General features: G+C 38.8%; 46 protein-coding genes and 1 riboswitch. Of the genes, 3 read left to right on the top strand and 43 right to left on the bottom strand.

The features are described from left to right. Positions 1 to 92 precede the first annotated feature (92 nt). The 12 genes from KQI58_RS09535 to purC form a co-directional block, all read right to left on the bottom strand. Complete coding sequence (locus KQI58_RS09535; RefSeq protein ID WP_216408611.1) at positions 93 to 1529, bottom strand: PLP-dependent aminotransferase family protein; 1437 nt, start codon at positions 1527 to 1529, stop codon at positions 93 to 95. A 205-nt stretch (positions 1530 to 1734) separates the two neighbouring features. Continuing rightward, complete coding sequence (gene guaC, locus KQI58_RS09530; protein WP_216408610.1) at positions 1735 to 2712, bottom strand: GMP reductase; 978 nt, start codon at positions 2710 to 2712, stop codon at positions 1735 to 1737. A 234-nt stretch (positions 2713 to 2946) separates the two neighbouring features. After that, the gene (locus KQI58_RS09525) at positions 2947 to 3375 is read right to left on the bottom strand and encodes a DUF3788 family protein (protein ID WP_216408608.1); all 429 of its coding nucleotides are present in this window, start codon (positions 3373 to 3375) and stop codon (positions 2947 to 2949) included. A 342-nt stretch (positions 3376 to 3717) separates the two neighbouring features. After that, complete coding sequence (gene purD, locus KQI58_RS09520; protein ID WP_216408606.1) at positions 3718 to 4968, bottom strand: phosphoribosylamine--glycine ligase; 1251 nt, start codon at positions 4966 to 4968, stop codon at positions 3718 to 3720. A gap of 15 nt (positions 4969 to 4983) precedes the next feature. Further along, a complete protein-coding gene (gene purH, locus KQI58_RS09515) occupies positions 4984 to 6516 on the bottom strand; it encodes a bifunctional phosphoribosylaminoimidazolecarboxamide formyltransferase/IMP cyclohydrolase (protein ID WP_216408605.1) in 1533 nt (510 codons plus the stop codon). An 81-nt stretch (positions 6517 to 6597) separates the two neighbouring features. Continuing rightward, positions 6598 to 7173 (bottom strand): phosphoribosylglycinamide formyltransferase, encoded by a 576-nt coding sequence (purN, locus tag KQI58_RS09510; RefSeq protein WP_216408603.1) that lies wholly within the window; start codon positions 7171 to 7173, stop codon positions 6598 to 6600. Beyond that, positions 7170 to 8213: a phosphoribosylformylglycinamidine cyclo-ligase gene (gene purM, locus KQI58_RS09505; RefSeq protein WP_216408601.1), complete on the bottom strand. Its 1044-nt coding sequence runs from the start codon at positions 8211 to 8213 to the stop codon at positions 7170 to 7172. Before purM ends, purN begins: the two co-directional genes overlap by 4 nt. A gap of 197 nt (positions 8214 to 8410) precedes the next feature. Beyond that, positions 8411 to 9850, bottom strand: a complete 1440-nt coding sequence (purF, locus tag KQI58_RS09500; protein ID WP_216408599.1) for an amidophosphoribosyltransferase — start codon at positions 9848 to 9850, stop codon at positions 8411 to 8413. Next, the gene (purL, locus tag KQI58_RS09495; protein WP_216408597.1) at positions 9835 to 12054 is read right to left on the bottom strand and encodes a phosphoribosylformylglycinamidine synthase subunit PurL; all 2220 of its coding nucleotides are present in this window, start codon (positions 12052 to 12054) and stop codon (positions 9835 to 9837) included. The genes purF and purL overlap by 16 nt, the downstream gene beginning before the upstream one ends. Then, the gene (gene purQ / locus KQI58_RS09490) at positions 12054 to 12734 is read right to left on the bottom strand and encodes a phosphoribosylformylglycinamidine synthase subunit PurQ (RefSeq protein ID WP_216408595.1); all 681 of its coding nucleotides are present in this window, start codon (positions 12732 to 12734) and stop codon (positions 12054 to 12056) included. The genes purL and purQ overlap by 1 nt, the downstream gene beginning before the upstream one ends. A gap of 1 nt (position 12735) precedes the next feature. Beyond that, a complete protein-coding gene (gene purS / locus KQI58_RS09485) occupies positions 12736 to 12990 on the bottom strand; it encodes a phosphoribosylformylglycinamidine synthase subunit PurS (RefSeq protein ID WP_016180334.1) in 255 nt (84 codons plus the stop codon). Between the two features lie 2 nt (positions 12991 to 12992). Further along, complete coding sequence (gene purC, locus KQI58_RS09480) at positions 12993 to 13709, bottom strand: phosphoribosylaminoimidazolesuccinocarboxamide synthase (RefSeq protein WP_216408593.1); 717 nt, start codon at positions 13707 to 13709, stop codon at positions 12993 to 12995. Positions 13710 to 13965: 256 nt separating this feature from the next. Here purC and KQI58_RS09475 point away from each other — a divergent pair, with 256 nt between their 5' ends. Further along, entirely contained in the window at positions 13966 to 14337 is a 372-nt protein-coding gene (locus tag KQI58_RS09475; protein WP_216408590.1) for a hypothetical protein, read from the top strand. A gap of 43 nt (positions 14338 to 14380) precedes the next feature. Here KQI58_RS09475 and purB read toward each other — a convergent pair whose 3' ends face one another. From purB to KQI58_RS09450, 5 genes are all read right to left on the bottom strand, one after another. Beyond that, the gene (gene purB / locus KQI58_RS09470; RefSeq protein ID WP_216408588.1) at positions 14381 to 15676 is read right to left on the bottom strand and encodes an adenylosuccinate lyase; all 1296 of its coding nucleotides are present in this window, start codon (positions 15674 to 15676) and stop codon (positions 14381 to 14383) included. A gap of 72 nt (positions 15677 to 15748) precedes the next feature. Beyond that, complete coding sequence (gene purK, locus KQI58_RS09465; protein WP_216408585.1) at positions 15749 to 16870, bottom strand: 5-(carboxyamino)imidazole ribonucleotide synthase; 1122 nt, start codon at positions 16868 to 16870, stop codon at positions 15749 to 15751. Beyond that, entirely contained in the window at positions 16863 to 17351 is a 489-nt protein-coding gene (gene purE, locus KQI58_RS09460) for a 5-(carboxyamino)imidazole ribonucleotide mutase (RefSeq protein ID WP_216408583.1), read from the bottom strand. The genes purK and purE overlap by 8 nt, the downstream gene beginning before the upstream one ends. 145 nt (positions 17352 to 17496) lie before the next feature. After that, the gene (locus tag KQI58_RS09455; protein WP_216408581.1) at positions 17497 to 18780 is read right to left on the bottom strand and encodes a nucleobase:cation symporter-2 family protein; all 1284 of its coding nucleotides are present in this window, start codon (positions 18778 to 18780) and stop codon (positions 17497 to 17499) included. 1 nt (position 18781) lies between these two features. After that, a complete protein-coding gene (locus KQI58_RS09450) occupies positions 18782 to 19363 on the bottom strand; it encodes a xanthine phosphoribosyltransferase (protein WP_216408579.1) in 582 nt (193 codons plus the stop codon). A 77-nt stretch (positions 19364 to 19440) separates the two neighbouring features. After that, positions 19441 to 19538, bottom strand: a riboswitch (purine riboswitch). A 248-nt stretch (positions 19539 to 19786) separates the two neighbouring features. Here KQI58_RS09450 and KQI58_RS09445 point away from each other — a divergent pair. After that, positions 19787 to 20704 carry a magnesium transporter CorA family protein gene (locus KQI58_RS09445; RefSeq protein WP_216408577.1) on the top strand — a complete coding sequence of 306 codons (918 nt, stop codon included), beginning with the start codon at positions 19787 to 19789 and terminating at the stop codon, positions 20702 to 20704. A gap of 92 nt (positions 20705 to 20796) precedes the next feature. Here KQI58_RS09445 and tdcB read toward each other — a convergent pair whose 3' ends face one another. The 6 genes from tdcB to clpB all read right to left on the bottom strand — a co-directional run bounded on the left by tdcB (position 20797) and on the right by clpB (position 28717). Beyond that, a complete protein-coding gene (tdcB, locus tag KQI58_RS09440; protein WP_016180343.1) occupies positions 20797 to 21804 on the bottom strand; it encodes a bifunctional threonine ammonia-lyase/L-serine ammonia-lyase TdcB in 1008 nt (335 codons plus the stop codon). Next, complete coding sequence (ald, locus tag KQI58_RS09435; RefSeq protein WP_216408575.1) at positions 21804 to 22913, bottom strand: alanine dehydrogenase; 1110 nt, start codon at positions 22911 to 22913, stop codon at positions 21804 to 21806. Before ald ends, tdcB begins: the two co-directional genes overlap by 1 nt. Before the next feature lie 335 nt (positions 22914 to 23248). Beyond that, positions 23249 to 23686 carry a Fur family transcriptional regulator gene (locus KQI58_RS09430; RefSeq protein ID WP_016180345.1) on the bottom strand — a complete coding sequence of 146 codons (438 nt, stop codon included), beginning with the start codon at positions 23684 to 23686 and terminating at the stop codon, positions 23249 to 23251. A 93-nt stretch (positions 23687 to 23779) separates the two neighbouring features. Then, complete coding sequence (gene cysK, locus KQI58_RS09425) at positions 23780 to 24709, bottom strand: cysteine synthase A (protein WP_216408573.1); 930 nt, start codon at positions 24707 to 24709, stop codon at positions 23780 to 23782. A 279-nt stretch (positions 24710 to 24988) separates the two neighbouring features. Beyond that, positions 24989 to 25831 carry a glucosaminidase domain-containing protein gene (locus KQI58_RS09420; RefSeq protein ID WP_216408571.1) on the bottom strand — a complete coding sequence of 281 codons (843 nt, stop codon included), beginning with the start codon at positions 25829 to 25831 and terminating at the stop codon, positions 24989 to 24991. A gap of 282 nt (positions 25832 to 26113) precedes the next feature. After that, entirely contained in the window at positions 26114 to 28717 is a 2604-nt protein-coding gene (gene clpB / locus KQI58_RS09415; RefSeq protein WP_216408570.1) for an ATP-dependent chaperone ClpB, read from the bottom strand. A 157-nt stretch (positions 28718 to 28874) separates the two neighbouring features. On the opposite strand from clpB, the gene KQI58_RS09410 reads away from it, so the two are divergent. Then, positions 28875 to 29885 carry a zinc-binding alcohol dehydrogenase family protein gene (locus KQI58_RS09410; protein WP_216408568.1) on the top strand — a complete coding sequence of 337 codons (1011 nt, stop codon included), beginning with the start codon at positions 28875 to 28877 and terminating at the stop codon, positions 29883 to 29885. A gap of 20 nt (positions 29886 to 29905) precedes the next feature. Here KQI58_RS09410 and KQI58_RS09405 read toward each other — a convergent pair whose 3' ends face one another. The 20 genes from KQI58_RS09405 to KQI58_RS09315 all read right to left on the bottom strand — a co-directional run bounded on the left by KQI58_RS09405 (position 29906) and on the right by KQI58_RS09315 (position 50812). Continuing rightward, positions 29906 to 30940: a lysylphosphatidylglycerol synthase transmembrane domain-containing protein gene (locus KQI58_RS09405; RefSeq protein WP_216408566.1), complete on the bottom strand. Its 1035-nt coding sequence runs from the start codon at positions 30938 to 30940 to the stop codon at positions 29906 to 29908. Positions 30941 to 31041: 101 nt separating this feature from the next. Further along, complete coding sequence (gene pepT, locus KQI58_RS09400; protein WP_216408564.1) at positions 31042 to 32271, bottom strand: peptidase T; 1230 nt, start codon at positions 32269 to 32271, stop codon at positions 31042 to 31044. A 23-nt stretch (positions 32272 to 32294) separates the two neighbouring features. Then, on the bottom strand, positions 32295 to 33416 hold the full coding sequence (locus KQI58_RS09395) for a Nif3-like dinuclear metal center hexameric protein (RefSeq protein WP_437177513.1): 1122 nt from the start codon (positions 33414 to 33416) through the stop codon (positions 32295 to 32297). Beyond that, a complete protein-coding gene (locus KQI58_RS09390; RefSeq protein WP_216408560.1) occupies positions 33397 to 34110 on the bottom strand; it encodes a tRNA (adenine(22)-N(1))-methyltransferase in 714 nt (237 codons plus the stop codon). Before KQI58_RS09390 ends, KQI58_RS09395 begins: the two co-directional genes overlap by 20 nt. A gap of 118 nt (positions 34111 to 34228) precedes the next feature. Further along, positions 34229 to 35155: a primosomal protein DnaI gene (gene dnaI / locus KQI58_RS09385; RefSeq protein WP_216408558.1), complete on the bottom strand. Its 927-nt coding sequence runs from the start codon at positions 35153 to 35155 to the stop codon at positions 34229 to 34231. After that, positions 35155 to 36468 (bottom strand): DnaD domain protein, encoded by a 1314-nt coding sequence (locus tag KQI58_RS09380; RefSeq protein WP_216408556.1) that lies wholly within the window; start codon positions 36466 to 36468, stop codon positions 35155 to 35157. The genes dnaI and KQI58_RS09380 overlap by 1 nt, the downstream gene beginning before the upstream one ends. Before the next feature lie 11 nt (positions 36469 to 36479). Beyond that, positions 36480 to 36953, bottom strand: a complete 474-nt coding sequence (nrdR, locus tag KQI58_RS09375) for a transcriptional regulator NrdR (protein WP_016179140.1) — start codon at positions 36951 to 36953, stop codon at positions 36480 to 36482. Positions 36954 to 37138: 185 nt separating this feature from the next. Then, positions 37139 to 37738: a dephospho-CoA kinase gene (gene coaE, locus KQI58_RS09370; protein ID WP_216408554.1), complete on the bottom strand. Its 600-nt coding sequence runs from the start codon at positions 37736 to 37738 to the stop codon at positions 37139 to 37141. A 3-nt stretch (positions 37739 to 37741) separates the two neighbouring features. Next, on the bottom strand, positions 37742 to 38575 hold the full coding sequence (gene mutM, locus KQI58_RS09365) for a DNA-formamidopyrimidine glycosylase (RefSeq protein WP_216408552.1): 834 nt from the start codon (positions 38573 to 38575) through the stop codon (positions 37742 to 37744). A gap of 49 nt (positions 38576 to 38624) precedes the next feature. Next, positions 38625 to 41264 (bottom strand): DNA polymerase I, encoded by a 2640-nt coding sequence (gene polA, locus KQI58_RS09360; RefSeq protein WP_216408550.1) that lies wholly within the window; start codon positions 41262 to 41264, stop codon positions 38625 to 38627. 177 nt (positions 41265 to 41441) lie between these two features. Beyond that, on the bottom strand, positions 41442 to 42125 hold the full coding sequence (locus KQI58_RS09355; RefSeq protein ID WP_216408548.1) for a Bax inhibitor-1/YccA family protein: 684 nt from the start codon (positions 42123 to 42125) through the stop codon (positions 41442 to 41444). Beyond that, positions 42118 to 42597, bottom strand: coding sequence for a MaoC family dehydratase (locus tag KQI58_RS09350; RefSeq protein ID WP_034876970.1), 480 nt, complete (start codon positions 42595 to 42597; stop codon positions 42118 to 42120). Before KQI58_RS09350 ends, KQI58_RS09355 begins: the two co-directional genes overlap by 8 nt. A 164-nt stretch (positions 42598 to 42761) precedes the next feature. Continuing rightward, on the bottom strand, positions 42762 to 44096 hold the full coding sequence (murC, locus tag KQI58_RS09345; RefSeq protein WP_102871170.1) for a UDP-N-acetylmuramate--L-alanine ligase: 1335 nt from the start codon (positions 44094 to 44096) through the stop codon (positions 42762 to 42764). A gap of 102 nt (positions 44097 to 44198) precedes the next feature. Next, the gene (locus tag KQI58_RS09340; protein WP_216408546.1) at positions 44199 to 44648 is read right to left on the bottom strand and encodes a SprT family protein; all 450 of its coding nucleotides are present in this window, start codon (positions 44646 to 44648) and stop codon (positions 44199 to 44201) included. After that, positions 44641 to 46821: a Tex family protein gene (locus tag KQI58_RS09335; protein WP_216408544.1), complete on the bottom strand. Its 2181-nt coding sequence runs from the start codon at positions 46819 to 46821 to the stop codon at positions 44641 to 44643. Before KQI58_RS09335 ends, KQI58_RS09340 begins: the two co-directional genes overlap by 8 nt. A gap of 113 nt (positions 46822 to 46934) precedes the next feature. Beyond that, positions 46935 to 47690, bottom strand: a complete 756-nt coding sequence (locus KQI58_RS09330; protein WP_253295869.1) for a DMT family transporter — start codon at positions 47688 to 47690, stop codon at positions 46935 to 46937. Continuing rightward, a complete protein-coding gene (locus KQI58_RS22675; protein WP_253295868.1) occupies positions 47668 to 47820 on the bottom strand; it encodes an EamA family transporter in 153 nt (50 codons plus the stop codon). The genes KQI58_RS09330 and KQI58_RS22675 overlap by 23 nt, the downstream gene beginning before the upstream one ends. A gap of 284 nt (positions 47821 to 48104) precedes the next feature. Continuing rightward, on the bottom strand, positions 48105 to 48833 hold the full coding sequence (locus KQI58_RS09325; RefSeq protein ID WP_216408542.1) for a metallophosphoesterase family protein: 729 nt from the start codon (positions 48831 to 48833) through the stop codon (positions 48105 to 48107). 28 nt (positions 48834 to 48861) lie between these two features. Further along, on the bottom strand, positions 48862 to 49233 hold the full coding sequence (locus KQI58_RS09320; protein WP_216408540.1) for a VOC family protein: 372 nt from the start codon (positions 49231 to 49233) through the stop codon (positions 48862 to 48864). Positions 49234 to 49420: 187 nt separating this feature from the next. Next, a complete protein-coding gene (locus tag KQI58_RS09315) occupies positions 49421 to 50812 on the bottom strand; it encodes an L-cystine transporter (RefSeq protein WP_216408538.1) in 1392 nt (463 codons plus the stop codon). Positions 50813 to 51070 lie beyond the last annotated feature (258 nt).

Genomic DNA, 51070 nt, shown 5'->3' with positions numbered 1-51070 from the left:
CTCTTTGAACTCAGCCTGTGAAAACGCTTCATTAGGCTAGGCTTTTTTGAGTGCACCTTCTTTCAGTTCTTTAGGGTAGAAAACGTGTTACTTTACTCTTGACTTATTACCACTAGACTTAACTCTTTTGAAATTACATGCATCTTAGTAAAAAAATCTTGTCGAGTTTGCTCTGTCATTCGAGTGTAATTTACTCTCATAGCCATTGTATCATTACTAAATAAAAATGCGGGAGCGATCGCCAATTTTTCTCGCAGAAAAATATCCCAATCTTTTCGGGTTAAACGCTGATGACGCCAAGTCAGATAGACATAGATGCCACCTTCAATAGTAGAGATATGCCAATCCTCAGTAATCGTTTTTGCCTGATCGATAAAAGCTTTGGCCTTCTGCTTTAAAGCAACAACTAATTCTGCTTGATTCTGTTCAAACTGCGGATCTGTTAAGGCGGTATGAGCAATCACCTGCGGAAACACACTAATAGAAAAGTCCATCATCTGTTTTGCTTCAGATAAACGTTGAATCAAATTCTGATCAGCCACAATCCAACCAATTTTGATCGATGAACCAAATATCTTCGAAAGCGAACCTAAATGAATGACTTGATGAGGAGCAAGCTCTTTTAAAGATGGGGGCGCTTGTCCGAAGTTCATCTCGCTAAACACTTCGTCTTCTACAATCGGCAGCTGGTATTTAAGGCTGAGTTCGATTAACTCATTTCTGCGTTTCTCCGACATCGTCGTTCCTGTTGGATTTTGAAAAGTCGGATTGAGAATGATTAGTTTTATTTTTTTAGTCAGAATCAATTGCTCCAATTTATCAATCCTCATTCCTTCCCGATCCATTTCTACGCCATAGAGTCTGACCCCGGCGCTAGCAAAAATGGGTAAGGAGTATAGAAAGGATGGATCTTCAATTGCCACACTATCTCCACTTTGGAGCATCACCTGCAATAATAAAAACATTGCTTGCTGTGCGCCTGAAGTAATTAGGACTTGATTGGAAGAGACATCGATTTTCTGTTCTAACTTGATTCGTTGACAAATGACTTGCTGCAAAGGACGATAGCCTAATGGACTTTGCTTTTTTTCTTCAAGTAATAACTCTTCCCATGTATAAGACGGAAAACGAAAATCCGGAATCATACTTAACGGCAGTTCACCCGAGTACAGATCAATAGCAGCAGAATCCTTCAGCAATTGGGACACTTTTTCTACAAATGGTTCCTTTGGATGAGTCTCCTGGGTAAATAAACTGCGCCAGTCTACTCTAGGAATCGTACTCCTCCCCCAGTTTCCTTCGTTCACAACGGTTCCGCTACCTTGTCGTCGCAATAACCAGCCAAGACTAGCTAATTCCTCCAGCGCGTGAACGACGGTTGAACGATTCACTTGATAATATTCTGCTAGTTTGCGTTCTGCAGGTAACCTATCACCGGGCTGCAACGTGCCATCCTGAATATAAGAGATAATCTGTTCGATAATTTGTTGATAGATCGGTGTTGCTTTTTCCTCCGCTAATTGCCACATACTCTTTCCTCACTTATTATTGGATGACTTAAAACTAACCCAATTATATCTTACTGTCAAACGTACAAAAAGACACTAAAAGCATGAAAAAACAAACGTGTATCTTTCTATCGATTAAAGATAGAGAGATACACGTTCGCTTTTACATTATTAAAATGATTCTTTAAAGACTTTTGATACATCTTTTAAAGTTTTCTAAAAAGCTTTAAATAGTATCACCATTAAAAATTGAGTTTTTAACTACTACGTAATCAACTTTCTGCAAGGCTTCCAAATCGTTGCCGCCAGCATAAGAGATTGATGATTGTAAGTCTTGCTGCATTTCTACTAAAGTATCCTTTAAAGAACCTTTATAAGGAATCCAGATTTTCTTACCCTCAACATTTTTCTTTTCACCCTTTTGAAACTCAGAGGCACTGCCAAAGTACTCTTTATAAACAACGCCATCTTCTACTTTGGTCTCACCAGGAGATTCTTCATGTCCGGCAAATAATGAACCGATCATGACCATTGTTGCGCCAAAACGGATTGATTTAGCGACATCCCCGTGGGTCCGAATTCCGCCGTCCGCAATAATCGGTTTACGCGCTGCCTTGGCACACCAGCTTAATGCTGCTAATTGCCAGCCGCCAGTCCCAAAACCAGTCTTAATCTTAGTAATACATACTTTTCCCGGTCCTATTCCAAGCTTGGTTGCATCAGCTCCCGCATTCTCTAACTCACGAACAGCTTCAGGTGTACCAACATTGCCAGCAATTACAAAAGTTTCTGGTAAATATTTTTTAATATGCTTAATCATATTGATAACAGGATCTGAGTGACCGTGTGCAATATCGATTGTAATATAATCTGGATTCAACTTTTCCTCTGCCAACTGCTTAACAAAATCATATTCATATCCTTTTACACCCACACTAATAGATGTAAACAGACCACGAGACTGCATTTTCTTAATGAATGGGATTCGTTCCTCTTCATAAAAACGATGCATAATATAGAAGTAACCATTTTCTGCCAAAAACTCTGCGATGCTTTCATCAATAATCGTTTGCATATTGGCTGGTACGACAGGCATCTTGAAACTAAATTTTCCTAATTGAACGGTTGTGTCGCACTCTGATCGACTATTCACAATACACTTGTTAGGGATCAGCTGAATATCTTCATAATCAAATACTTTCATATTGGCCTCCAATGAATAAGATAACTATCTCATTTTAATTTTTATCACACGTTTCATTGCACGAAATAAGATGAAAGAAGTCTTTTTTCCAACCACCTTTTTTATGCTAAAAAATATGAAAAGTATGAACGATAAAAAACATAGGGCAGTATCGCCCTATGTAATTTACAACATATTCACCTAAAAAGCAAGTTGGTTTTAAATTTTATTACAAAAAACACGAACGTTTAGTTTTCAAACCAACGCATTCCTTAATTTTTTTGCCTGTAGACTGATTAGGAAGATAACATCTTCCATTTCCTCTTCATTGGTCACCTTCATTTCAATCTGCTGAGTGTTCTTTGATACATCTTCGAACTTTTCTTTGAACTCCTCTGACATAACTTTTACCATCGGTGTTAGATAACTGATCCCGAAATCCGGGAATGGCGTAACTACCGAAAAAAAGTTTTCATGAATCTGAATGCGACACAGCACCCCATCATATTGTTCGATTACTAGCTTCCAGCCGGATTGCTTTTGGAAAATATATTTGATTGTCGGATCATAATGTCTCATGATTTGAGCTAACAAAATTTTTAAATACTGAGAATTGGGTAGTCCGGATAGAATCGTCTGCAATTCGTGATCCTCTTCATCAGCTTTGGATTGTTTCCTTTCCATAGTCCTCGCCTCTTTCAATACGCTTTGGAACGAAAAATAATTCTAACTAATGCACTTGCCTCTATGAGTTAATTCTTTTTATTTTTCTTCAAATTCATATATTTTTCTAACGCTTTTTTCATATTTAGTTTACCACTTTTAATTAAAGCTGTCATTTTTTAAATCTGCTATCCTTTTGAACATGAAAAAGGCTTCGCGAACTCGGTCAGCTTTTGCTTATTGCTGATAAAGCTAGTTCGTGAAGCCGGATATGGATATACCTGCTGTAAAACAATTTATTCATGTAAAATTATTATACTTTCTCCATAGTAAAAAAACGACCAAATGCCCGTTTTTTTTCACTTAGTTTAATGATTTAGCACCGATATCTTTTCGATAGAAATATCCGTCAGTCTGGGTATTATCCAATGCTTGATAAACCTTTAATTGTGCCTCTTCAATCGTTTCAGCTTCCGCCTCTACTAAGAGAACACGTCCACCTGATGCACTAATTTCTCCTTGATTATCAGTTACTCCCGCATAGTAAACCGTAACCTGTTCATCAAAACTCGGAATCGGCATTCCTTTTTGATACTCATTGGGATAACCTTCAGCCGCAAGTACAACTCCGACTGATGCCAGATCACTCCAAACCAATTCTGGTTCTTGATCGTTCAAAATATCTTCAATTACTTGTGCAAGATCACTGGTTAATCTTGGCAGAACCACTTGTGTTTCGGGATCACCAAAACGAGCATTGAACTCAATAACTTTTGGACCAGCAGTTGTAGCAATTAAACCTGCGTATAAAATTCCTGTAAACGGTGTCCCATTTTTCACCATTCCAGCTGCAGCTGCCTTCAAAATATTCTCAACAGCAGTATCAACCATTTCTGAAGAAATTTGCGGTACTGGCGAATAAGCGCCCATCCCACCTGTATTTGGTCCCTGATCATTGTCATAAGCCCGTTTGTGATCCTGTGCAATGACCATTGGATAAACTTTTTCATTTTTTACAAAAGCAAGCAATGAAAATTCTTCACCAGCTAAAAACTCTTCAACAACAACTTTATCTCCACTTTCGCCAAAACGATGATCCGTCATCATTTCCTTTAAGGCCTGTAACGCTTCATCTAAAGTCATAGCGACTGTAACGCCTTTACCAGCGGCTAATCCATCTGCTTTGATCACGATTGGCGCGCCTTTTTCCTTCACATATGCACAAGCAGCTTCAAAATCGGTAAAAGCTTCATAATCAGCCGTTGGGATCTGATTGTCTACCATGATTTTTTTAGCAAATTCCTTTGATCCTTCGATCATCGCAGCTGCTTTATTCGGTCCGAAGATACGAAGACCAGCTGCTTGAAAATCGTCCACGATACCGTTCAGTAATGGAATCTCTGGTCCAACAAATGTCCAAGAAATCTCCTTTTCTTTAGCAAAAGAGATCAACTCGTCATGATTATCCTCAGCGATCTCTACTAGTTGGATGCCATCCTTCTTCATCCCAGGATTTCCCTTAGCACAAAAAACATCCGTTACATGCGAACTCTCCAACATTTTTTTGGCGATGGCGTGCTCACGACCACCGCTACCAATAATTAGTATTTTCATTGCGTCCTCCTCAAATTAGTGTCTGAAATGACGAACGCCAGTGAAGACCATCGCTACGCCATATTTATTAGCCATTGCGATTGAATCTTTGTCACGGATACTTCCACCCGGCTGAACGATTGCTTTAATTCCATGCTGTGCAGCATATTCTACACTATCATCCATCGGGAAATACGCGTCGCTTGCTAAAACAGCGCCATCCATCCGGCCTTTTGCTTCTTCTAAAGCGATTTTGACAGAACCAACACGATTCATTTGTCCTGCACCAACACCAACGGTTTGATGTTCATTCGCAACAACAATTGCATTCGATTTTACGTGCTTAACAGCTTTCCATGCAAAAGCTAAAGCTCTCAATTCTTCCGCTGTAGGTTTGCGATCCGTTGCAACTTCCCACTCCTCAGGAATTTCTTCGACAACATCTTGATCCTGAACCAATAATCCTCCTAGAACAGATACAACTTCTGGTTGATTACTTGCTTGGTCGCTGAAATCTAAGGTCATTAATCGCAAGTTTTTCTTACCCGATAACACCTCGAAAGCTTCTTTGCTAAAGCTTGGGGCGATGATAATTTCTAAGAATAACTTATGCATTTCTTCTGCTGTTTCCAAATCAATTTCCCGATTTGCAACCAAGATTCCACCGAAAATAGAAGTTGGATCAGCTTCATAAGCAAATTGATAGGCTTCCGCGATTGTCCGTCCGCTACCGATCCCACATGGATTCATATGTTTTAATGCAACAACTGTTGGCTCAGCAAACTCTCTGGCAATCCGAATCGCTGCATCTGCATCTTTGATATTGTTATATGATAGTTCTTTTCCGTGTAATTGATGTGCGCTGGCAATTGAATAAGAAACAGGTAGAGCATTTTGATAAAAAGCAGCAGTTTGATGGCTGTTTTCACCATAGCGCAAAGGCTGCTTCAGTTCATAAGTCAATGTCATTTTTTCTGGTTCAACTTCACCCACACTCTTCGTTAGGTAGTCTGCAATTAATGCGTCATAAGCTGCTGTATGACGGAAAACCTTCGCAGCTAAACGTTTACGTGTCGCTAATGAAGTCGCTTGATCGCTTTTGATCTCGGCTAAAACAAGAGCATAGTCTTTAGGATCAACAACCACTGTGACTGACGCAAAGTTTTTAGCGGCAGAACGCAGCATACTCGGTCCACCAATATCAATATTTTCAATCGCTTCTGCTTCAGTTACCTCTGGTTTAGAAATCGTTTCTTTAAATGGATATAGATTCACACAGACAAAATCAATTGGTTGAATGTCGTGTTCATTCATTGCATCCATGTGCGTTGCTAAATCACGACGACCTAACAGCCCGCCGTGAATTTTGGGATGCAACGTTTTTACTCGACCATCCATCATTTCAGGAAATCCTGTTACTTCATCGATACTTAGCGTTGGAATCCCCGCTTCGTCTAAAACTTTTTTCGTTCCACCGGTAGAAATGATTTCAATTCCAGCCTGAACTAAGCCCTTAGTAAATTCTACAACTCCGGTTTTATCTGAAACACTTATCAATGCTCTTGTCATGATGACTCTCCTTTAGAAAGTTTTTTCACTTTTGCTTTACATTTGTTAAGTCTGCAATGAATCGGCTTAACGTTCTACCCTTTATCTAGAATGAAGTTCTTTTACAATTTCCGCTAAAACCTGTGGGTAAAGCTGGTGTTCTACTTGATGAATCTTTTTCTCTAAATCCTCTAAACAATCCGATTCAGCAACTTGTACTTTTCCCTGTGCAATAATCGGACCAGTATCTACCCCGCTATCCACGTAATGGATCGTCACTCCCGTTTCCTTCACTCCGGCTTCATAAGCATCTTTGATTCCATGTAAGCCTGGAAAATTAGGAAGTAATGCTGGATGAATATTAACGATTCGATTAGGAAATGCTTCTAACAAATCCTTTCCGATAATTCGCATATAACCTGCCAAGACAACTAATTCCACCTCATAACGCTTTAACTGCTCTAACAACGCAGCTTCATAGCTTTTCTTGTCACAAAATTCCTTTAGCTCAAAGCTTTCACAAGGAACACCGAATTTCTTCCCACGTTCTAGCACATACGCATCATGATGATCTGAAAAAAGCAGGACCAACTCAGCCTCAATCTTTTTATCCTTAATTGCTTGAGCGATCACTTCGAAATTTGATCCATTTCCTGAAGCTAAAACGGCTATTCTCATGCCTTTGCTCCTTTAAAAACAATCGGCGAGTTTTGTTTTTCTGTTACTTTACCGATTACAAAGCAAGTTTCATTTCGTTCCTTCAAATCAGCTTGCAACTCTGCTAATTTTTCTGGTGCAACAGCCAATACCATGCCAATTCCCATGTTGAAAATCTCATACATTTCCATTTCAGGAATCTCACCATATTTTGCCAGTGCTTCAAAAATCGGTAACACCGGCCAAGAGCCCATTTCAATTTCACAAGCTAATTTTTCTGGTAACATGCGCGGTAAATTCTCAACAAAACCGCCACCAGTTACATGGGCGATACCATTCACTAATTCCTTTTTAACCAAAGGGAGCACAGCTTCTACGTAAATTCTTGTCGGCGTTAAGATCTCATCACTAAGTTTTCCGGATAGTTCTGGTAATTTTTCATCGAGGGTAAAGTCATTTGTTTCAAAGAAAACTTTACGAACTAACGAGTAACCGTTTGAATGAATCCCTGACGATGGTAAACCTATTAAGATATCCCCAGCTTGAATATTTTCTCCGGTGATCATTTGATTTTTTTCAGCGAGCCCCACAGTAAAGCCAGCTAGATCATAATCATCTGCACCGTACATTCCAGGCATTTCTGCCGTTTCACCGCCGATCAAAGCAGCTCCAGCTTGGACACAACCTTCTGCAACACCTGCAACCACTTGTTCTAAGCGAGCTGGTACATTTTTACCAGTAGCGATGTAATCTAAGAAATAAAGCGGCTCTGCTCCCTGCGCCACAATATCGTTGACGCACATTGCTACACAATCAATCCCGATCGTATCGTGCTTATCCGCTTGGATAGCCACCATTAGTTTTGTCCCTACTCCATCTGTTCCAGAAACTAAAACTGGCTCCTTTAAATCAAATTGACTAAGATCGAAACAACCTCCAAAACCACCAATCGCTCCCATAACACCTAAACGTTCGGTTCTTTTTACGTGTTTTTTAATTCGTTCTACTACCTCGTAACCAGCTTCTACATCAACGCCAGCTCTAGAATATGCATTTCCCACTAGATCCGCTCCCTAATTATTATTGTGTCTATTCTTCAAAAAACGAAAATGATTTTTTCATACCACATACCATTCCAATAAACATTCATACCTTTTTAAGTAAAAGTGAGTGTTCTTATTTCAACGGCATGTCCTGAGAAAAATGGAACTAAAATCTTCATTTGTTTAATTTTTGTAATTTCGTCAACCGTTTACTCTTAATAGAAAGAAATTTTTTCCTTTAAAGTTGCTTGATAATGTTCCTCATAATCATACAGTGGTGTTGGATAGTCTCCATTGAAATAAGCCATACATAATCCTGAATAAGGCGCGTCAAAATCTAATCCAATTGCGTTGATTAAGCCTTCTTCACTTAAAAAGGACAACGAATCTGCACCGATCATTTCGCGAATTTCTTCAATCGAATGATTTGCGGCAATCAATTCTTTACGAGTTTGAATATCAATCCCATAAAAACACGGGTAGCGTAATGGCGGTGAAGCAATCCTTACATGGACCTCTTTCGCACCAGCTTCTTTTAAAAGATTGACGATCCGTCGACTGGTCGTCCCTCGAACAATCGAATCATCAACCATGATGACACGCTTTCCTTCTACAACGCCTCGCACAGCAGAGAGCTTCATCCGTACTCCTTGTTCACGCAGCTCCTGCGTTGGTTGAATAAATGTTCGTGCGACATATTGATTTTTTACTAAACCCATTTCATAAGGAATACCGGATTCCTCAGCATACCCGCTAGCAGCAGATAAAGAAGAATTTGGTACACCAACGACCATATCAGCTTCTATTTCAGCCTCATTTGCCAAGATGCGCCCCATATTTTTACGAGCACTATGGACATTCACGCCTGCGATATTCGAGTCTGGCCGTGCAAAGTAAATATATTCCATCGAACAAATCGCGTGTTGCGTATTTTCAGTAAAACTTTCGACCTTTAAACCTTCGTCGTTAATCGTGATGATTTCACCTGGATTAACGTCTTGGATAAATTTCGCACCTACGACTTCTAACGCGCAGGTTTCTGAAGCAACCACATAAGCGCCATTGACCATTTGACCGATTGACAATGGCCGAAACCCATTAGGGTCAAGTGCGGCTACCATGGAATCTTCTGTCAGCATCAAGTAGGCAAAACCGCCTTTAACAGTGTTCAAAGCTTCCTTCATGCGTTCACACAAGGTTTCCTTTTGACTGCGGCGAATCAAATGCATCAAGATTTCTGTATCGGAATTCGAATGGAAAATCGCCCCATCAATTTCTAATTCTTTTCGCAAACTTTTCGCGTTCGTCAAATTTCCGTTGTGGGCCAAAGCGAATGCACCATCATAAAAATTGAATAGAAACGGTTGAATATTATCCACGCTGCTTGTTCCCGCCGTCGCATAACGAACATGTCCAATCGCTGCTTGACCAGTCAAGCGACTCAATTGACGCTCATTTTTAAATACCTCTGAAAGGAGGCCTAACCCGCGGTGCCCATTCAATTTCCCTGCATCGTTGCTGACAATTCCTGCACCTTCTTGGCCGCGATGCTGCAAGCTGTGTAAGCCAAAATAAGTGACGCGCGCAGCATCTGGGTGTCCCCAGATGCCAAAAACGCCACACTCTTCATTTAAACTTTTTACTTCATTAAACATGGAATGGCTTCCTCCCATAATTCTTCAGCTTTCTTAGTAGCGACGTCGATTTCGCCGTCAAGTGCACTCAGCTTCAAGTCGCCTGTATTAGTTACTTCACCGATTTTCACTGCTTTTTCACCCGCCAAAGCTTCGAAATCTGCTTGCTTCTCAGATTTTACAGACAAGACAAAACGAGATTGTGTTTCTGCAAACAGATTTTCAACGGGCATCTCGACAGTGATGTCAACGCCAAGCTGATTGGTGAATGCTGATTCAGCAACTGCTACTGCCAGACCGCCTTCCGCACAATCATGAGCACTTGCTACTAAGTCCGCTTTGATTGCTGAAAGGACTAAGTCTTGATTTGCCTTCTCAACAGCTAAATCAAAGTCCATTAATTTCCCTTCAATCAAGCCCTTTTGCATTTTTTGAATCTCGGTACCATTAAAGTCCGCTTTAGTTTCACCAACGAGATAAACCAAATCACCAGCAGCTTTAAATTCCTGCGTTGTAATATGTGACAGGTCTTCGATCAAACCAACCATACCAATCATCGGTGTCGGATAAATAGCTTTACCGTTAGTTTCGTTATACATCGAAACATTTCCTGAGATAACCGGAGTGTTTAGTGTCCGGCAAGCTTCTGAAATACCATCGGCTGAGGTCCATAATTCCCAGAATCCCTCTGGTTTTTCTGGCGAGCCATAGTTCAAACAGTCCGTGATCGCTAACGGCTGTCCTCCAGATGCAACAATATTACGAGCTGCTTCAGCCACCGCAATCTGCCCACCGATTTCAGGATTCAAGTATAGATAACGTGCATTACAATCAGTTGTCATCGCCAATGCCTTGTTTGTTCCGCGAACACGCAAGACTGCCGCGTCGCTTCCAGGTCGAACAACTGTGTTTGTCCGAACTTGCGAATCGTATGTTTCATAAATCATCCGCTTCGAAGCAATTGTCGGTTGTTGTAATAACGCTAATAGTGTTTCAGTTGCATCCGTCACTTCTGGTTTGAAATCAGTCATATTAGCAAATTCTTGAATCCGTGCTGGTTCACGTTTCTCATTTTCATAAACAGGAGCATCTTCGGCAAGTGCATCGACTGGTAAGTTAGCTACTTCTTCACCATGATGGTACAAACGATATAATCCATCATCTGTTACCTCACCGATTGTTACCGCGTCTAATTCATACCTTTTAAATAGTTCAACGACTTCATCTTCATGCCCTTGTTCCACACAAATGAGCATCCGCTCTTGTGATTCAGATAACATCATTTCGTATGGTGTCATATGCGTTTCCCGTTGTGGGACATCATCTAAATAAAGCTTCAATCCAGATCCAGCTTTTGAAGCCATTTCTGAACTAGAAGAGACTAATCCAGCAGCACCCATATCTTGAATACCTACCAAGATATCTGAATGATCTAAAATTAATTCCAAACAGGCTTCCAATAATAATTTTTCCATGAAAGGATCGCCAACCTGAACGGCAGAACGCTGCTGTTCTTCACCTTCAACAAATTCTTCTGAAGCAAAAGTCGCTCCATGAATCCCGTCACGTCCAGTTTTTGCACCAACATACATGATGGAATTGCCGACACCTTTGGCCTGTCCTTTTTGGATGTCCTTATGATCGATCAAACCAACGCACATCGCATTAACTAAAGGATTGCCTTCATAGCAAGGATCAAAAGCTACTTCTCCGCCAACTGTCGGGATACCAATACAGTTTCCGTAACCGCTAATTCCAGCAACGATCTCTTCTAATAAATATTTTGTCCGTTCCGTCGTTAATTCCCCAAAGCGTAAAGAATCTAAGATCGCGATCGGACGCGCACCCATACTGAAAATATCGCGGATGATTCCACCAACACCTGTTGCGGCACCTTCATAAGGTTCAACAGCTGAAGGATGGTTGTGACTTTCTGCTTTGAAAACAACAGCCTGATTGTCACCGATATCAACAATGCCGGCACCTTCTCCTGGTCCTTGTAATACTTGAGGTCCATCTGTTGGGAATTTACGCAGAACTGGCTTCGAGTTTTTATATGAACAATGCTCACTCCACATAACAGAGAAAAGTCCTGTTTCTGTATAATTTGGCATGCGACCAAGAATGTCTTCTGAAATCAAACGATATTCTTCATCAGTCAGTCCCCAACCAGCATAAATACGCTGATCTTTGATTTCTTGCGCTGTCGGTTCTAATTTCATCATTAGTTTGCAGTCACCTTTCCAAAATTTGTCAAAATAGAAGCAAAGAACTTCTTACCGTCATCAGAACCTAGCAATTTCTCCATTGCTCGCTCTGGGTGAGGCATCATGCCTAAGACGTTACCAGCTTTATTCGTAATGCCGGCAATACTCTCGATACTGCCATTGATATTTTCACCTTCATAAGTAAAGACGATTTGATTGTTCGCTTTTAACTCAGCTAATGTTTCATCATCACAGTAATAATTTCCCTCACCGTGGGCGACTGGGATTTGAATTACTTCATCTGCTTGATACTCAGATGTGAATTTTGTTTGATTGTTCACAACTCTAAGCGACGTAATTTTACTGATAAATTTTAACGATTCATTCCGACGTAAAGCTCCTGGTAAAAGACCCGCCTCCGTTAAAATCTGAAATCCATTACACGTACCGAAAACTGGCTTGCCTTCTTCAGCAAAACGAATCACTTCTGACATAATGTTGGCAAAGCGAGCGATCGCACCGCAACGTAAATAGTCTCCATAAGAAAATCCACCTGGTAATAATACACCGTCAAATCCTTCAAGACTGTCTGCATCATACCGAACATACTCACAATCGGCTCCCATGATTTCCTTCATCGCCCAATACATGTCCAAGTCACAGTTAGAACCAGGAAATACAATGACCGCAAATTTCATGCTACACTTCCTCCGATGTCAAAATTTCGTAACGATATGTTTCCATATTGACGTTGGCTAATAATTTGTCACAAACCTCTTCGATCATTTCTTCCACAGGACGATCGCTTTTGGCAACTTTGATTTCAAAATACTTACCAATCCGAACATCCTCAATCTCATTGTAGCCCATACGGTGTACAGCACCTTTTACGGCTTCTCCTTGTGGGTCCAATACAGAATCCTTATACGTTACATAAACTTTCACAAAATACATCCTTATTCTCCTCGCTTTTCTAATCTATTTAGTACTTCTTGATATACCGGAATGATGTCACCTAAGTCACGACGATAAATATCTTTATCCAAGTGTTCATTGGTCTGTTTGTCCCATAAACGACAAGTATCAGGAGAAACCTCATCTGCCAATAAAATCGAGCCATCTTTTTGACGACCGAACTCCAATTTGAAGTCAACTAATGTAATATCTATTGAATCAAATAGTTCTGTTAGTGCCTCGCCAACCGCTAAAGCCTTCTGACGTAACTGAGTGAGCTCTTCAGCAGTAGCAAGTTCTAAAGCAAGAATATGCGCATCGATAACCATTGGATCATCTAACGCATCGTTTTTATAGTAGAACTCAACAATTGGTGATTTTAAAGGAGCACCTTCTGGAATCGCTAATCGTTTCGAAAAGCTACCTGCGGCTATATTTCGCACAACTACTTCTAAAGGGATGATTTCAACATTTTGAATCAATTGTTCATTGGCAGAAAGCTGCTTGATATAATGATTAGCAATTCCTTTACTTTTTAAGAAATCAAAGATTAATCCAGTGATTCGATTATTAAGTTCGCCTTTACCGCTAATTTGATCTTTCTTTGCCCCGTTTAAAGCAGTGGCTTGATTCAAATATTCGACCCACATGATAGCTGGATCATCTGTTTGAAACAATTGTTTTGCTTTACCTTCATAGACTAAAGTTCCTTTTTCCACGTCATAACGCTCCCTTTTCATGAACATTTATAAACGAACTACTTTAATTGTTCGTTTCTTAATTTCTTATTTAGTGTAACAACTGAAATTAGATTTTTCAATATTTTATCGGATATTATAATGAAAGAAGTCTGTCAATGTTCGTGTTTAACCAAGGCATTCAACTTCCTTTCTAGAACCTTTACAAAGACAGCGTTTACATTTTGTGAAAATGGTGCTATATTTAATTCGAATGATATATATGGGGGAATCGCTTATGTTAGATGCGCCGGCAGCAGCTAAAAAATTTCTTGATTCAATGTTAGAAACAGACAAACAACATTTATTAAATGCGTTATTAGGACTCGACACAACTCATAGTATTAACTGCAATACCAGCTTTTATTCCTATCGTAATCTAAAAAAATTACTGCACCCAAGACAATCTCAAGCCATGCAGTCTTTACGTTTTTCCAATCAGTCTCAGGATGAATTGATCATTCGGCAATTGAAGGATCACTCCTTCTTGAAGAATTCCTATCGGATTGAAATTCGTTTGAATTCACAGACTTATGATTATCAATTGATCAGCTGTTTATTGGAACGGCTCCATGAAAGTTGTTTTGTAGACGTATATTCATATGCTTAATTCAAAAAAACTCTTACCGCAAAAAAATGCGGTAAGAGTTTTTTTATTTGATTCCGACACGTTCAAAGACTGTATCGACATTTTTAAGGTGATAGTTATAATCAAAAGCGTCGTCCAAGTCAGCTTTGGATAAAACATTCGTAATTTTTTCATCTGCATCCAAAAGCGGACGAAATTGCGTTTGATTATCCCAAGCATAGGCTGTTTTTGGTTGAACCAAATCATACGCTTCTTCACGAGTCATACCTTTATCAATCAACTTCAGCATCACTCGCTGACTATAGATCAAACCAAATGTTGCTTCCATGTTGCGTTTCATATTCTCTGGGAACACGGTCAGATTTTTCACAATGTTACCAAAGCGATGTAGCATATAGTCAACTAGAATTGTTGTATCTGGTGTAATGATCCGTTCCGCAGAGGAATGAGAAATATCACGTTCGTGCCACAAAGCAACATCTTCAAAAGCAGTAACTAAGTGCCCGCGCACAACACGAGCCAAACCAGTCATGTTTTCTGAACCGATTGGATTTCGTTTATGAGGCATCGCAGAAGAACCTTTTTGTCCTTTTGCGAAAAATTCTTCAACCTCACGTGTTTCAGATTTTTGTAAGCCGCGAATTTCCGTTGCAAAACGCTCAATGGATGTCGCAATCAAGGCCAGACTTGAGAAGTATTCAGCATGTAGATCCCTTGGTAAGACTTGTGTTGAGATTTCCTGTGGGCGAATACCTAATTTTTCACAGACAAATTCTTCAACAAATGGCGGGATATTGGCAAATGTACCGACTGCACCAGAAATTTTTCCAGCTTCTACACCCTTCGCAGCATGTTCGAAGCGTTCGATATTACGTTTCATTTCTGAGTACCAAGTAGCTAATTTCAAGCCAAAGGTCGTAGGCTCTGCATGAACACCATGCGTCCGTCCCATCATAACTGTATCCTTGTGCTCTAAAGCTTTTTCACCAATGATCGTTAGAAAATCCTGTAAATCCTGACGCAAAATATCATTTGCTTGTTTATATAAATATCCATAGGCAGTGTCAACGACATCTGTACTTGTCAAACCATAATGAACCCATTTACGTTCTTCCCCTAATGTTTCAGAAACCGCACGTGTAAAGGCTACAACATCATGTTTCGTTGATTGTTCGATTTCTAGGATACGATCGATATCGAAGCCAGCGTTCGCACGAATTTTTTCAACATCTTCTTTAGGAATCTCGCCTAATTCTGCCCATGCCTCATCAGCTAGGATTTCAACTTCCAGCCAAGCTTTATAACGATTTTCATCGCTCCAGATGTTTCCCATTTCGTCTCTTGAATATCTAGGTATCATTAATTTTCTCCCTCGTAAAATCATTTAATTTTTTTAACTATAAACTCAAAAACACATTACCAAATAGAATGATTAGTCCCATGTTTCGGTTTTCTTGATATCGTCCAGTGTTCGTTGAATGCTATCAGTTAAGATCGTGATATGGCCCATTTTGCGTCCCTTTTTCGGCATAGCTTTACCGTAATAATGAAAATGCCATTCCGGCCATAAATCAATAAGTTCGTAAGTCTTCAACAGGTTCTCGCCCAAAACATTAACCATTACCGCATTTGACAATAATTTCGGCTCACTCAGCGGCCAACCGCAAATTCCACGAATATGCGCATCGAATTGACTCATATTACAGGCTTCAATCGTGTAATGCCCAGAATTATGCGGACGTGGAGCGATCTCGTTAACATATAACGCGCCAGCTTTGGTTAGGAAAAATTCCACACAAAGGGTGCCCACTAAATCGACTCCTTGAGCAATCACCTTAGCGATACGACTCGCCTCTTTTGCCACTGCGGCATCGATTCCTGCTGGAACGATCGTTTCATGCAGAATATTATTACGGTGAACATTCTCCACTACCGGAAATGTCACGTAATCGCCAATATTATTTCCTGCAACTTGAACCGATAACTCTTTTTCAAATGGAATCCAAGCCTCTAGTACACAAGTACCTTGACGCAAAAGATTCATCGAAGGGGCTAAGTCAGCCGTACTGTTCAAAACATATTGTCCATGTCCATCATATCCCCCACGCGTTGTCTTCAAGACACACGGATAGCCGATCCCTTCGATCGCATCTTGAATATCTGTTGGACTGATGATCGTTGCATAAGGGGCGATCACGATATTATTGTTTTCTAAAAAGGACTTTTCCATCAAGCGATCCTGACTGATAGCTAATAGGTCAGTTCCTTGAGGTATATTGGCAAAATGTTGAATATGGTTGATGGTATCAACATCCACATTTTCGAACTCATAAGTGATCACCTGCGATCTGCGAGCCATTTCCTCTAGAGCCATTTGATCATCATAATCAGCAACAATATGCCAATCCGAAACCTGCGCAGCCGGGCAATCTTCCGTTGGATCAATCACTCCTGTACGGAATCCCATTTCCTTTGCACTGATAGCCATCATGCGGCCTAGTTGTCCTCCGCCTACGATACCAATCGTAGAGCCTGGTTTTAACGATTTAACCAAGTTGTTCACTACTTTCCAATACAGTTTCTGTCATTTGCTGCCGCTTGTTTTCCAGACGTTCAGCTACTTTGTTATCATACATTGAAAGCATCTGTGCCGCAAGTAGTCCTGCGTTGGTTGCTCCAGCTTTTCCGATTGCTGTAGTGGCCACAGGGACACCACCTGGCATTTGTACGATTGATAATAATGAGTCCAAACCGTTCAAAGCCTTCGATTGAACAGGAACACCGATTACTGGGAGTGTTGTTTTGGCTGCTACCATACCTGGTAAATGAGCCGCTCCGCCTGCTCCAGCAATGATTACTTTAATTCCTCGCGCGCGAGCCTTTTCGGCAAAGTCGAACATTAAGTCAGGTGTGCGATGAGCAGAAACCACTCGTTTTTCATATGCCACACCTAACTCATCAAGACTTTCGCATGCAAACTTCATTGTCTCCCAATCGGAGGTACTGCCCATAATAACTGCAACTTCTGGATTCATAATTTACCCCTTTCATTATTCAAGCTTATTTTAGCAAGTAGACTTTCGTAAGTCAAAATGTAATTCGAATATTAACAGATAACTCTAACCTATTGTTCGTTTTTTACTAAAATAAAAAGAAACGCAGCCTCTGCCGCGTTTCTTTCTATTTTCCTTCTCTTTTATAGCCATGAAATAATAGATTCAAAATAATCGCCGATAAACTACTCATAACAATTCCGTTCCCAGTAAACATTTGAACGGTCTCAGGTAGTTTAGCAAATAGAGTCGGCGTTGCATTAAATCCTAAACCAAAGCCAATAGAAATGGCAATGATCAACAGATTTTTTTCATCATTGTAATCAACTTTCGACAACATTTTCATTCCTTGAACAGCTACCATGCCGAACATTACCAACATCCCGCCACCCAAAACAGGTTCTGGAATAATCTGAGCTAATGCTCCGACCTTTGGAAACAGCCCTAAGATAATTAAAAAAATTGCTGAAAAGTAAATCGGACGACGAGTTTTAATCCCAGATAATTGAACTAGACCAACATTTTGAGAAAAACCAGTATATGGGAACGTATTGAATAATCCCCCTAGAATAACTGCTAAACCTTCTGCACGATAGCCGCGTTTTAAATCATCTTCTTTTACTTGTTTTCCAACAATATCACCTAAAGCAAAATAAACACCTGTTGACTCTACCATACTTACAATAGAAATAATGATCATTAGTAAAATAGAAAATGGCTCAAATTTTGGTGTTCCAAAATAAAATGGTTGCGGCACATGGAACATCGGTGCATGACCGATCGCCGCTAAATCAACTTGACCCAAAAGCGCAGCTAACACTGTTCCGCCGACTAACCCGACTAAAACAGCGATTGAACGAATGAATCCACGTCCAAAAACTTGAACCGCTAAGATCAAGATGATCGTCACGAAAGCCAAGATTAGACTTGTAGGCTCTCCAAACGTTTTAGCCGCAGCATCTCCACCACCCATTTTCGTAACAGCTACCGGGATCAACGTCAAACCAATGGTCGTAATAACTGTACCTGTTACAATTGGTGGAAATAATTTTTCTACCTTAGAAAAGAAACCCGAAATCAGCACCACGAAAATACCTGCAGCAATAATTGAACCATACACTGTCCCGACTCCGTGTGTTTGTCCAATCAATATTAATGGAGCTACCGCTTGAATTGCACAGCCCAAAACCACTGGTAATCCGATTCCGAAAAACTTATTGACTGTCAATTGTAACAATGTTGCTACTCCGCACATGAATATATCGATTGAAATCAAATACGTCATTTGTGCTTCGTTGAATCCTAGCCCTGTCCCAATCAGAAGGGGAACGGCTACTGCTCCAGCATACATTGCTAAAAGATGCTGTAGGCCTAATACTGCTGATTTTCCATTTCCTGTTTCACTTGTCACTCTATGCGTCCTCCTCGATAAATGTTACTTTACCGTCATGTAAGGAAGAAATTCTTGCTAGGGAAACGACTGGAATATCCATGTCTTCAATCAATTGTCGGCCATCTTGGAAAGATTTTTCAATCAATATTCCAATTCCAGAAACACTTGCTCCAGCTTGTTGACACAATTCGATCAATCCCTTAGCGGCCTGGCCGTTCGCTAAAAAGTCATCGACTAATAAGACATTGTCCTCTGCAGAAAGGAATTTTCGAGAAATTGAAATAGTACTAGTCACCTGTTTGGTAAATGAATAAACAGAAGCCGTCAATAATTCTTCATCCATCGTCAAGCTCTTTGACTTACGGGCGAAGATCATCGGTACTTTTAATGCTTGAGCAGCATAAACCGCAGGTGCAATTCCAGAAGCTTCGATCGTTACTACTTTAGTGATCTTTTTACTTGCAAATACTTCTGCTAATCGTTTGCCCATTGCATCCATCAATTCAGGATCTACTTGGTGAGTGATAAATTCATCAACTTTTAGGACACCTTCACCTAAAACACGGCCATTATCTCTGATGCGATCTGTCAATTCTTTCATTAATACTTTCCCCTTTTCTTGTCGTTTTTTGATTACTACAAAAAACGCACCTCATCTGCAAAGCAAAAAAGGTACGTCACCGTACGATTTTTACTTATAGTCTTGCGTTTACGGCACAAGGTAGAAACTGTCAACCATATTATGACGATATATAAGTTCACTTCTAATGAAAATTTTCATTGAAGTTTATGAAATATGAAATTTATTATATCAGATACAATTCACCTGTAAACTAGAATTATTTTAAATGAGAAGATTTATAGGTGAATGACATGATTGTTTAACCTTATCCGAAAATTTCTTCTATTATAAAGGAAGAAATCCTTCTCTACAAATCTAACGATTCAAATTAATTGGCAAGCAGGGTTTGTTTTGAGATGATAAGAGTAACGAAACTAACATGTAGGTAAGGAGGATTTTCTGTTGATAGATTTCTTTTCTATTTCAAATGACGGCGTGCAAAAAGGAGCGAACAAGGGAAATTGGATAGCTCTTTCCAATCCAACAGATGTGGAAAAAGAAGAGCTCTGTAAAACCTATGAGCTTCCCAAAAGATTTTTCTCACTAGGAAAAAATTATTCTAATGTCTCTTTTTTTAAAAATTACTTGACCGAAGACGATAAAACAGTCTGTGTAATGCTTTTTATCGATCTTAAATCAATGGATGAGCCAGAATCATTGTCTTCAACTGTTACTGTCTTTTTGACAAATGATGTTTTGATTACAATAAGTGAAAAGCCATTGATTGAGGAAGTGTTAAATAATTTTGAATCTGAGATTTCTTCCGAAGCTGGTTTGATCCTACACACCATCCAAGTCATCAATGAACATTATTTAAGTTTTTTACATAAGCTTCGTGAAAAGATTGAAGAGATTAGTCAAGAGGCATCAAATGGCTCGAACCGAAATATTTTAGAAAAAACGACGGATACGGAAAAAACACTCGTTTACATTGATAATTTGTTAAAAGAACAGCAAAAAACAATTCATTCACTTTTAGATGCTGATTTGGTTTCTTCCGATCGTGATCTGGCCATCGAGATCGAACTGCAAACAAAACAAGCGACCACATCCGTTCAAATTTATCGCGAAATGTTGAGTTCCATTAGTGGTCTAATAAACAGCATGATGGACAATCGCTTGAATCAATTGATGAAGTTTCTAAATACTGCTTCTCTTTTGCTGGCTTTACCAACACTGATTTTCAGTCTATGGGGCATTAACACAGGGGGATTACTCTGGCGAGACTCAGAAATTGGATCAATCATGGTCGTTCTTTTAGCATTGATTGTTTCGATTGTCAGCGGCATCTATCTCTTCAGAAAAGATTACAATGCTTAAAAATATGTAACAGCAAGGCAGTTGTTACCCAGAGTGAAGAAAAAAGTGCTCCAAGTTCCTAATTCGAACTTGGAGCACTTTTTCTCTTACGTTTATTTTAATTCGTTTGCTACTGAGAAATGACCGATAACATCAGTGATTCGGTTCAGATCCACATTACCGCCGGATACAACAGCAACGACTTTTTTACCGTTTACATACTTGTCTACTTTTCCCGCTAGAATAGCCGCTGTTGCAAGAGCACCAGCACCTTCAACAACGATTTTTGTCCGTTGAATCAAATCTTTCATCGCAAGTTCGATTTCTTGTTCAGATACAGTTACCATATCGTCAACAAGTTCTTCAACTACTTCGAATGTAAGGTTTCCTGGGAACTCTACAGCGCAACCATCAGCGATCGTCGCTGCTTTTTTATACCCCACTTTTTTACCTTCACGGAATGAAGCTGTCATCCCATGGATGTTTTCAGCCTGAACACCGATAATATTGATGTTTGGATTGAAGGTTTTCATTGCTACAGCGATTCCAGCAATTAGTCCTCCGCCACCAACAGGCACAATAACCGTGTCAACATCCCAGATAGAATCCAAGATTTCAAGGCCAATTGTTCCTTGTCCAGCCATAACAAATTCATCGTCATAAGGAGGAATATACGTGACCCCTGTTTCTTCAACGATTTTTTCGCAATACGCTTTGGCTTCATCAAAACCAGCACCATGGAGAATGACTTTTGAACCATAACCTTCAGTTGCCTCTACTTTAGCTTTTGGAGCTGTCTCAGGCATAACGATCGTACTCTGAATACCCAACAATTTTGAAGTCAACGCGACTCCTTGCGCATGATTACCAGCGGATACTGCGATAACGCCCTTGTCTTTTTCCGCTTGCGTTAAGTGAGCGATTTTATTAAATGCTCCACGAAATTTGAATGAACCAGTTAATTGCATATTTTCCAATTTCAAGAATACCTGACCACCGGTTTTAGCGGTTAGAAACATTGATTGGATCAACGGTGTTACACGTCCATACTGTTTGACCACATTTTTTGCTTCATGAATATCTTCAATAGTGACAGGAAGCTTTGTCATTGTGCTAGTCATTACAGAACATCTCCTATTTCAGTATAAGGAACAGCAATTGAATCTGCTAAAGCTTTCGAAACAACTTTACCTTTGTAAACACTCAAACCAGACAGTAATGATTCATCAGATTTCAACGCATCATCTAAACCTTTAACACTAACATCTTTTAGGAATGAAATATTCCCTTTTGCTAAAGCAATTGTTGCAGTTCTTGGAGTTGCACCTGGCATATTAGGAACAGCATAATGAATGACATCATGTTTCGTGAACACTGGATCTGCATGGTTTGTTGGTTTATCAATCGTTTCTACTGTACCGCCTTGATCAATCGCGATATCGACAATGACAGAGCCTGGTTTCATTGATTCAACCATATATTCTTTCACTAATTTTGGTGGTTTTGCTCCTGGAATCAAGACAGTTGAAATGAAGACATCTGCTTCTTTAATCTTTTCTTCCAAGTTTTCAGTATTTGAAACGAGTACATCAACGTTATGATCTTTGTAACGATCCTTCAATTGTTTGATACGATTTTCATTCACTTCAAGGATGATTACGTGACAGCCAATTCCAACAGCCATGTCTGCTGCATTTTCAGCAGCATTTCCTCCGCCCAAAATAACCACAGTTCCAGCTTCAACGCCATCAATTCCTGGAAGTAAAATACCTTCTCCGCCATGTTGTTTTTCTAAATAGTATTGACCCAGATTCACTGCGCGGCGTCCAGCGATCGCACTCATTGGTTTTAATAATTCTAAAACGCCATTAATTGAGATATTTTCACCTGACAGAGCCGTAACGCCAACTTCCATCATTTTCTCAACACAGGCTTTGTTGGCTGCTAAATGCAAGAAACCCCAAATAATTTGACCTTTTTTGAAATAGTGATATTCACTTTCCATTGGTTCCTTTACTTTTACGATCAATTCAGCTGTCCATGCTTCGTCAGTATCGACAATTTTTCCGCCAGCCTCAATATATTGTTCATTAGTAAAACCTGAACCTGCACCAGCATTATTATCAACCAGCACTTCATTCCCAGCTTCTACTAAAATTTTCACATTTTCAGGTGTCATACCGACACGTGCCTCACCTTGTTTTGGATCTTTAATTACGCCAATTTTCATGGTAAATCACTCCTAATGGATTATTATTGAAGTTCTTTAACTTCGGAACATGTTTAATATATCACAATGCATTTTAGAAGCAACAATCATGTACTAAGTGTTATTAATATCTCATTATCAGCGAAACCTTCTTCATTTAACTAAAGAAAAATATTTAAAAACACCGTTATTTAGGCATTTTTAAATAAGAGTGCTTTCATTTTAAAACTTTATATTCTCTTCAAATAGTTTTTTTAATAAAAATAGTGCAAGCGCAGTCAATTTTTAAATGTGATTTTTCTCATTTGCAGAATCAAGAATTGTGTTATTTTAGATAAAACAAAAAAGCTGAGGATTTATTCCTCAGCTTTTGTTTGACAATCTGGACATAATCCATAAACTTCCAAACGATGTTTATTGATTTGATAACCTGTCAGTTTACTAGATGCCATTTCAACGTCTTCTAATCCAGGATAGAAAAAGTCAACAATCTTCCCACATTCTGTGCAAATTGCATGATAGTGCTGCTTGTTCGTGAAATCAAAGCGACTCGCTGCATCACCATAGTTCATTTCTTGTACGATTCCAATTTCAACGAATTTTCTCAAATTGTTGTAGACGGTCGCCACACTCATATTCGGGAAGCGGCCCTCTAACGAACGGAAAATCTCATCAGCCGTTGGATGATTGCGGTACTCAATTAAATATTCTAAAATGGCATAACGCTGTGGGGTAATGCGAACTCCGCCGGCCTTTAATTCTTTGACCGCTTGATCAACTGCCTCATTTACCATATAAGCCCCTCCTGTTTTGATTCTATATTAAAATGATACTATTATCTGAGGGGAAATACTAGCTGGATTCAAAAATTAATATTTTTCATAAACTTATTGGTTAAATTGAAATAATTCAGTAGATAAGTAACGTTCGCCATTATCTGGTAGTAAAACCAATACTTTTTGATCAGAAGTCATCTTTTTAGCTACTTCAATCGCTGCAAATAGTGCCGCTCCCGAAGATATGCCAACCAAAATTCCTTCTTTTTTTGCAATTTCTCTAGCTGTTTCCATAGCATCATTACTTTTAACCGGTAAAACTTCATCATAAATGTTAATATTTAAAATACTTGGAACAAATCCGGCGCCAATTCCTTGAATTTTATGTGGACCAGATTGGCCACCTTCTAAAACAGGTGATTCCTCAGGTTCTACTGCATAAATCTTAATATTCGAATACATGCGTTTTAATTCATTACCTACTCCGGTAATTGTGCCACCTGTACCGACTCCCGCAACAAAAGCATCTAGCCCATTTTTTTCAAAAGCATTCACAATTTCCCTTGCAGTTGTTTCTTCATGAACCTTGGGATTTGCTGGATTATCAAATTGAGCTGGAACGAATCCGTCCTTTTCTTCAGCCAATCTGTTAGCCTCAGCGATCGCGCCTTTCATCCCATCTGCACCCGGAGTAAGAACTAGATTCGCTCCATAAGCCTGCATAAGCTTACGACGCTCAACACTCATTGTCTCAGGCATGACCAGCGTTACAGGATACCCTTTTGCAGCGCCTACCATTGCTAAACCAATCCCTGTATTCCCTGATGTCGGCTCTATGATCATCATTCCAGGTTTCAACTTGCCGTTCTTCTCTGCATCTTCGATCATTCTTAATGCAATTCGATCTTTTACACTGCCTCCAGGATTAAAGGATTCTAACTTCACGTAAATCTGGGCCATTTCATCCGTTGTCATGTTCTTAAGTTTTACGATAGGTGTCTCGCCAATTGTGTCCAGAATTGAATGATAAATATTTGTCATTTTTCCTCGCTCCATTCCTTACCTTATGTAAGTTATCTTAACGAATAATGGGAGAAGATGCGAGAATTTCGACTTTTAATTCCTCATAATAACACTTTTCTAAATAAATGTCCCTAGTTCCAAATAAAATCTTTAACTAAATATCATCAGCGGCTTCTTATACCACGAAAGCCATTTCATTTTAAACATCTTTATTGACTATCTCTATTTATTAGGTTAGCGAGAAAAATAAATACAGACCGTTAAAAAGATGGAGCAAATTGCTCCATCTTCTAGAAGTTAAATGACAATTGTATCCCCAGGCATAATTGTTGAATCAGAACTCCAGCCATTATCAGCTAACAACTGATCGACACTAATTCCGAATTTTTCAGCGATTCCCCAAATAGAGTCACCTGATTGGACTGTATATGATTGCCCGCTAGCAGAGGCTGTTGTTTGACTATCTTGATTAACACTAGTACTTTGTGTTTGTACTGCTGTACCTGCTCCTGGTGTATCGAAGCGAGTCAAATTGTAGGTTTGGATTAAAGAAATCAACTTTCCTGCATAACCAGGGTCCGTTGCATAACGTCCAGTTAAGTAGACAGCGGCATCTTGGTAGCTGTAAGTATGACTTTTTCGCGCACCTGCATAATAAGAGCCAGTTAAAAGATTAGCATGAGCTTGAAACGACTCAGCATAGCTATTGTAAACGGCAAATGGTTCATTCATCGTTACCCATTGACCATTTAAATATTCCTGAGTGCTCATTGATACTGATGGGCCACCACTATATTCTTTGACACCGAACAGATTGTAGTAAGGTGCAGCTGACAACTGAGAGGTTCCAAAGCCAGTTTCAACTAAAGCCTGGGCAACCATGATCGATGCATAAAGATCGTTTGAAGCTGAAACCTGCATCGCGGAAGCACCTAATTGTTCAATAAAAGCAGATTGATTTTGAGTCTGTCCCATTTCAGCTGCGTTTACCTTCACATTATTCATCGTTAAAACAGCCGGTGAAAGAATCATTGCCGTCCCGAGTACAGGGAGCGTTCTTTTGGCAGCCTTCATTCGTTTCGCCTTCTGCTGTGTTCTTATATAATTATATTTTTCGGTGCGGGTTTTAAATTGATTCATTATATACCTCCAAGAAACCTTCGCGAGCTCTTCATTTTTAGTTACTTTAAAAGTATAATCCAAGAACAAATAACAAACAATTTAAACACCGTAAATTCACTAATTTGTCATTATATCGTAACATGCGTAACGTAAAAGTTGTTATGTTTCTATTTTATTGCACTTGATTTTTTTATTTTAGTCAAATGAGTTTCAGAAATTAAGAAAAAACGAACCAGTATAGAAAGACAACTTCCACTGTTCCGTTTTTACTATTTTATTATTTTTTGTTTACATAATTATTTATTCGTTAATCGATTGATTTTGAAATACCAATTGATCGTCAAATAATTCGATAGAAACTTTCGTTTTCGGCATCACTCGACCCGCAATGATCTCTTTTGCCAGTGGCGTTTCAACCTCTCGTGTAATGAAACGCTTCAACGGACGTGCGCCGTATTGTGGTTCATACGCTTTTTCTGCGATCCAGCTTTTGGCATCTTCAGTGATATCTAATTGAATTTCCTGTTCTTCTAATCGATGAGATAGATGCTGCACGATTTTCTCAACGATTCCCTTCACATCTTCTAGACTCAATGGCGTAAATAAAATCGTATCATCAATTCGATTCAAAAATTCTGGTTTAAAATGTCCTCGCAGCATGCTTAACACTTGTTCCTTGGTAGTCTCAGGAATTTTTCCTTCAGCGGTTACGCCGTCCAGCAATACTTGTGAACCAATATTACTAGTCATGATCAAAACAGTATTCTTGAAATCAACTAACCGACCTTTAGAATCTGTCAATCGTCCATCATCTAAGACCTGTAATAAAATGTTGAAAACATCCGGATGGGCTTTTTCGATTTCATCCAGTAAAATGATCGTGTAAGGATTTCTCCGAACAGCTTCTGTTAATTGACCACCTTCTTCATAGCCTACATAACCTGGAGGTGCTCCAACAAGTCGAGACACTGAATGTTTCTCCATATATTCACTCATATCGATCCGTACCATATGGTCCTCAGAATCAAATAGATTTTCTGCCAATGCTTTTGCCAGTTCGGTTTTACCAACACCAGTTGGTCCTAAAAATAGAAATGATCCGAGCGGACGATTTGGATCCTGCAGCCCTGCACGTGAACGTAGTACTGCATCACTTACCGCATCAACAGCCTCATCTTGACCAATCACACGTTTGTGGAGTGTACTGTTTAAACTTAATAGTTTTTCACGTTCACCTTCTACCAATTTGGTTACGGGAATTCCTGTTAGTCGACCCACTACTTGAGCGATCTCGTTTTCTGTCACGGATTCCTGTACCATCTTGATGTCACTCTTTTTATTTTTTTCCTCTAATTCAGCTAATTCTTTTTCTAAATTCGGAATCGTGCCATGTCGAAGAACAGCAGCCCGTTCTAAGTCATAATTATTTTCCGCATCTTCTAACTCATGTTTGGCTTGATCGATCTCAGCTCGCTTATTTGAAACGACATTAACTTCTTCTTTCTCCGTCTCCCATTGCAATTTCATCGCGTTGGTTTCTTCGCGAAGATCAGCCAACTCTTCCTGCAAGTTTTCTAAACGCTTTTTGCTTGCATCGTCGCTTTCCTTTTTCAAAGCGGCCTCTTCAATTTCCAACTGCATCAAGCGACGAGTCACTTGATCTAACTCAGTTGGCATCGAGTTCATTTCCACGCGAATGCTGGCGCTGGCTTCGTCCACTAAATCAATGGCCTTGTCTGGTAAAAAGCGGTCAGTAATGTAGCGATCAGACAATGTTGCTGCGGCAACTAACGCATTATCATGAATATTTACTCCATGATGAATTTCAAAACGTTCTTTCAATCCACGCAAAATACTAATCGTATCTTCAACGGTCGGCTCCTTCACTAGAACCTTTTGGAAACGACGCTCTAACGCTTTATCCTTTTCCATATATTGACGGTACTCGTCTAGCGTCGTGGCACCGATTAGATGTAATTCTCCACGAGCCAACATAGGTTTCAAGATATTTCCAGCATCCATACTGCCTTCTGTTTTTCCAGCACCTACAATATTATGAATTTCATCAATAAATAGCAGAATTCGTCCATCTGATTTTTTGACTTCTTTTAAAACTGCTTTAAGTCGTTCTTCAAATTCTCCACGGAATTTTGCACCAGCGATCAATGATCCCATATCTAAAGAAAAGACTGTTTTATCTTTCAGGTTTTCTGGTACATCTTTACGCACGATTCGTTGTGCCAACCCTTCGACGATTGCAGTTTTACCTACACCAGGTTCACCGATCAATACAGGATTATTCTTAGTTTTTCGCGAAAGAATTCGGATAACATCACGAATTTCCTCATCACGGCCAATAATTGGATCTTGTTTACCGTTTTTAACCTGTTGAACTAAGTCCACACCATATTTCTCTAAAGCTTTATATGTTTCTTCTTGATTTTGTGAGGTCACTCGATCCCCTCCTCGCATATCTTCAATATTTTTTTGTACTTCTTTTTCATTTAAACCTTGCTGATTCAAATATTTCGTCAAGGAGTAATTTTTTAATTTCATTAAAGCTAGAATGACGATCTCAGTAGATAAGAAATCATCTTGAAATTTTTCACGTAACTGGTCCGCCTCATTTAGTAAATTGAAAAGGTTCTGGCTGATATTTTGACCATATTGAACATTTCCACCGCTAACGGTCGGATATTCATCTAATACTTTATCAACTTCACGTTCGAATTGATCCACATCAATTCCAGCATCCGTATAAAAATTGCGCCCAAAGTGATTTGGCTGTAAAAATATTTTCCAAACATGAGCAATATCAATTTCTTGATGATGTCTTGTCACTGCAATTTGCTGAGCTTCAGCAATTGCTTCCTGTAACGTTGTCGTCATTTTTTTGATATTCATAAGCATACCTCCGACATTAATAGTAGTTTACACCTAATAGTATATAACTTTGGTCAGTAAAGGTCAAAAATATTGATCTTCAAATTTAAAGTTTATTATTATGAAGAAAAACAAAATAATGCTACAATTCTTTCATTAATAGAAAGAGAGTGATTCAATGATTTCACGCGTGATTGGCTTTGAAAAAGGGTTTGAACTTTCAAGTGGAAACCATTTTGAAACATACGAAGTCATGCTTCCTAAATTAAATAAAACGGATCTTGTCGTTAAAAATATGGCTACCTCTATCAATCCAGTCGACACAAAATTAAGACAAACTGGTAAAGGAACGCCTCAACCTCACGTTTTAGGCTTTGACAGTGTCGGTGTTGTGACTCAATTAGGCAGCGAAGTAAAGCATCTTGAAGTCGGGGACCGCGTCCTTTTTGCAGGTACTACTAAAAGATACGGCAGCTATAGTGAGAATCAGGTCGTCGATTCACGTATTGTCGCAAAATTACCGCATGGTATTTCAACCGATGAAGCCGCTGCCATGCCCTTAACCTTTATCACCGCTTATGAAATGCTTTTTGAGAAAATGGATTTAGTTCCCCAAGAAAATCAGAATAGCGGAACGATTCTAATCATTAATGGTGCTGGCGGTGTTGGTTCTGTTGCCACCCAACTTGCAAAATGGGCGGGCTTAACTGTTATTACGACTGCTTCTCGCAAAGAAAGCAAGGAATGGTCAGAAAAAATGGGCGCCGATCATATTATCAACCATCATAAAGATTTGACTAAACAACTTAAAAAAATCGGCTATCACTCACTGCCTTACATTCTGATTCTTCATTCTACTGACCGTTATTTTGAAGAAATGAGTGAGTTATTGGAACCGTTCGGTCATCTTGGTTCCATTGTAGAATCTAGTAAAGATTTGAATTTAGCAAAACTCAAAAATAAATCTGGTAGTTTTGATTGGGAGTATATGTTTGCTAAAACGGATTATGATCATAATATAGCTTCACAGGGTGCTGTTTTAGAGCTGTTGGTACAGCTGTTGCAAGAAAAAAAGATTCAAAGCACCTTGACGAAAATTATTCCTGGGTTCACGCCTGAGGTATTCTATCAAGCACATCAAATTATTGAAGAAGACGACATGATTGGAAAATTGGTTGTCCATTTTTAAAACAAAAAGGAAGTTAACGTTTAATCGTTAACTTCCTTTTTGGCTTCTTTGATTTCATGATTGATTTGCCGCTGTTTGTTGAATAGTACATAAATCATCCCTATCAAGAACGGCAACAAATATGTCGCGTAACGATACAATAGCAAAGAAGAGACTGCATCTACCCTTCCAACAACATTTCGGAAAAGTAAAACATAAACAAATTCAAAGCCGCCGATTCCGCCTGGAGCCGGCAAAACACCGCCGATAATCACTGTAAAGCTGATAAATGCCACTGTCAACCAAAGATCAATATCAGGATAATCCTGAACCAAAATAAAATATGGTAACGAATACCAAACAACTAGTTTTGCCATGTTCGAACAAAACACTCGAATAACAGAACGACGATCACGGATGAATGTTTTGATGGCCCCACGTAAAGAATAAACCTGATTATTCACCTGATCAACGATATCTCGTAGTTTTTGACGTTTAAATAGGCGGTTGCAGATAATTACCACTAGCACCTGGGCATTAATATTTAAACTCAGAACCAGCAAACTAGAAATAATCACCAAAGTCACCAAAATTCCAGCAAGTACCAAAAAGATACCGTTTGAGATATGCTCTTGAATCGCATCGCTTTTCACAATTAAAAAGACCAACGCCCAAACCATTAAGGCAATTTTGTATGTGACCATCCTTAAGGCACTTGTACCGGTCCCTTCAGAATACCTCAAATCCTTTTTATGATAGTAAATAACCTCAGATACAATTGATCCTGTACCGAATGTGATAACACGATAAAAAGTTGCATATGCGGATGCAAAGAAACCATCTCGAATGGTAAATTCTGGGTTGAATTCACCGGCAATATTTTTAATCGTGTACCCTTCGATTACTTGACTAATTAAACCGAGTCCTGTCACACCTAAAAGAACCGGCAAAGAAGTTCTGCCTAGCTCAGTGAAAATATCGCTCAGAGAGTCACGAATAACGAAGATAATAACGCCGATCATTACTACAAATATAAGGATATTTAGAATCAATTTACGATTGACTGATAAGTTCATTTTTTTGCCTCATTTTTTTCTTTATTGCTATAGCCTACCACATGCGAATGAGCAAAAAAAGAAAAAGCTTCAAGTTTCCTCAAAGCTTTTTCAGAAAAAAACTATTTCGCATTATTTTCAATGATCTTCACGATCACATCAACTGCTTTTTCCATCGTTTGTAATGAAACAAATTCGAAACGTCCATGCATGTTTTCAGCACCAGCAAAAATATTTGGTGTAGGAATGCCCATGAATGAGATTTTAGAACCGTCAGTCCCACCACGAATTGGTTCGATGACAGGTTTCACATCAACTTCTTCCATCGCACCTTTAGCCAAATCGATGACACTCATGTCTTTTTCAATAATTTCACCCATATTGTAGTATTGATCGTACATGTTGATCTCTACACGCTCTTGATCAAATTGGCTATTCATTTTCGCTTGAAGGTCTGTAATCATTTGTTTACGTTCTTCAAATTTAGCACGATCGTGATCACGAATAATATAGGTCATTTTCGCTTCTTCCACATTTCCATCTAAAGCTAATAAATGGAAGAATCCTTCACGTCCATCTGTTTTTTCTGGTCGATCGCCTTCTGGTAGTTGGTTGTGGAAATCAATTGCCATTTGTAACGCATTGATCATCGTATTTTTAGCTGTCCCTGGGTGAACATTCTTCCCGTGCATCGTGATTTCTGCTTGAGCAGCGCTAAATGTTTCATATTGCAATTCACCAATTGGACCACCATCCATAGTATAGGCGAAATCTGTGTTAAATTGTTTCACATCGAATTTATCCGCACCGATACCAATTTCTTCATCGGGACCAAAGCCGACACGCACTTCACCATGTTTGATTTCAGGATGATTAATCAAATACTCCATCGCCGTCATGATTTCAGCAATCCCAGATTTATCATCAGAACCCAATAGTGTTGAGCCATCAGTAGTGATTAATGTTTGTCCTGCGTAGTTTTTCAAATTAGGAAAATCTTTTACATTCAATGTATATTTTCCGTCAGCATCTAACTTAATAGTAGATTCACCATCATAATTTTCAACGATTTGAGGTTTAACCCCTTCTGCATTGAAATCTGCTGTATCCATGTGAGAGATAAATCCGATTTTCCGCGCTTCTTTGTCAAGGTTGCTTGGCAAAGTGGCAATCACATAGCCGTTTTTTTCGTTGTAAGTAATCTCCTGCATGCCGATTTCTTCTAGTTCTTTCATCAGCTCATGAGCAAAGTCTACCTGTGTTTGAGTTGTCGGTGTTGTGGTGCTTGTCGCATCAGAACGAGTTTCTGTCTTAACATAGTGTAAAAAACGCGGTAATAAATTTTCGTACATCTTACTCTCTCCTTTAATGCTATTTATTTAAATGAAAAAGGATTTGTGGAGGTCTCAGAAACAAAGAAATCAACCTTCCAGTCCTCTTCATTTTTCCATTGGTTAAAAAGGGCCACCATTTTTTCTTTACATAGCGACTCAATGTAATGACCCGGATCAATCACTACCATACCTGTCTCTTGCATATCATGGGCAGTATGATAATAAACATCTCCAGTAATATAAACGTCCGCCTTTGCTGCTAAGGCATTACGATAGAATTTTTCGCCACTGCCGCCGCAAATCGCTACGCGTTTAATCGTTTCCTTTGTCTTATGAGGATAAACCACACGCAAGCCGTCCAAATTAAAAGCTTCCTTCACTTTTTTAATGAAGTCTTCTGTCGGTATTGCTGTCTTAAGTTCACCGACTCGCCCGATCCCGTAATTTTCAGCCAAATTATCAATTTGATAAATATCATAAGCAGGTTCTTCATATGGATGAGCAGCAAGCATCGCTGCGACTATCTCAGTTTGCTTTGTCTCAGGAAACAGCACTTCGATTTTACTTTCTTGGACCTGTTCAGCAACATTCGCCGCACCGATTGTTGGATTTGCTTGGTCATTTGGCGTAAAACGCCCCGTTCCATTAACGGTGAATGAAGTTGCTTGATAATTTCCCTGTTCTCCTGCACCAGCTTCAGCCAATGCTTGGCGCATTTTTTTTGCATCCTCTTGAGGAACGTAAACTGCCAGCTTTTTCATGGATACCGTATGAGTGTGAATTAAATAATCCGTATCAACAACAGCTAATGCCTCACAAAACCAATCATTCAATCCATTTTCAATGATATCCATATTCGTGTGCGCCGCAAAAACCGCGATATCATGTTTGATCAAATCCGCATACATCTTCGTTTGAATATCATCAGTCGTTAAACGAGAAACCGGACGAAAAATCGGTGGATGCTTCACAATTAGCAGATCAATTTTTTTCTCAATCGCTTCATCGACAACCGATGGTCGAACATCTAAACTCATCATAATTCGCTTAACTTCTTTGTTTAACGTACCAATGTGCAAGCCGACGGGATCTCCTTCTTCGGCCAACCATTCGGGACAATACTGATTAAAACGCTGGATAAATTCACTTCCCTGCATTTGCAAGTACCTCCTTGATCCATTCAATTTCCTGCGCAACTTCACGAATTTTTTCGGCGACATCCTGATCACTTTGGTGTAAACTAGTTAAGATTTTTTCCATCTTGACTAATTTATGCTGCCATTTTTTAATAAAAACCGGAGTCTTTTCCTTTAGTAAAACTGGTCCAAAGAATAATTCTTTATCTGTGTAATCCTGTTGAGCTAACGCTTTGTCAGCAACGATCAGCTCATAAATTTTTTTATTTTCTTCAACAATGGCTTCATCTGTGATCGTATAGCCTTCAGCTACTAACCACTGCCGTAATTGACGCTCGCCAACGTTTGGTTGTAGAATCAACCGTTCTTTCCCAGATAAGCGTGCTTTTTCTTTCCCACGTTCTAAAATATCACGGATCAAGACACCACCCATTCCGCAAATAGTGATGGCTGAAATCTGATCATTCAATTCAACTGCTTCAAGTCCATCGGCTAACCGAACATCAATTTTATTCTCTAAACCATTTTTTGCTACTTGTCGTTTGGCTGACTCATAAGGACCCACTACGACCTCTCCTGCAATACCATAAGATATTTTGTTTTGCAGCATTAAAGCGACGGGCAGATACGCATGATCTGAACCTATATCCGCTAAACGTGCATCCTGCGGAACAAATTCTGCTGCTTTTTGTAAACGAATCGATAAATCTTTCGCGTTCATTTTTTCACATCCTAAAAATAATTATAACACTCCTTAAAAAAAGCGCCCCCTAAAAAGAGCTAAATGATAGCGCTTTTTAATAGGGCGTTTGCCTTTTTCTAAGAATATTTTTGTTTTTTTAACCGTTTCGGCGATTTTCGCCAATTACCCAGATTTCTCTGCTTAAATAACGAACACGTTCCATAATCCGCTTTGCTTTCAAAGGTTCTTCATCGCCTCGTTGTGTGACGGATAAATGTTGCTCCAATTGATCCATATTGAAATTAGATGAGAAAAAGGTCGGTAATTGTTCTTGCATTCGATGCTGCAGAATCACCCCTAGCACTTCATCACGTATCCAAGCGCTCATAGAATCTGCACCAATATCATCAATCATTAAGATCGGCGCCCGCTTCACTTCATCTAGTTTTGGACCAACTTTATCATTGGAGATTGCTTGTTTCATTTCTCCAGCAAATGTTGGAAAATGCAACAGTGTAGTTTCAAATCCCTTAACTGCTAGCTCATGGGCAACAGCTCCTAATAAGTAGGTCTTCCCAACACCAAAATCCCCCACCAAAAACAAGGCTTTATGAAACATTTTTGGTGCTGCTTCATATTGATTAATGAAATCCAGAGAAGCCTCCAATGCTTCACTACGCCCCGACGTAACCTCAAAAGTGCGAATCGATGCCTTGCGAATATCTTTGGGCATATCTAATGAGTTTACACGATTACGAATTTCTTCCTCACGCTTCAAACGCAACAGCTCATCAGTTGGTACATACGTCACATCAATAAAGTGAAAATTTAGACTTAACTGTGGTTCGTAACCAGGTGCGATCATAGTTGGATCAGAAGCTAAATATTTTTTCTTTTCTTGAACAAACTCATACAACTTCGCAAAGGATTTTTCAATATCCTCTTGTGTCAGCTTTTCTTTGTGCTCTTCGATGAATTGACGAACATCTGGATCGGCCAAAATTTCTTCCATCATTTGGCGGTAACGACCATCGACCCCACGGCTTTTAATGATGCGATTCAACTCTTTTCCTACATCTTCCATTAATCGTCACCTTCTTTACTTAAATATTCCGCTAATTTACGGTTCAATTCTGCCTCTTTTTCCGGTGTTAATTTAGTCTCTTTAGGCGGCTGCTTAATATGCTCCGGCAGCGCTTCTTTACGACCTGACCCACGTTTTTGATAAGCTGGACGACTTGTCTGAGGCTTTCGAACCAGTTTCTGATTGTTTTCACGTACATGAGTGATTGCCGCTTCCGGACTAACAATTTTTTTCTGTGCCCAATCATTTGCGATCGCATTTAAATAGTTTGCATTGATTACCGCTTGATTTTGAATGACCAAAATATAATTGATAATGATGTTGATTACACTTTTGGGTAATAAATTGCGACCAATCAATTCCTCTAACAATCGAACTTCTGTATTTGTCTCGAATCCGCCTTTTTCTCGTTTAATCGCCCGTAAAAATGTTACTGGAGCGATTTTCTTGCTTTGAGCGATAATCTCTAATTCTTGCGGAGAAAAACTGCCACTATTAGTAGAATTATCAATCGTTGTTTCCTTAGACTCGGCTGATACTTTGGGGCGTTTCTCCTTATTGATCAGCTGACGCAAGTAGTTAAAATTTAACCCGTTCTTTTCACCAGCGCTTGCTTTAGCTACATACTCTGCTAAATCCAATTCGTTCAAGCCATAAAGGGTCTGAAAGGTTTGAAGCTTTTCCCGTTCGTCGTGACTCAATATCAAGTTAAAGCGTTTAAGCTGCTGTGTAAATAATGACCAATCAAATTCTGTTTTATCAGAGAACGCCTCTTGGGTTTGCTCCAAGATTTCACTGTGACTGGCAAAAGCTTTATCATCTAAACGATAAACCTCACGGAAGCGTTTGGTAATATTTTGGACATCACCTTTTTCAAAGGTTTTCGGCTTGAAGCGTTCAACTAAATGTTCATAGCGTCGTTTTCCAACCTTATCCATTAACAAATAAGCCATCAAGGGATCTTGAAAAAATTTCTCTGGAATTAATGGAGAACGAAGTTGATAGAGCAAGCTTATACCAATTTCATTATCTGATTTTTGATACGTTTCTAACAAACCAATGCCTTCCAATTTTTCCCGCGCTTTTACCAAGTTCATTAATCCCGTATCCACTGCAGCCAATAAATCCGTATGCATCAGACTGACACTCTTGCCCTCGATACTAACATCACTAACTAAAGTAAAATATAGGCTCAATGCGTTACTTCCAATAATCGGCTGATACAAATAAAGCAGCGCGTCCTGTTTGCTTTGATCAAGTTGTGGCTCTCCATAGACCGTGTAAAAGGTACTGGGTTTTAGTTCTTCTGCCACTAAAAAGCCTCCTACTCGTCATCCGTTGACTTTGCTTTGTCAACGATTTCCTGCAATTCCTTCAAGAATACAGACATATCTTTAAACTGCCGATAAACACTAGCAAATCGAATATAAGCAATCTCGTCTACTTCCATCAAGTCTTCCATGACAAATTCGCCGATTTGACTTGTGGGAATTTCATTTTCCCCCATACTGCGAACACGATTTTCTACATGATCCACAATCTGTTCCATCTGCTCCATGGCTACTGGACGTTTTTCCGCTGAGCGAATCAACCCGCGTAAAATTTTATCACGACTAAATTCTTCACGATCCCCATTCCGCTTAACAACTAATAAAGGAGCTGCCTCTATCCGCTCAAAGGTCGTAAAACGAAACCCGCAACTCTCGCATTCTCTTCGACGACGGATCGCTCGTCCATCATCAGTTTGTCGACTATCAATTACTCGTGAATTATTATGATTACATCTTGGACAACGCATAATTTCACCGCACCTTCTTATTATTGATTAGAATCACTAACTCTGTGTGACTATTTTTTTGTTATATAGAATAATTTTTCAAAAACAAAAATAGGTTCGAAAGAAAACTTTTTTGTTTATATAACATGAGTTTACCATAACCAGCCAGCTAAAAAAAGCGTCGTAAAGCTACGACGCCGAATTCTTTAAGAAACAAATTTTTTTCTCTTTAACCAATTAAGAACCTGCTGACGCGTTGTTTCTTGCGAATGACAATTATCAAATACAATATCCGCTCTTTTTTTCTTTTCCTCTAAAGAAAGCTGGCTGTTAATGCGTTTTATAGCTTCTTCTTCAGATAGATCATTTCTTGCCATCAGACGTTCTAATTGAATTTTTGGTGTAACATAGACAGTCGCTACTTCATCCATCATTGATTCGTAATGTCCCTCAAATAAGAGGGGGATATCAACAATTACCAATGGACTTATTTTTTTTGCCTCCAATGTTTGTCTTTCGATTTCACTACGAATAAATGGATCAAGTGTTTTATTTAATAGATGCCGTTTTTGTTCATTTTGAAAAATTATACTTCCTAATTTTTTGCGGTCCAAACGACCATCATTTTGCAAAATTGTTCTACCAAAGACTTTTTCTAAAGCCCGCAGCCCATCACTACCTGGCTCTACCACTTCTCGAGCAACAATATCTCCATCAACAACTGGAAATCCCTCTGCTTTAAAAAAATCTACAACCGTTGATTTTCCACTAGCGATCCCGCCAGTTATACCTAAAACGAAGCTCATCTTCTACACCTTCTTTAGTTTTTGGCAATGAGGACAAAGGTGCGTCCCTCTTTGTGCTACTTTGATTTTAACAATTGGTGTTCCACAACGTGAACACGGTTTGCCAGTTTGTCCATAGACATGCAATTCTTGTTGAAAATGCCCCGCCTCTCCTAGTGCATTTAAATAGGTTCGAATGGTCGTTCCGCCTGCCTCTTTTGCTTTTCCGATCACCTCGATAATCGCTTCACGCAACCGGCGAACACTTTGTGAACTTAATGTATTCGCAGGTTGTTCAGGATGAATCTTAGCTAGCCAGAGCACCTCATCAACGTAAATATTCCCTAAGCCTGCCACGACTTTTTGATTTAGTAATAAGGGCTTGATCATGGTTGAAGCCTTTTTCAATTTAACTTTAAAATCAGCTAAGTCAAAATCTGCATCTGTTGGTTCCGGTCCTAACTGCATCAAACCTTTATAGTCTTTCGCCGTTCCTTTTTTCAATAAAGCCATTCGGCCAAATTTTCGTACATCATGATAAATTAGCTCAGAACCATCAGTAAAAATGAAGCGGACATGGCTGTGTTTGTCTAACGCCGTCGGCTGATCAAAAAACTCATATTTTCCTTCCATTCGCAAATGAGAAACCATCTCGTAATGCGTAAATTCGAAGATTAAGTACTTTCCACGTCGATCCACTGTTTCTATTGTTTCACCGATCAATTGTTGCTGAAAGATATCGATCTCTGGAAATTCAATAATACGTGGCCAATAGACGTCCACTTTCGCAATCGTTTTATTCTTAACTAAAGACACCAAACCTTTTCTGACTGTCTCTACTTCTGGCAATTCTGGCATTTTTCTTCACTCCTAAAATCAAAAAGCTGGAATTTCTCCCAGCTTCTTCTTATTTTGCTTCGTACCACGTTCTGCCCCAATTACTGTCGGTTAACAATGGGACATCTAACTGAACAGTATTCTCCATCACTTCTTTGACTAATTTGTCTAATTGCTCCAATTCACTTTCTGGAACTTCGAAAACAAGCTCATCGTGTACTTGCAATAACATCGTCGCCTGTAGTTTTTCTTCCTTCAAACGTTTTGCCATCTCAATCATTGCAAGTTTTAAGATATCTGCTGCACTTCCTTGAATTGGTGTATTTATGGCTGTTCGCTCTGCAAATGAACGAAGATTGAAGTTTCGCGCATTAATATCTGGTAAATAGCGTCGACGATTATAAAGTGTGGCAGCATAGCCCTTATCTTTAGCCTCGCGTACGCTTTCTTCCATATAACGTTTTACGTCTGGATAATTTTCAAAATACGTATCGATATATTCTTGTGCGGCCTTGCGCGTAATTCCCAGATTTTGTGATAGCCCATAATCAGAAATACCATACACAATTCCGAAGTTTACTGCTTTGGCATTTCGACGCATATTCGGCGTCACTTCATCTTCAGTAACATTGAACACACGCATCGCGGTACTAGTGTGAATATCCATACCATCACGAAACGCCTGCTTCAAATGCTCATCCCCAGAAATATGTGCTAAAACACGCAATTCGATTTGAGAATAGTCAGAAGAATAGATTACCCAGTCTTCATCACGAGGAACAAAAGCCTGACGAATCTTTCGTCCTTCTTCTAATCTAATTGGAATATTTTGCAAGTTTGGATCAACCGAACTTAATCGGCCGGTTTGGGTCAAGGTCTGAATATAGCGTGTATGAATCTTATTATCCCCTTGAATCACTTTTAATAATCCTTCAACATAGGTGGATTGGATTTTTGCAATTTGACGATAATTTAAAATATGTTCAACGATTGGGGCCTGTTCACGTAGCTGTTCTAAAACATCGACTGCTGTCGAATAACCTGTTTTTGTTTTCTTAATAACTGGCAAATTCATTTTTTCAAACAAGATCACGCCCAATTGTTTTGGTGAATTGATATTGAACTCTTCACCAGCTTCTTGATAAATTTTTTCTTCGATTTCTTGCAAACGTTTCGAGAATTCACCGCGCATAGCCTGTAATGTTTGTGCATTAACCGTGATTCCGGCAATTTCCATTTCCGCTAAAATACGAGAAAGGGGCAGTTCCATTTGGTAAAACAGCTTATCTTGTTTCTTCTCTTCCAATTCTTTCTCTAGCTTATCATTTAGGAAATGAATTGCCTTAATTTTGCGGGCTAAGTGACCAAAGAAAATTTCATCATCTTCAGGCAATCCTTTTTTGGCTCCTTTTCCATAAATCTGGTCATCCGTTTGAATTTCTGTATAACCATAATATTGTGCCACACCCGCGATATCGTTACTGTTATCATTCGTATCTAATAAATACGCAGCTAATAAAACATCAAAGTTGATTCCCTCGGTTTTTGTAATATAGCGATTCAATGCCACATAAGTACGCTTAGCGTCATAAACCTTCTTACCATTTGCTGTTTCAAGCCATTTCTTAAATGCCTCATTTTCAAATAATGCCAATTCATTTGTTACATAAATTCTATCTCCAGTGCCCCAAGCGACACCCACGATATCTGATAAATGATAATTGTCCTCTAGCATTTCAACATATAAGGCGGCATCGGCATCAAACATCTTTTCGTTAAACTCCGTGACAACTTCAAATTTGATGTCCTCTAACTCAACTTCCTCTTCTTCCACGTTCAATTTATTTAAAAAGCCTTTGAAATCCATCTCCTTAAAGAAAGGAATAAGCTTATCCAAATCTTTTCCGTTATAAACTAATTCATCAATGGAAATTTCAACTGGTGCATCTAATTTGATTGTAGCCAATTCCTTAGATAAAAATGCTTGATCCTTATCGTTAATCAAATTTTCTTTCATTTTACTCTTCTTTATTTCATCAATATTTTCGTAAACACCTTCAACACTGCCAAACTGCTTCAATAATTTGATTGCCGTTTTTTCTCCGACTTTTGTTACGCCTGGGTAATTATCCGAGGTATCTCCGGCAAGTCCCTTCATGTCGATGATTTGATTTGGCGTTAACCCGTCATATTTTTCGGCAACATGTTCCGGAGTGTAAGATTCGATTTCACTAACACCTTTAACTGTAATATCCACTTTGATCTTATCTGTCGCTAATTGCGTTAAATCGCGGTCTCCAGATAAAACAACGACATCATAGCCTTCATCCGCTGCTTGATGGGCCAAAGTTCCAATAATGTCATCCGCTTCGTAATTGTCCAACTCATAATGTTTCACGCCGAGACCAACTAATAATTCACGTAAGTAAGGCATTTGCTCGCGAAATTCACCAGGAGTCTTTGAACGACCACCCTTATATTCAGAATACATAGCTGTCCGAAATGTCGTATTTCCGGCATCAAAAGCAACTAAAACGTGAGTAGGTTTTTCACGATCCATCACATTTTCAAACATATTGTTAAATGCATAGATCGCATTCGTATGCAGGCCATTTTTATTTTTAAAACGCTCTAACGAATTATGCAAGGCAAAAAAAGCACGGAACGCTACACTGTTTCCGTCAACTAATAATAATTTCTTTTCACTCATATCTTCGACTCCTATTTCCTATTCAGGGATTTTTTTAGAAATGTTCTATACAAATTAATGAACGAGACTTTCAATCCTTCACGATTCATTTTAACAAAGTATTCGTTGAAAAGAAAAGAATGAAGCTAATTTGTTTTCAATGTTCACTAGTCAAAAAAAAGAGACGATTACTCGCCTCTATTTACTACTTCCAAAAATTCGTAAGAATGAAATGAACAGATTAATGAAGTCTAAGTACAATTGCAAGGCCATAAAGACCGCAACGCCATTTCCAACTTCACCATTTGTTCCAGAATAGATTTTACGAATCATTTGATTATCATAAGCTGTAATCCCGGACATTATTACTACCATTAAAATAGAAATAAAGAAATCTACGGCACCGCTGTGTAAAACAAAAACATTTAACAGCATCGCAATGATAATCCCCAACAAGCAACTCAAAGCTGCTCGACCAATTCCTGATAAATCACGTTTAGTAAAAGAACCAACGAGTGACATTACTAGAAACGTCGCCGAGGCTGTAACAAATGCTTGTGTCACAGTCCCTAAATCATACATTGCTAAAGTGACAGCCAGTGTTAACCCATTCAACGCAGAATATACAATAAATCCACTAATTGCTAATGTAGGATTTTTTTGTGCTTTAATACCAAGAAAAACCACTAAGGCAATCTCAGCGATCCAAATTCCCCACAAGCCGAATGGAAAATTCTGAATGAAATTCGCCATTTGATACGCCCAAGGACCTAAAGTCATATAGGAAATCACCGCACTGATTCCAATGCCCAATGCCAAGAATGCATAAATTTTTCCATAGAATCGATTTAGACCATACACCTGCGCTTCTTGATTATTCATTTATCTCATCTCCTAATTGTGCTTGTGGCGGTTTCACCATTACCACAGCATCTAAAATTCGTTTTTCTTCGTTATCCGTTGCTTCTACTGCTTCAACGGAAATAGTAACAACATCTTTCATTTTATCTACTTTGATTACTTCAAACTCAAAGGTTAATGTTTCATAGTGAAAAACTGGATCAATAAAATTAATTGAAAAGTTCACTACGTGAGAACCCGGTCCTGGTAAATGTTTTGAAATCGCACTCGTAATAATGCCCATCAGCATAATCGATGGTACGAGCGGCTGTTCGTATTCAGTTTCTTTTACATAGTCATGTTGGATGTACAAAGGATTTGCATCATTTGTTAATCCTAAGTATAAAAGAATCTGATTATCTTCAATCGATTCCGTTAACGATAACGAGTCACCTTCCTCAATTTCGTCAATCGTTTTGCCTATTTTCCGAGCCTTCATATTATACAAATTCATTCCCTCCGTCATTTGTTCTATTCATTATTTTATCAGAAAGCAAGCAAAACACAAGTTTGTACATATCTACGTATAAAGATTTATATAATAAATAAATCCGTTAAATTCGACAAATTTGTTAAAAGAAGGGCTCTGACAAAAAATGTCTGAACCCTTCTTTTATATTATAATACGTTGCGTGTTGTATTACTTAGTAAGTCTTCGTATGCACGTTCAAACTTTTGAACATCTCCAGCACCCATAAAAATTACGACGGCATTTTCATGATCCAATAAAGGCGACATATTTTCTTCTTTGATTACTTGTCCACCCTTTTGAATCTTTTCACCTAAATCTTCTATTTTTACATCCCCTGCTGTTTCACGAGCAGATGAAAAAATATCACATAGATAAACGCGATCGGCTTTGTCCAACGCTTCAGCAAACTCGTCCATCAAAGCAATTGTCCGAGTAAACGTATGTGGTTGGAAAACAGCAACCAATTCTTTTTCCGGATATTTTTGACGAGCTGCATCAATCGTTGCTTTGATTTCAGCAGGATGGTGCGCATAATCATCAACGATAATCATATCAGCAACCTTTTTCTCAGTAAAACGACGTTTAACACCAGAAAAAGTCAGCATTTCTTCTTTAACCTTATCCATATCTAAATCTTCAAAATAGGCAACCGCAATAACAGACAAGGCATTAAGAATATTGTGCTTACCAAATGATGGAACTGAAAAACGACCAATAAATTTTTCTTTATGGTAAACATCAAAGGCCGAACCATTTGTTGTCCGAACAATATTCCGTGCTTGAATATCATCGTTTTCAGATAATCCATAATAATAAATCGGCACATCTGCTTTTAGTTTACGTAAATATTCGTCGTCCCCATAAGCAAAGATTCCTTTTTTAACTTGCGAAGCCAAGGTTTGGAAGGCTTCAAAAACATCCTCGATACTCTTGAAATAATCTGGATGATCAAAGTCAATATTTGTCATGATTGAATAATCAGGCGCATATGCCAAGAAATGTCGTTGATATTCGCATGCTTCAAAGGCGAAGAAAGTCGCATCTGGAACACCATGTCCAGTACCATCACCAATTAAGTAACTCGTTGGCGCTAATCCGTTTAAGACATGCGCCAGCAATCCAGTCGTGCTTGTTTTACCATGCGAACCTGTTACTGCAATACTGGTATAAGGTTGAATAAATTCTCCGATAAAATCATGGTACCGAACAATTTCTAATCCTAATTCTTTCGCCCGAGCGATTTCTTCATGGGTATCTGGAAAGGCATTTCCTTGAATGATCTTCATGCCTTCCTTAATATTGTCTTTACTAAATGGCAAGATCGTAATGCCGGCTTTTTCTAGATCACGTTGCGTGAAAAAATATTTTTCAACGTCAGAGCCTTGTACATGGTAGCCCTTTTCATGCAGGACCAAAGCCAGTGAACTCATGCCTGATCCTTTGATTCCAACAAAATGATAAAGTATCTCTTTATTATTCATTTAATCCTCTTCCTTATATGTACAAAATTGTTTGCGGTTCACATTATCATATAAATCTGTAAAAATAGCAATCTTTTATTCTTCAGATTATCTTAATACTCCCTATGCTTCAATTGTCTTCAAAAATTTTAGCTGTCCATGACAACTTCCACAAACATATCGTTTTGTATCAATTTTTCGGCGTCGCTTAACCTCTTGGTGGCATTTTTGACATTCATACACTTGATAATTAACTGCCACAAGTGGCGGAGAAAAACGGGTTCCCCCAGTTTTTTTCAACAGTTGTTTAAACTCCTGATCCTTATGCTGATAACCTCTTCCTGCCAGATGAAGATGATAATGACAAAGCTCATGCTTAATAACATTAATCAATTCTGCTTCACCATATCGTTCAAAAAGAATCGGGTTAAAATCTAAGTTATGGCTATTTAAGTGATAGCGCCCACCCGTCGTTTTTAGTCGCCGATTAAAATATGCTTTATGACAGAATGGTCGTCGAAAAGAGTCATGAGAGATCTTTTCGACGAGAGCTTGTAACTCCTGATTAGTCATTTTTATCACTTTGAACCATTGTCAAACTGATACGTCCTTTTTTGACATCGACCGCTTCGACCCAAACAGTCACCACGTCACCAACCGAAACTACGTCAGTTGGATGTTTGACATACTTTTTACTCAATTTAGAAATGTGAACCAATCCGTCCTGTTTTACTCCAATATCAACAAAGGCTCCGAAATCGATAACGTTGCGAACTGTTCCTTGTAATTCCATTCCCGCTTTTAAATCTTCCATCGTTAGCACATCTTGACGTAATAAAGGAGCTGGCATTTCATCACGCATGTCCCGTCCTGGTTGGAGCAAGGCCTGCAAGATATCTTTGATAGTTTCCTTACCAATTTCAAGCTCTTGTTGTAATTGATTTAACTGCAACGCTTTGATTTTTTCTGTCGCTTCAACAGAACCTAACAATTTTAGATCAACCTCAGCAAGGGCCAAAATTTCTTTCGCGCTGTTATAGCTTTCTGGGTGGATCGCAGTTGTATCTAAAACATTCTTTGCACCAGGAATTCGCAAGAATCCAATAGCTTGTTCATAAGCTTTTGGTCCTAAGCGAGGAACTTTTTTCAACTGTGGACGCGAAGTGAATGCACCATTTTCTTCGCGATAATTAACAATATTTTGTGCTGTTGTTTTGTTTAAACCAGAAGCATACTGCAGTAACTGTGGGCTAGCTGTGTTGACGTTTACGCCTACTTGGTTGACCGCAGTCTCTACTACAAAGTCTAAGCGCTCAGAAAGACGTTTTTGAGAAACATCATGTTGATACTGACCGACGCCAACAGCTTTTGGATCGATTTTTACTAATTCTGACAGCGGATCTTGCAATCGACGCGCGATGCTGACTGCACTTCGTTCTTCAACCTGCAGCTCAGGAAATTCTGTCCGGGCAATGTCACTGGCTGAGTAAACAGAAGCTCCCGCTTCATTAACGATCACATAAAAGACTTCTTGTTGAACTTGTTTTAGTTGTTCAGCTACGAATAATTCAGATTCACGACTTGCAGTACCATTACCAATCGCAACCATCTCTACGTTATGCTTTTTAATTAACGCTTGAAATGCTGGTCCAGCAGCTTGTCGTTTTGCCTGAGGAGCCGGCTTATGGGGATAAATCACCTCAATCGCTAAAACTTTTCCGGTTTCATCTACCACAGCTAGTTTGCAGCCAGTTCGATACGCTGGGTCAAATCCCAACACGACCTTTCCCTTCAATGGTGGCTGTAATAACAAATTGCGTAGATTTTCACCGAAAATGTTGATGGCTTGCTCATCTGCCTCTTCCGTCAATTCATTTCGAATCTCCCGTTCAATCGCGGGTCCGATAAATCGTTTATAGCTATCTTTATAGGCTTCACGAACAAATTCCGCAGTAATAGCTCGAGTATTTTGCACTAATTGACGTTCAAGATAATCAAAGACTTTATCTTCTTCGACCAAGATTGAAACTTTTAAGACCTCTTCTTTTTCACCACGATTAGAGGCTAATACACGATGAGAAACCATTTTGTTGATCGGCTCAGCAAAATCATAGTACATTTCGTAGACACCTTTTTCATCTTTATCAGCGTCTTTGACCTTACTCTGATACACACCTTTATTTTTCGTATACGAACGAATCCACGTGCGAAAATCAGGATTATCACTAATTTGTTCGGCTACAATCTCATGTGCTCCTTGCAAAGCTTCCTCAGCATTGGCGATGTTTTCATTGATAAACTCACCAGCTTTAGCATAAACATCTCCAGTTTGCGGAAAACTCATCAAATAATCCGCTAATGGTTCTAACCCGTTTTCTTTAGCGATCGTTGCCTTAGTTCGACGTTTTTGTTTATATGGACGATATAAATCTTCAACCTTTTGAACTTTAACTGCTTGTTGAATTTTCTTAGCTAGCTCTTCTGTTAATTTTCCTTGCTCATCAATCAGTCTTAAAACTTCATGTTTACGCTTTTCTAAGTTTTCCAAATAATTATAGCGTTCTTCGATTTCACGGATCTGTACCTCATCTAAACTGCCGGTCATTTCTTTCCGATAACGAGCAATGAAAGGTACCGTATTTCCGTCTGTTAATAATGTCAAAACAACATTGATCTGCTGCGGACGATAGTCCGTTAATTCTTTATTCAGTAGTTGAATGATATCTTGGTTTAAATTTTCTGCCATTTCAATTCCTCATTTCATCCAAAATCTTATCTATTTTATCATATTTCAAGAAAGATTGCTTATTGAACTCAAAGCAAAAATCCTTCACGACTATTTGCTGTGAAGGATTTTTATCAACTCCCTTTTTTTCTTTGCTGTATAAAATTGGGCAGCTCTGACAAAATTAAACCTGTTAAAGTCAACAAAATGCCAATAAATGTTTTAAGAGTCAAACTCTCACCCAAAATCAAAACAGACGCTATCGTGGTCAACATTGGAATCGTATAAATGTAAACTGCTGCCCTCACTGCTCCAAGAGTTTTGACTGAAAAATTCCAAGTTACAAAGCATAGTGCGGAAGCACCAACTCCTAAGAAAAGAAGATTACCAAAACTTTCCACTTGTAAAAAACGAGAAAAATCGAACTTATCAAGCGTAATAAATAAGACGGGTAGCATAAACAGTAAACCATAGAAAAAAATCCGTTGTGTTGTAGCAATAGTGCCATAGCCAAACCCGCTAATTTTTTTCACTATTAGAGAGTAGGAAGCCCAACAGACCGTTGCCAATAAAGCCAAGCCATCACCAAGCGGATTAACATTCAGTGAACCTGAAAAACTAATCAATGAAATCCCAATCATTGAACAAATAAATCCCATAATAAAAACACGCGGGATCATTCCCTGCTTCAAGACAAAACGACTGATCAAGGCAGTCATAAAGGGACTAACAGAACCGATGATGCCTACATTCATTGCTAAAGTATAGGTCAATGCGACGTTTTCCAAATAATAATATAAAAAAACACCGAATAAACCGGCGATTATATAATAACGTTCCTCACGCCAACCCTTAAAGGGCAAAAATTTACGTGAGACTACTGAAACCAATTAAAAATCGGATGAAAAGAATTTCGATTGGTAAAAACGACTCAAGCAGTACCTTAGTAGAAATAAAGGTCAACGCCCATATGACTACTGTTAAACTTGCGGATAAATGACCTTTTATTGTATCTGACATAGTATAAAAGAATTTCCTTCCTCAATTTTCATAATCATAAAAACAGGATATTACATGGTGCGAAACTAAGCTCAAAAGAATTTCAATATGAACTATAGCAAAACTCCTTTAAAATACTATGCCATTTTGCGAATGATTGTTCAAGATAATTAACAAAAGTAATTTGAAATCAAAAAATCTTGAGATCACAAAAAAAAACGAACACTCATTTTTCCCTTCTGCTTAGAAAGTCTTTGAGCGTTCGTGTTAAAATGATTTCAAATATTGTTATTGTATTTTGAAAGTCAAAAATCTGGTTGCCACGGTCCGTCTGTATTAGGGATTTCATAATCATGAACAATTCCATTTTTATCAAAAACCACTCCGTGTAAAGTCCCGCCAAAGACGGCACCGCCATCAATTCCGATTTTTCCATCAGATTGCCAAAGAGCTGTCGTTTGCATGTCTCCATATAACATCGGAGTAATAGTATGTCCAAATACAATCGTTTTTTCTGTATTATTTTTCCCCTCATGAAACGGTTCGCGAATCCACAAGAAATCTTGTAGAGATGTCTCTTTCCAATCTTTTGTTAAATCCACCCCCGCATGAACAAAGACATAATCGCCCCATTCATAATAAAATGGACGTTCCGCTAAAAAGGTCAGCATATTCTTGTACCGACTACGAATCATCATGGCAATCTCAGTCGGCGAATATTCATCAGTCGCACCTTTATGTAACAAACTTTCAATCGTTTCTTTTCCACCATTATAAAGATAACTTGGAAACCAATCTTCTGGACTATCCATAAATTCCAGAAAATACTGCTCATGGTTCCCTCGTAAATAAATTGCTTGGTATTTTTCAACAAGTTCCATCCCTAAAAGCCAACAGTCTTTACTTTTTGGACCTCGATCATTCAGATCTCCAATCAGGATTAATTGTTGTTCCTCAGGCTGAAATTTTTCCAAAACCGATTTAAACATATCGTATTTTCCGTGAACATCACCAATTACAAAAACCTGCTTCATTCATGTTCGCCCCTTACAAAAGAACGTATTAATTACCTGACACTACAAAATAATTTCCATCTGCATCAACAAAATTGAATACAAACTCTTCACCAATTTGGGCTAACTCTCCTAATTGGACCTCCACCTCCTGCAATTTTTTGTACAATGACATAACATCATCACTTCCAAAAATTAAGGCAGGAGATGGCTCAGCAGCCTCATCATCATTTTTTTCAATAAATTCTCGATCATAAATTACCAGATGCGTCGTACTATTTCGACTCATTGCTACTTCTGCCACTTGCGAACCATCCAATTCTTCAAAACTAATCTCGACAAATCCTAAACTTTGCCAAAAATCACTAGCCTTACGCACATTATTTGCATACAAAATTACTTTTACTTGTTCGTTAAACAAAATATTCACTCCAAAAAAATTATTCTAAATCTACATACACTCAATATATCAAAGAGTAGCTTCTAAAGCTAATTCAATAAAAAATATCTCTCCACAGCCAATGTTCCGACTTCATTGAAGCACTGCTGTCATTAAAGTTGAGTGTAGCAAAAAAGGCTTGGTCGCGCTAGCCAAGCCTTTCATATCATTAAGAATTTACTTCGATCGAAGTATTTTCATCATGTAAGATTTCACGGTCTAATTCATGGATGCGTTCACTAGTAACAACACCAGCAACCATACTACCACTGACATTAACGGCGGTACGAGCCATATCAATCATGGGTTCCACGGAGATTACTAAACCAACGATCGCCACTGGTAGGTTCATCGCACCTAATACAATTAATGAGGCAAAAGTTGCTCCGCCTCCGACACCAGCTACACCGAATGAACTGATCGTTACGATAGCAATTAGCATCACAATAAATTTCAGATCAAATACATTTACACCAACAGTTGGTGCTACGATTGTCGCAAGCATTGCTGGATACACGCCAGCACAACCGTTTTGACCAATCGAGATACCAAAGCTTCCTGCAAAGTTAGCCGTAGCTTCATCTACACCTAACGCTTTGGTTTGTGTTTCAATATTCATAGGCAACGTTCCGGCACTTGAACGTGAAGTAAACGCAAAGCTCAATGCTGGAAAAGCCTTCTTAAAGAAATTGATTGGATTCACTTTTACACCTAGAAGAATAATAGAGTGAACCAATAAAACAACAATCAATGCACTATAAGAAGCCAAAATGAATTTACCTAGATTAACAATTGCTTCGAAATCACTAGTTGCTAATACATTCGTCATCAAAGCAAATACACCATATGGCGTCAAACGCAACACTAGAGTCACGATACGCATAATAATTTTGTATAAGCTATCAATTAAATTCGCAAAAAATTCCGCTTCTTTTGGTGCTTTACGACGAACGCCTAAAAAGGCAATCCCGACAAAAGCCGCAAAAATAACCACACCGATGGTACTTGTTGGGCGGGTTCCCGCAAAGTCAGCAAAAACATTGGTTGGAATGAAGGATAAAATTTGTTGCGGAATTGAAAAGTTTTGAACCATTGATTGACGATCCGCCAACTCTTTGATTCGAGCAGTTTCAGCCGCTCCCTTAGTAAACGTCGCACCATCTAAACCAAAGACCATGACAGCTAAAATCCCAATCAAAGCAGCGATTGCTGTCGTAGCTAACAGTGTGATTAAAACATTGGCACTGATTTTTCCAAGCTTCTTGCTTGATTTCATTTTTGTAAAGGCACCAACGATTGAAATAAATACTAAAGGCATAACTAACATTTGTAATAATGAAATATAACCATTACCAACGATTCCAATCCATTCCATCGCTTGAGATATCACTTTGCTACCATTACCCAAAAGTAATTGTAAAACACCACCGAAAATAATTCCGGCGCCTAATCCAGCAAAAACGCGATTAGAGAATTTTACATGTCTTTTTTGCATTTGGTAGAAAGCCACAAGTAATGCAACGAACAATAGAATCACTAATACAGTGAACAGAGTTGTCATTGTATTCCTCCTTAAAATAACTTTCTATAATGACAAGTCTGTCAAAGGAAGTAAAGGTTCCCGGTATTTGTTCTTCAACAAAACACCCTAAAATATAGCTGCGCGATCCCTAAATTTTAGTGACCTTTAAATTATAACTCAGATAAAATAATCTGTCCTGAAATTTGCATTGTTTCAAAGAAATTTTCATGATCATATACAAAAAGAACTCCACCTTAAAAATGACGATCACTTTATGAAGCAAGTGTCACTTTCAGG

The sequence above is a fragment of the Enterococcus raffinosus genome, assembly GCF_018917525.1.
GTDB classification, from domain to species: Bacteria; Bacillota; Bacilli; order Lactobacillales; family Enterococcaceae; genus Enterococcus_A; species Enterococcus_A raffinosus_A.
The sequence above is the reverse complement of the archived record's forward strand: the minus strand, read 5'-3'. Positions and strand labels throughout refer to the sequence as shown.

Excerpts from the sequence above, each read along its gene's own strand:
- KQI58_RS09335 (WP_216408544.1), bottom strand. The coding sequence starts at position 46,821 with ATGGCAGAAAATTTAAACCAAGATATCATTCAACTACTGAATAAAGAA.
- purD (WP_216408606.1), bottom strand. The coding sequence starts at position 4,968 with ATGAAAATACTAATTATTGGTAGCGGTGGTCGTGAGCACGCCATCGCC.
- purF (WP_216408599.1), bottom strand. The coding sequence starts at position 9,850 with ATGTTTAATGAAGTAAAAAGTTTAAATGAAGAGTGTGGCGTTTTTGGC.
- purB (WP_216408588.1), bottom strand. The coding sequence starts at position 15,676 with ATGATACCTAGATATTCAAGAGACGAAATGGGAAACATCTGGAGCGAT.
- purS (WP_016180334.1), bottom strand. The coding sequence starts at position 12,990 with ATGTATTTTGTGAAAGTTTATGTAACGTATAAGGATTCTGTATTGGAC.
- clpB (WP_216408570.1), bottom strand. The coding sequence starts at position 28,717 with ATGAATATCAAAAAAATGACGACAACGTTACAGGAAGCAATTGCTGAA.
- murC (WP_102871170.1), bottom strand. The coding sequence starts at position 44,096 with ATGAATAATAAAGAGATACTTTATCATTTTGTTGGAATCAAAGGATCA.
- KQI58_RS09405 (WP_216408566.1), bottom strand. The coding sequence starts at position 30,940 with ATGAACTTATCAGTCAATCGTAAATTGATTCTAAATATCCTTATATTT.
- nrdR (WP_016179140.1), bottom strand. The coding sequence starts at position 36,953 with ATGCGTTGTCCAAGATGTAATCATAATAATTCACGAGTAATTGATAGT.
- purE (WP_216408583.1), bottom strand. The coding sequence starts at position 17,351 with ATGAATCCAGAAGTTGCAGTTATTATGGGCAGTACCTCCGATTGGGAG.
- tdcB (WP_016180343.1), bottom strand. The coding sequence starts at position 21,804 with ATGACTAGCACAATGACAAAGCTTCCTGTCACTATTGAAGATATTCAT.
- KQI58_RS09525 (WP_216408608.1), bottom strand. The coding sequence starts at position 3,375 with ATGGAAAGGAAACAATCCAAAGCTGATGAAGAGGATCACGAATTGCAG.
- purL (WP_216408597.1), bottom strand. The coding sequence starts at position 12,054 with ATGATGAAATTAGAACCGACAGCGCAAGAAATCAAAGATCAGCGTATT.
- KQI58_RS22675 (WP_253295868.1), bottom strand. The coding sequence starts at position 47,820 with ATGTCAGATACAATAAAAGGTCATTTATCCGCAAGTTTAACAGTAGTC.
- KQI58_RS09475 (WP_216408590.1), top strand. The coding sequence starts at position 13,966 with ATGTTAGATGCGCCGGCAGCAGCTAAAAAATTTCTTGATTCAATGTTA.
- mutM (WP_216408552.1), bottom strand. The coding sequence starts at position 38,575 with ATGCCAGAATTGCCAGAAGTAGAGACAGTCAGAAAAGGTTTGGTGTCT.
- KQI58_RS09535 (WP_216408611.1), bottom strand. The coding sequence starts at position 1,529 with ATGTGGCAATTAGCGGAGGAAAAAGCAACACCGATCTATCAACAAATT.
- purN (WP_216408603.1), bottom strand. The coding sequence starts at position 7,173 with ATGAGAATAGCCGTTTTAGCTTCAGGAAATGGATCAAATTTCGAAGTG.
- purH (WP_216408605.1), bottom strand. The coding sequence starts at position 6,516 with ATGACAAGAGCATTGATAAGTGTTTCAGATAAAACCGGAGTTGTAGAA.
- dnaI (WP_216408558.1), bottom strand. The coding sequence starts at position 35,155 with ATGGAAGATGTAGGAAAAGAGTTGAATCGCATCATTAAAAGCCGTGGG.
- KQI58_RS09420 (WP_216408571.1), bottom strand. The coding sequence starts at position 25,831 with ATGAATCAATTTAAAACCCGCACCGAAAAATATAATTATATAAGAACA.
- guaC (WP_216408610.1), bottom strand. The coding sequence starts at position 2,712 with ATGAAAGTATTTGATTATGAAGATATTCAGCTGATCCCTAACAAGTGT.
- KQI58_RS09390 (WP_216408560.1), bottom strand. The coding sequence starts at position 34,110 with ATGAACGCGAAAGATTTATCGATTCGTTTACAAAAAGCAGCAGAATTT.
- KQI58_RS09450 (WP_216408579.1), bottom strand. The coding sequence starts at position 19,363 with ATGAAAGAATTGACAGATCGCATCAGAGATAATGGCCGTGTTTTAGGT.
- KQI58_RS09350 (WP_034876970.1), bottom strand. The coding sequence starts at position 42,597 with ATGAATTTGTATAATATGAAGGCTCGGAAAATAGGCAAAACGATTGAC.
- KQI58_RS09315 (WP_216408538.1), bottom strand. The coding sequence starts at position 50,812 with ATGACAACTCTGTTCACTGTATTAGTGATTCTATTGTTCGTTGCATTA.
- KQI58_RS09410 (WP_216408568.1), top strand. The coding sequence starts at position 28,875 with ATGATTTCACGCGTGATTGGCTTTGAAAAAGGGTTTGAACTTTCAAGT.
- KQI58_RS09325 (WP_216408542.1), bottom strand. The coding sequence starts at position 48,833 with ATGAAGCAGGTTTTTGTAATTGGTGATGTTCACGGAAAATACGATATG.
- KQI58_RS09430 (WP_016180345.1), bottom strand. The coding sequence starts at position 23,686 with ATGGTAAATGAGGCAGTTGATCAAGCGGTCAAAGAATTAAAGGCCGGC.
- coaE (WP_216408554.1), bottom strand. The coding sequence starts at position 37,738 with ATGAGCTTCGTTTTAGGTATAACTGGCGGGATCGCTAGTGGAAAATCA.
- cysK (WP_216408573.1), bottom strand. The coding sequence starts at position 24,709 with ATGACAAATATTTATCATTCAATTCTGGACACAATTGGCGAGACACCT.
- polA (WP_216408550.1), bottom strand. The coding sequence starts at position 41,264 with ATGAGTGAAAAGAAATTATTATTAGTTGACGGAAACAGTGTAGCGTTC.
- pepT (WP_216408564.1), bottom strand. The coding sequence starts at position 32,271 with ATGTACGAAAATTTATTACCGCGTTTTTTACACTATGTTAAGACAGAA.
- purQ (WP_216408595.1), bottom strand. The coding sequence starts at position 12,734 with ATGAAATTTGCGGTCATTGTATTTCCTGGTTCTAACTGTGACTTGGAC.
- KQI58_RS09340 (WP_216408546.1), bottom strand. The coding sequence starts at position 44,648 with ATGACTAATCAGGAGTTACAAGCTCTCGTCGAAAAGATCTCTCATGAC.
- ald (WP_216408575.1), bottom strand. The coding sequence starts at position 22,913 with ATGAAAATTGGCGTAATTAAAGATCCAAAACAAGGTGAGGCACGTGTC.
- KQI58_RS09355 (WP_216408548.1), bottom strand. The coding sequence starts at position 42,125 with ATGAATAATCAAGAAGCGCAGGTGTATGGTCTAAATCGATTCTATGGA.